Raw genomic sequence first — 57,671 nt, 5'->3', positions numbered from 1 at the left:
AAAAGAAAAAATATTTCTATAATATTTGATACTAACAAAGAAGAAAAATTAGTTTGTATAGATAAAGAAAAGTATCAGAGAATAATTTTAAATTTGCTGTCTAATGCTATTAAATTTACTTCAGAAAATAAAAAAATATTTGTTTGTTTAAATATAAAAAATGATTATTTTGAATTAAGTGTAAAAGACCAAGGTGTGGGAATGCCTAAAAATAAAATTAGTGCTATTTTTGATAGGTTCTGCCAAATTAATACTACTTTATCCAGAGAAGCAGAAGGTACAGGATTAGGATTAAATGTAGTAAAATTATTATTATCAAGTATGGAAGGAAAAATTATTGTAAAAACAGAAGAAAATAAGGGTTCTGAATTTATAATTAAATTAAATAATTATTATAAAAAAAGCAATAATACGCAAGAAATATCTATTATGGAGTCGGATATTGATAAAATAGTTGATATAGAATTTTCAGATATAAATTGCTAAAAAATATAATAAGGCTGTTAGCAAATTGCTAACAGCCTGCATATGTTTAATAAAACTAGTTATTTTATATTTTGCTCATATGCTTCCACCATTTTTCTAACCATGTTTCCACCAACTCTTCCAGCATCTCTTGAAGTTAAGTCACCATTATAGCCTTCCTTTAAGTTAACACCAACTTCTTTAGCTGTTTCCATTTTAAACTTATTTAAAGCTTCTTTTGCTTCTGGAACCACATTTTGATTATTATTAGTAGCCATTTGTATCACCTCCTTTCAAAATTATATATATACAATTTTTAGTAAATTTCTAAATTATTTCATACTCTTTTCATAAGCTTCTACCATTTTTTTAACCATGTTTCCGCCAACTCTTCCAGCATCTCTTGAAGTTAAATCACCATTATAACCTTCCTTTAAGTTAACACCAACTTCTCTAGCTGTCTCCATTTTAAACTTATTTAAAGCCTCTTTTGCTTCTGGAACTACATTTTGATAACTGTTATTTGCCATATTTATTACCTCCTATTAAAAGTTTAATTTAATTAATAGATTTTTTTTCTTTTGTTTAGTAGTATTTTAACCAATGCACCAATTTATATATTAGTTTGTTAGAGGAAAATAAGTTACTTTGTACATTTTTGTACATCTTTTTCTTTTTTTTTTGCAAAAATTGAAAAATAGAAGTGTGGTTTTGTGAAAAAAAGTATTTTTATAAAAATAGTATATGTATTTTCTTTTAAAAAATTTTTGCATATAGTATTATAAGGAATGTACTATAAATAATATATTTAGCAACATAAAAAGAAGGGAAGGATTCTTTTGAAAAAAATAATAATGACTGGTGGAGGATCAGCAGGACACGTTACACCAAACTTAGCTTTAATACCTAAATTAAAAGAAATGAAATACGAAATACAATATATAGGTACTGAAAATGGTATAGAAAGAAAGATTATAGAAGAAGAAAAAATTAAATATCACATAATAGAAAGCGGAAAACTTAGAAGATATATAGATATAAAAAACTTAACAGATCCTTTTAAAGTTGTAAAAGGTATATTTCAAGCGTATAAAATAATAAAAAAAGAAAAACCTAATATTATATTTTCAAAAGGAGGATTTGTTTCTGTACCTGTAGTTATAGCAGGTTATTTAAACAAAGTTCCTGTAATAGCTCACGAATCAGATATTACTCCAGGACTTGCAAATAAAATATCTACTCCTTTTTGTACTAATGTTTGTGTTACTTTTCCTGAATGTACAGAAAACATAAATAAAAATAAAGCAGTACTTACAGGAACTCCTATAAGAGAAGAATTATTTAAAGGTAGCAAAATTAAGTGTTTGGAAATATGCAATTTTAAAGGTGATAAACCTATACTTTTAGTTATAGGAGGAAGCTTAGGCTCTAAATTTATAAATGACATAATTAGACAAAGCTTAAAAGAATTGTTGGCGAAATATGATATAATTCATATTTGTGGAAAAAACAACTTAGATAATAGCCTAAAAAATGAAATAGGTTACAAACAATTTGAATATGTAAAAGAAGAGTTACCACACTTTATGAATGGAGCAGATTTTGTTATTTCAAGGGCAGGAGCTAATGTTATATTTGAATTAATAGCTCTTAAAAAGCCAAATATACTAATACCTTTATCTAAAAAATCCAGCAGAGGAGATCAAATATTAAACGCAAATTCTTTCAAAAAAAACGGTTATAGTTTAGTTATAGAAGAAGAAGAATTAAGCAAAAATATTATTATAGAAAAGTTAAATTATTTATATAACAATAGAAATAAATATATAAAATCTATGGAAAAAAGCTCACTTAAAAATGCAGTAGATTTAATAGTTAATCTAATTGATAAAATCAGCTTAAAATAAATAATTTAAAATAAAATCATCACATAAATTATTCAGTAATTTTATAAAAGAATAAGAAAACAATAGTTTTAATGAATTAATTGTGAATTTTAACCTTTAAAAATTAACATTTTCATTTACAGAATGAAATATTTAGTGTATATTAAATAATGAAGGACAATAAAATATGAAATTATAAAAGTAAATAAAAAACTTGAAAAAGTTTAATTATTTGTTTATACTATTATTGCTTTAATTTTAGTAATTTATGGAGTGTATTTGGTACATCCTTTAATTGTTAAAGACAAGCATTTAATTTTAATAGTGCTGTAAAGCATTACGAAAAAAGTTCTAAATTTTACAATAAATATTTTTTACAAAAAATTTGGAATAAAAAGTAGAAAAACAAGTTTACAAGTTTTGTGGCTTTTAGTCATAAAACTTCACATAAAAAATTTTATTTAGAAAGAAGGTATTTTTACATGAGAAAGATGAAAACTATGGATGGAAATACCGCTGCAGCGCATATTTCATATGCATTTACTGAAGTAGCAGCAATATTCCCAATAACGCCATCATCACCTATGGCAGAGCACGTTGACGAATGGACTGCTCAAGGTAGATTAAACCTTTTTGGACAAAAAGTAAAAGTTGTTGAAATGGAATCAGAAGCAGGTGCTGCAGGTGCAGTTCACGGTTCACTTCAAGGAGGAGCTTTAACTACTACTTACACAGCATCACAAGGTCTTCTTTTAATGATACCAAACATGTACAAAATTGCTGGAGAACGTCTACCAGGCGTATTCCACGTATCAGCTAGAGCATTATCACCACACGCATTATCAATATTCGGTGACCATCAAGACGTTATGGCTACAAGAGCAACAGGATTTGCCCTATTAGCTGAAACTAGCGTTCAAGAAGTTATGGACTTATCAGCAGTAGCTCACTTATCAGCTATTAAAGGAAGAGTTCCATTCTTAAACTTCTTCGATGGATTCAGAACTTCTCACGAAATTCAAAAAATTGAAGTTATAGACTATGAAGAATTAAAACCATTAATAGATATGGATGCAGTTAAAGAATTCAAAGCTAAAGCTTTAAACCCAGAACATCCAGTAACTAGAGGTACAGCTCAAAACCCAGATATTTACTTCCAAGGAATTGAAGCTGCAAACAAATTCTATGAAGAACTTCCAGCAATAGTTGAAGGTTACATGAAAGAAATAAGCAAAATTACAGGAAGACACTATGACCTATTTACATACTATGGAGCAGAAGATGCAGACAGAATCATAGTTGCTATGGGTTCAATATGTGACGTATTAGAAGAAACTGTTGATTACTTAATGGCTAAAGGTGAAAAAGTTGGTTTCTTAAAAGTTCACTTATATAGACCATTCTCAATAGAACACTTCTTTAAATATATACCAAAAACAGTTAAGAAAGTTGCTGTTTTAGATAGAACTAAAGAACAAGGTGCAGCAGGATTACCATTATACCTAGATGTTAAGAATGCTTTCTACGGAAAAGAAAATCAACCAGAAATCGTTGGCGGTATTTATGGATTAGGTTCAAAAGATACTACTCCAGCTCAAATGGTTGCAGTATATGAAAACTTAAATGCAGCTGCTCCAAAAGATAACTTCACAGTAGGTATTATAGATGACGTTACTAACAGATCATTAGAAGTAGGAGAAGAAATAGCTACAACTCCAGAAGGAACTGTAGAATGTCAATTCTGGGGATTAGGATCAGACGGTACTGTTGGTGCTAACAAGAGTGCTATCAAAATCATCGGTGACAAAACAGATATGTATGCACAAGCTTACTTTGCATATGACTCAAAGAAATCTGGTGGTATAACAGTATCTCACTTAAGATTTGGTAAATCACCAATAAAATCACCATACCTAGTAAGCCACGCTGACTTCGTAGCTTGCCATAACCAATCATATGTTAATAAATATGATGTTTTAGCAGGATTAAAAGATGGTGGTACATTCTTATTAAACTGTGTATGGAGCCCAGAAGAAGTTGAAGCTAACTTACCAGCAAGCATGAAGAGATTCATAGCTAAACACAACATCAAATTCTACACATTAAACGCTGTTAAAATAGCTCAAGAAATCGGTCTTGGCGGAAGAATCAACATGATTTGTCAAGCAGCATTCTTTAAGCTAACTAACATAATCCCAGTAGAAGACGCTGTTAAATACTTAAAAGACGCAGTTGTTACTTCCTACGGTAAAAAAGGTCAAAAAGTTGTTGACATGAACAACGCAGCTATAGACAGAGGAATTGACTCAGCTGTTAAGATAGATGTTCCAGCTAGCTGGAAAGATGCTAAAGATGAACCAAAGGTAGAAAAAGAAGTACCTAAGTTCATAAAAGAAATACTTCAACCAATGAACAGACAAGAAGGAGATAAACTTCCTGTAAGCAAAATGATGGATTTAGTTGATGGTACATTCCCATGCGGAACAGCTGCTTACGAAAAGAGAGGAATAGCTATAAGCGTTCCAGAATGGCAACCAGATAAATGTATACAATGTAACCAATGTGCATTTGTATGTCCTCATGCTGTAATCAGACCATTCTTAGCTAATGAAGAAGAAGTTAAGAACGCTCCAGAAGGATTCAATGTTGTTGAACCTAAAGCATTAAAAGGTGCTGAAGGAATGAAATTCAGACTTTCAGTAAGTGTACTTGACTGTACAGGATGCGGAAGCTGTGCTCAAGTATGTCCAGCTCCAGACAAAGCTTTAGTTATGAAACCACTTGGAGAACAATTAAAAGAACAAGACAACTTTGATTACTCAATGAAATTAAGCGTAAAAGACAATCCAATGAGCAAGAAGACAGTTAAAGGAAGCCAATTCGAACAACCACTTCTTGAATTCAACGGAGCATGCGGTGGATGTGGAGAAGCTTCATACGCTAAAGTTATAACTCAATTATTCGGAGACAGAATGATGATAGCTAACGCTACTGGATGTACATCAATCTGGGGTGGTAGTGCACCATCAATGCCTTACACAACTAATAGTGAAGGAAAAGGTCCAGCTTGGGCTAACTCATTATTCGAAGATAACGCTCAATTTGGATTAGGTATGTACACAGCTGCTAAACACATAAGAGCTAGATTAATCGAATTTGTTGAAGAAGCTCTTAATGCAGATATCGATGCTAACTTAAAGGCAGCATTAAAAGAATGGTATGACAACAAAGATCTTGGAGAAGAATCAAAAGTTGCTACAGAAAAATTATTACCATTACTTGAAGCAGCAAAAGGAAATGAAATCATAGCTAATATCTTAGAAAAGAAAGATTACTTAATTAAGAAATCACAATGGATCTTCGGTGGAGACGGTTGGGCTTACGATATCGGTTACGGCGGATTAGACCACGTTCTTGCATCAGGAGAAGACGTAAATGTATTCGTATTTGATACAGAAGTTTACTCAAATACAGGTGGTCAATCTTCAAAAGCTACTCCAAATGCAGCAGTTGCTAAATTCGCAGCAGCAGGTAAGAGAACTAAGAAGAAAGACCTTGGTATGATGGCTATGAGCTATGGCTACGTATATGTTGCACAAGTAGCTATGGGATCAGATAAGAATCAATTCGTTAAAGCTATAACTGAAGCTGAAGCTTATCCAGGACCATCATTAATCATAGCTTATGCTCCATGTATCAACCACGGATTAAAAGTTGGAATGGCTTGCAGCCAATTAGAACAAAAATCAGCTGTTGAATGTGGATACTGGGCATTATACAGATTTAACCCAGAATTAAAAGAAGCTGGAAAGAATCCATTCGCATTAGATTCAAAAGAACCAAAATGGGATGCATTCAAAGACTTCTTACTAGGCGAAGTAAGATACGCTTCATTACAAAAAGCTTGCCCAGAAGAAGCAGAAGCTTTATATGCTAAGACTCAAAAAGATGCTAAGGAAAGAGTAGAAAAATACAAAGAATTAGCAAGCAGATAATATATAGATTATAAAGTTCCTAGGGAATTTTCCCTGGGAGCTTTTTTTAGTTGAGAGTTGAAATTTATTTAGTTGAGAGTTAAGAGTGAAGAGTGAAGAGTTTTGGAGAATTTTTCTCCATTGCATTGCGAAAAATTTTTGATTTTGTGATTTTGTTTGTTATAATTTGATAGGGAAAATAATTTAAAATAATAAGATTAGACTCATAAAGAGAGTTTGTGTCAAGTTAAAGTGGGCAATTTTACTTTTTAAATTTTCCATTATAAATTCAGTTGAAAATTTTGTCCCAAAATGGCTTCGCCCGCAGCCCGAAAGGGCGCACTTATCCCGTTAATTTTTTATATGAAATTTAAAAATTAACGGGATAAGTTGAGTAAAGCTTCTTTCTTGAAAAAAACTTTGTATTGATTTTCTTCCATTAGTCATGGCGCAGCCTGTAAATGGTATACTTGCTTGTTGTATAGGATAACACTTACTTTCTTCTTTTTCTTCTATTTTAGAACCTAATTTTTGTACTAAATTACTTGAAATATGACCTATTGTATCCATTTGCAAATATTCATCTAATAAAAACTTATAAGCTTTTTCCCATTCTCTGTTTTAAATTCATATATGCGTCTTTCAAACTCTATACCTCCCATAATAGTTTTTATACAAGTAGATCTTAAACCTTTATTCATCATAATTATTCAAATTATATTAACTATCGTTGTAACGATAAAAAATTTAATCATAGCTTTTTTGTGGCGAAGCCTACGATTATAAGCCCTTCAAGCAATACCACTATAAAAGGTAAACTTGATTTTAAGGGTATGCGCTTCCCACTCCATATTATTTTAATGGCTTGTTATTGACTCTGAAAGTCGCCTAATTATTTCTTATCATCTATCTCCATACAGAGATGCAAAACAAGCTTTTAGTCTGTTTCATGATGCTAAGAAGCTAGGATCTCCTAGAGCCATAGTTACTGATAGGCTTCCATCATACAATATTCCAATAAAGTCGATATTTCAAAATACTATTCACATAAAGGTACAATCTTTTAAAGATGAGATTTCAAACAATATTATTGAGTCATTTAATAAAACATTTAAGTCTTGGTATAAAGGTTTAAAAGGCTTTAACTCTTTTGATAGTGCTAATAAATTAATATCAGTATTTATATTTCACTATAACTTTGTGCGCAATCATTCCTCACTACGTGATTTAACACCAGCTGAAGTGGTTGTAATTAGTTATCCAGTTAAAGCTAAAAATAATTGGTTGTTGGCTGCCTAACGGCTAGCGCTAGCGCTTTATATAAGTCTATTTATTTTTTAAAAGTATAATAGATAGGCTTTTTTGTTATGCAACAAAATATTAATTTTATAATTTTTATTATTTAAAATAAATCACATAGTAATTTTGCGATTTATAAAGCTATGTTTTCATAATTACTTAACACAACCAAATTATAACAAACAAAATCAAAAATTTTTCGCAATGCAATGGAGAAAAATTCTCCAAAACTCTCCACTCTTCACTCTCAACTCTTAACTAAATAAATCTCAACTAAAAAAATTGCATATCAATTAATCTATTTACACATAATTAAATTAGAAGTATTAATAAATCTAAAGATATTGTGGTTAAATAACAATATATTATAAATAAATGAAAGTTTTTTATAGAAATTCAAAAAAAGACTTTTAAAATATCATAATTAAGGGTAAAATGATACCATGTGACAAAAAGGAGGTAGTAAATAATGGATAAGGAAAAAATCAATAGCTGTGGCTGCGGTGAGGAAAATCATGAATGCCATGATGAACACTGTGGATGCGGTTGCGGAGAAGAAACTCATGAAGCAATAATGGTGGACTTAGAAGATGAAAATGGAAACACAGTTCCTTGTGAAGTGGTAGATGGCTTCAGATACAAGGATACAGACTATGTGCTTGTACAAAATCCAGAAGATGAATCTGTTTATTTATTTAAAATAGTAGGTGAAGGAGAAGAAGGAGAACTTGTAATTCCTGATGACCAAGAATTTGAAGAAGCATCTGCTTACTATGAAGAACTTACAGGAGAAGAGTAATAAAAAGGTGATGTAAGCATCACCTTTTTTAATGTAGTGTTTAAAACTAGTGTAAAATATACATAAGTATTTTTATATAAGAAACACAACAGGAGGGTATAATTGTGGAAAAGTTAGCTATTTTTGATGTAGATTATACTTTAACTAAAAAAGAAACATTAGTAGAATTTTATAAATTCATGCTTAAAAAAGACCCTAAATTAGTAAGATTTATACCAAGAAGTCTTGTAGCTGCTTTTTTTTATGTATTTAAAATTTTTGAAGCTGGAAAAGCAAAAGAATACTTTTTAGCTTTTGTAGATGGTATAGAAGAAAAGAAAATGGAGAAAATAGTTAAAGAATTTTATGAAAAAACACTTAGTAAAATATTTTATAAAGATGCCATAGACACTATGAAAAAATTAAAAAGTCAAGGTTATAAAGTTTATTTAATATCTGCCTCAGCAGAGTTTTATTTAAAGGAATTATACAATATAAAAGAAGTGGATAAGGTTATAGGTACCAAATTTAAAATAGAAAATGGAGTTATAAAAACTGAAATAGAAGGAGCAAATTGCAAAGGAGATGAAAAAGTAAATAGACTTATGGAAGTTTTAAAAGAAGAAAATATAGAAGTAGATTTTAAAAATTCCTATATGTTTTCAGATTCCCTTGCAGATTTACCCCTATTTAATTTAGTAGGACATCCATATCTTATAAATTATAAAAAAGGTCATGACAGCATAGAAGTGTTAAATTGGAAATAATGTTTTGTGGAGTTTAGAGTTAAGATTTAAGAGTGAAGAGTTTTGGAGAATTTTTCTCCATGGGCATTACGAAAAATTTTTGATTTTATTAAAATTTTATACTTTAAACCGAAGTTAGGTAGTTTACTTGTAGTGAAAACTGCTATACAAACTGTAGTAGCTTAGGCACGAGTATGTTGAAGCAGTAATAATCTCAATATGTATACATTTGTCCATATTTTGAGTAGCAGTTGGAGCTGAGATTAGCATATATAATTTGCAGATAAAAAATAATTAAAAATAATAATACTAGCAGCATAAAGCATTGTTACTGGGTGAGGGCATAAAGGAAGTTTGTAAATAAGTCATTTCATTAAGACAGTCTAAGAATAAAAAATAAAAAAACTCCTACCCAATTTATGCCCCGTCCTTGGGGCGGAAATTGGCTCATCACGTCCTGTGATGAATTACGGAGTTTTTTTATTTTTTCTTCTAAGACTGTCTAAAATTCATTCAAATTATTTACAAACTTCCTTTATGCCCTCACCCAGTAACAATGCTTTATGCTGCTAGTATTATTATTTTTAATTATTTTTTATCTGCAAATTATATCATGATTTTTTATTTAATCAAACATTATAACCACAGAGCATATAATTTTTCTATGCTGTGGCTCTAAAATATTAATGCATAATACTTTAATATTAAATTTAGATAATTAATTTTTTAAGGGTGGTTATGTTATGTTTAAGAATCATAGATTAGTTTGGCAGGAAGTTAATTTAGATAATTTAGCTTATAATATGAAAAGTGTAAAATCTAAATGTAATTGCAATGAAATTTTTGCAGTGGTAAAGGCAAATGCTTATGGACATGGTGCTGTTGAAATATCTAAAGTGCTTTTAGAAAATGGGGCTACAGGTCTTGCGGTGGCTACATTAGAGGAAGCTTTAGAGCTAAGACAGTCTTCTATTAATTGTGCTATTTTAGTTTTAGGTGTTACATCTACTGCTCTTTTAGATAAATTAGTAGAAAACAATATTGAAACTGTGGTGTTTTCTTATAAACAAGCTTTAGAAATTTCAAATATTTCTAAAGAAAAGTGTAAAATTACAAAAATTCACTTAGCAGTAGATACAGGTATGGGGAGAATTGGATTTTTGCCTAAAAAAGAAAGTGTGGAAGAGTGTTATAAAATAAGCAAACTTCCTAACATAAAAATAGAAGGACTTTTTTCTCATTTTTCCACTGCAGATGAAATTGACAAACAATATTCTTATGAACAGTTAAAAAAATTTAATTGGTTTTACCATAGTCTAACTGCCAAAGGAGTTAATATTAAAATTAGAAATATAGCTAATAGTGCAGCTATTATGGAGCTTCCCAATACCCATTTTGAAGGAGTTAGACCTGGAATAATTCTTTATGGACATTATCCTTCTAATGAAGTTAATAAAAGTGAAATTGATATTAAAAGAGTTATGAGTTTAAAAGCAAATATAGTCCACATTAAAACTTTAGATGAATGTGAATATATAGGTTATGGTAGAAAGTTTAGGACAAGCAGAAAAAGTGTTATAGGAACTCTTCCTGTAGGTTATGCTGATGGTTACACTAGAATGCTATCTGGCAAGGCTAAAGTCATTGTTAATGGCAAATTTGCACCAGTAGTTGGAAACATATGTATGGATCAATGCATGGTGGATTTAACAGATGTAGGACCTGTTAATATAGGCGATGAAGTTATTTTAATGGGTAGTGATGGTAATTTAAAATTCGATGCAGATGATATAGCAAAAATTTTAGGCACTATAAATTACGAAATTATGTGCATGATAAGCAAAAGAGTGCCTAGAGTTTACATAAAAAATGGAAAAATACTAAAAGTGCAATAATAGCAGAAAAATATATAATTGAGATAATTTCAGAAAAAAAACAAAAAAACTCCTACCCAATTTATGCCCCGTCCTTGAGGCGGAAATTGGCTCATCACGTCCTGTGATGAATTACGGAGTTTTTTTATTTTTTCTCTGAAATTCTCCACAACTCTTCACTCTTACCTCTTAACTCAAAAATATATGTCTGAAAATTCTATGTAAACTTTATCCATTATATTCTTATAGTTACTCACTTCTATATCAGCACAAGCTTCTTCTAAAGCCTGGTCTACTGGAATTTTAACTATAAATTCTGTTCCCACACCTAAAGTGCTTTCTAAGTAAATTGTTCCACCGTGTAGCTCTGCAAGAGATTTAGCTATAGTAAGACCTATGCCGCTACCTTCTCTGTTTCTATTTAAAGATTTATCTTCTTGCATAAAGGGCTTAAATATATTTTTTTGATTTTCTTTAGAAATACCTATGCCGTTATCTTTAACACTTATTAATATAAAATCTTTATTATCATATATATTAACTTTAATAAATGTACGCTCTTTTCCGTATTTTACAGAATTAGATAGTAAATTTAATACTATTCTTTCTATTAATTCAGCATCACATCTTATGTATTTTTCTTCTACTTCTGTATCAAATATTATATCTATGTTTTTATCTTTTATATATGAATATACTGCCAATGTAGTGTTTTCTACTATATTTACTATATTGTAATTTCTAAATTTAGGAGTTAAAAATCCTTCGTATATTTCTGTAATGTCTATTAAATTGTTAATAAGTCTAATTAGTCTAAAACAATTTTTTTTCATAACTTTATTGTATTTTTTTATGGATTTTATATCTTTTCTTTCAATATGTACATCATTAAGTTGAATAATACTATATAATATATTTACAGGAGTTTTTAACTCATGTGATAAATTAGAGAAAAATTCTGTTTTTATTTTTTCTGTTAATTTTTCTATTTCTAATATTTTTTCAATTTGCTCTGCTCTTTTCCTTCCAGTAATGTCCCTTATTATATATAAATTATATTTTTCATTATTATTTTTTATAGGTATAGATACTATTTCTATATTTATTTTTGAATTATCTTTTCTTAAAATTTCCTTTTCTGTAAAAAATGATTGAGTTTCTTTTTCATAGAAATTTATTTTATTAAGTGTTTTTGATATATTTAATATATTTCCTAAATACTCCATAGGTTTTCCTATTAACAAATCTTTTTTTTCTAATTCAACTAACTCCAAAATTCTTTTATTTATATATTTTATTTTGGAATCTTTTGTAAGTATTATTCCCTCTGGAATAGATTCTACTAGCACTTGGTAATTTTCTCTGCTTTTTTTTAATTTTTTTTTGACTTTTTTAAGTTCTAAATTTTGATTATTTAACTTTTCATTTTTTATTTTTAAATTTTTAAATATAGTATCCAAAGGAACTTTAAGCACATTTTTTATTATTGCTTCATAAAGTAAAAAATAAGAAAACAATTTAAATAAATGAGCTGCTATATTAAATAAATCTCCATACTTTGTGCCCATACGAATTATAAAAAAACAAAGTGAACTTATTATTTTAAAAGCTATGAAATTGTACATTAATTTAAAAATTTTATTGTTAAAAATTTTTTTGCATTTTAAAACTTTAAAAAATATAATAATATTTAAGTAAAATACTATTCCTATGCTTATATTCCAGTAAATGGTTAAATAATTATGATCATTTAGCCATTTATAATTATTTCTAAAAATGAACAATAAAATAATAAAAGCCAATATGATAAAATATCTTATTAAAGTTTTCTTTAAATTTATTTTTTTATTTAAATATGTAAAAGATACTAATAGAGAAATTGTTTCTAAATACATTCTAAATATAAACACCAATATAGATAAATTGTTAATGTGATTTACTGTTTGATTACAGGAATTAAAATGCATAGTTTGCATTAATAAAAATAAAGATATAAATCCATAAGCAGTGCCTATAAATGTAAAATAATTATTTTCACATATTTTATAAGTATTAAAAACTATAATTGAAACACAAATTCCTACTATTGCAATAATTAATTCTATTAAAATATGAATATGCAACTCAGTTTTAATAGAAGCAGAATTTATAATAATAGATAAAATTATAATTAAGGCAATACAAAAAATACAAATATTGCTGTTGTTATTAATTGATTTTATTTTCTTAATGACCTTTTCCATGAAACCCCACCTATTTATTATTTTACTATACATTATATTAATACTATTTTTATTATTGAAAATCCTTCCATTTTAATATATTTTTTTATACAACTTATTTTTAATTATTTTTTCTCTGAAATTATTTCAATAACATGTAATAGAAAGTACTTTTAAATCATGTAATAGGTGGTATAATATAGTTAGCTAAAAATATAGAATATTAAAACAAAGAAAAGGAATGAGTTTTTATGTACGAGTGCTTTAGAGATTATTTCATAGAAAATGGTGAAGTAAGGGAAAAAGAACAATTCAATATGGATATATTAAAAAAAGGAAAAGCTTTATATGAGGTTTTAAGGGTGATAGATGGAGCACCTTTATTTTTAAAAGAACATATACAAAGGCTTAAAAATTCCGCAGATATTGTAAATTTAAAATTATGGGTAAGTGAAAAACAAATAGAAGAGCAAATATTTAATTTAATAAAAATTAATAATGTAAAAGATGGTAATGTTAAAATAGTATTTAATTACATAAAGCAAGTAGAAAAATTCAGTAAAAATAATTATGCTATATATTTTTTAAAGCATAATTATCCTGAAAAACAGCAGTACGAAAAAGGAGTACCTACTATTTTATATCATGGTGAAAGAGAAAATCCTAATGCAAAAGTTATAAATATAGATTTTAGAGCAGCTGTAAATGAAGAAATTAAAAAATGTAATGTTTATGAAGCTATTTTAGTAGATAGGCAGGGCTATATTACTGAAGGAAGTAGATCAAATATATTTATGATAGAAGGAAAGAATGTAATAACTTCTCCTGTAGAAGCAGTGCTTCCAGGAATTACAAGGGAATTTATAATTAGAGTTTGTAAAAGCTTAGGTTATACAGTGAAGGAAATGAAATTTCACTATAATGATATAAAAAAATTACAAGGATTATTTATATCAGGCACATCACCTAAAGTACTGCCAATAAACAAAGTAGATAATATGGAATTTAAATCCGCAGAAAATCCTGTTATTAAATCTATAATGGCAGGTTTTGATAAGGCAATACAAGAAGATATAAAAAAGTATAATTAGACTTAAATAAAGCACCAGCCTATGCTCTTAAGTAGGTTTTTGTTCATTGATTTCTCACATTTACTACATATTGTAGATGTTTTAATTTAGGATAATTTCAGATAAAAAACAATAGCACTTTAGTATAAATTTAGAGAAAAAATAATTGAAAATAAACTGTGTAAAAATAATAATACTAGTAGCATAAAGGAATTTTGTAAATAATTAGAATGAATTTTAGACAATCTTAAAATAAAAAATAAAAAAACTCCGTAATTCATCACAGGACGTGATGAGCCAATTTCCGCCCCAAGGACGGGGCATAAATTGGGTAGGAGTTTTTTTATTTTTTATTCTTAGAGTGTCTTAATGAAATGACTTATTTACAAAATTCCTTTATGCTACTAGTATTATTATTTTTACACAGTTTATTTTCAATTATTTTTTCTCTAAATTTATACTAAAGTGCTATTGTTTTTTATCTGAAATTACCTCAATTTAAAGCAACAATGTATAAAGTGAAAAAATATCTGGAAATCAAGGGAGATTACAATTTTGTACTTAATAATTTTTTACTTTAATTCTAGAGCATATATTTTAAAATCAAGTTATTAAATAACTTATATAATATTATATTTAAAAAAAACATAAATTTTAATGAAATATTTACTTTAAATTACAAAACAAAGAAGGAATTTTAAATTTAATAATGAATACTTAAATATAACATATAAATTGTATTTTTATCAAAAGTACAGTGCATCAAAACATTATAAAGAATAGTGCAAAAAAAACGATAAACAAAATGTATATGTAAATACTGCATTTTAAGTATACTTTTTTAGTAAATATATGAATGTATGATTATTATTGAATGTATAATTATTAATAAATATATAAATATGTAGTTATTTAATATAAATAGTTTCAAATTTGTGTTTTAATTAAGGAGGGAGCATTTTTGTTAAAAGAAGAATATACTTCAAAAATATATACCTGTAAATCCTTAGAGAGTGTTTTAGAAAAAGCTAGTTTGGATTTAAATATACCTAAAGGAAATATTGATTACAAAGTAATAGAAGAAAAAAATGGATTTTTTAGAAGTTCCATTACTATAGAAGTAAAAGTACCTAAAAAACATAAACCTAATGTAGAGGAGCCAAAGGAAAAACACAGCAATGATGGAAGTGTGAAAATAGACTGTGGTGAAATAATAGTTAAAAATCCTAAAGAAGAAGGAGAAGCAGCCTTTATAGTTCCAGATAAAAATGTTAAGTTAATTGTAGATGGAAAAATAGTATCTGGAAAAATTCCTGTTTATGAAGAAAGCAAAATAGAAGTGGAATTTGAAAAAAATAAAGCTACTAGGGAATGTAATGTAGTTACTAGCAATAATAAAATGGAAGCTTATTTAACAATAAAGTATACACCAGAAAATGTATATAACTTAAAAGATAAAAATGAAAATAGAGTTGTTTTGCTAGAAGGAGAAGTAATAGAGCAAAATTGCCCTCCTAAATATACATTACAAGAAATTAAACAAGAATTATCCAAAATGCACATAGTATATGGTATAATAGATAAAAATATACAAAATGCTATAAAAAGTGATAGCAATAACATATTAGTAGCTAAAGGTGAAAATATGGAAAATGGTGAAAATGATAAAATAGAAATAAAATTTGCTATGGATAAAGATATAACAATGCTAGAAGAAGATAATGAAGGAAAAATAGATTTTAAAAGTATAGGTTCTGTAGAAGCAGTTAAAAAAGGAGAAGTTTTAGCTGAGTTAATAAAAGGCAAAGAAGGAAAAGATGGCATAAATATTATGGGAGAAGTTAAAAAACATAAGCCAGGAAAAAGTATTTTTATAAAAGCAGGAGAAGGTTGTACTGTAGAGGAAAACAAGGTTATAGCAACTATAGATGGAAAGCCCTGTATGAGGTCTAATTCATTTTATGTAAATCAAGTTCATGAAGTTACAGGAGATGTGGAAATAAAGACTGGAAATATCAAATTCATTGGTGATATAATAATTCATGGAACTGTTAAAGAAGGAATGGAAGTAGAAGCAGGAAGTTCCATAAACATAATGAAAGATATAGAAAGGGCTAATATAAAAGCTGGAGGCGATGTAGACGTAAAAGGCAATATAATAGCTTCAAAAATACAATCTGGAGGAGAAGATGTATTAAAAATAAAAGCTATTAAAGATTTGCAAGATATGTATGATGCTTTAAAAAAATTAATGGCTGCTGTAGAAGAAATAAAAAAATTCAACTTGTTAGGTCAAGAAAAGCACGATGGCGAAATAATAAAAATACTTATGGAAAATAAATTTAAAAAAATATCTAGATTATGCATAAAAATAATAGCAGATATAAATATGGTAAAGACCTTTAAAGAGGATGATGAATTAGTAGAATTAATTAGAGAAAAATTAATGGGAATTGCACCTATAAATATAAAGCACTATGGGGAGCTAGAAGAAGCATTAACTTTAATAGAAGAAAGGTTGGCAATACTTAAAGGAACTCTTTCTATTCCAGTAAATGTTAAAATATCCTATTGTCAAGATTCAAAAATATTTAGTTCAGGAGATATAATAATTACTGGAAAAGGTGAATATGTATCCAATCTTCAGTCTAATAATTCAATATATTTTATTCAAGATAGAAGCTTAGCTAGAGGAGGCACTATAAAGGCAAAAAAAGAAATAAAAGCTAAGGTAATAGGTAGCGAAGCAGGAGTAGCTACTACACTTCAAGTAGAAGAAAAAGGTCATATATGGGCAGATATAGCCTATCAAAATACTGTATTTATAATAGGAAATAGAAAATTTATATTAGACGTGCCAAGCAGAAATATACATGCTTATTTAAATAGTGAAGGAGATATTATAGTAGATAGATTAAAATTATAGGAGGAATATAAATGGAAACCAGGGAATTAAAAGTATTAATTTTTAGCATAAATGATGAATACTATGCTGCAGATATTATGGAAGTTGAAAGAATATTAGGATATCAAGAGCCTACAGAACTTCCAGATTCACCTTCTTTTGTAGAAGGAGTAATAAATTATCACGGCACTATACTCCCAATAATATCTCTATCAAAAAGGTTTGGTTTTGAAGAGGGAGAAATAAAAAAGGATTCGAAAATAGTAGTAGCAAAACAAGAAAATAATAAAATAGGTATAATAGTAGATGTGGTTTCAGAAGTAAGTGATGTAAATGTAAAAAATATGGAAGAAGCTCCAGAAATAGTAGCAGGTATATCCAAAAGATATATAAAAGGACTTATAAAAATAGAAGGTAAAATAATTATATTTTTAAATTTAAGCACTATACTCACTGATGAAGAGAAAAAAATGATTTAATTTGAAAGGTGCGTATTATGGAGATAGTAGAAATAAAAGTTGGAATTGCAGATTTAAATGTAACTAAATCCCCAAATAAAATTATAACAGTAGGCTTAGGATCCTGTATTGGCATAGCCTTATATGACAAAGTAAATAAAATAGCTGGATTAGCACATATAATGCTTCCTAACAGTACTCAATTTACTAAAGTAACAAATCCATTAAAATTTGCAGACTTAGCAATTCCAATTTTGATAGATAAAATGAAAGAAAAAGGAGCCAATACAAGAAGTTTAAAAGCTAAAATAGCTGGTGGAGCCTCTATGTTTAAATTTTCAGATAAAAGCATGATTATGGATATAGGAAATAGAAATGCAAAAGCAGTAAAAGAAAAATTAAAAAGTCTTTCTATACCTATTTTATCAGAAGATACAGGAGGAAATAATGGAAGAACAATGATAATTGATGCATTGGATGGAGTAGTACAAATAAAAACTGTAGGTAAGGGAATAAAAGAAATATAGCTTTTATTATAATGGAGTGATTTTATTATGCATAAGATAAAGGTTTTAGTGGTAGATGACTCAGCTTTAATGAGAAAAATAATATCAGACATGATAAATTCTCAAGAAGATATGGAAGTTATAACTACAGCTAAAAACGGAGAAGATTTTTTGAATAAATTAAACAAATATAAACCCAATGTAATAACTTTAGATGTAGAAATGCCCAAAATGGATGGTATTACTGCATTAAAGGAGTTAAAAAAGAAATATATACAAATACCAGTAATTGTACTAAGCAGTGTTTCATCTAAAGGTCCTAAAATGACTATGGAATGTTTAGCTAATGGAGCTTTTGATTTTTTAGCTAAACCCTCTGGAGCAATATCTTTAGATATAAACAAAGTACAAGAAGATTTAGTATCTAAAATAAGATTAGCTAGTTTAAAAGACAAAAACAATTTGCAAGAAATAAAAAAATCCACAATAAAAGAAAAAGATTTAACAAAAGAAAAAGATTTAAAAAGAGAAATAAAAAGTAGTAATTATAAAAAAACAATAGAAGCCGTGGTGATAGGAGCTTCAACAGGAGGTCCTAAAGCATTATATAAAGTAATAACTAGTCTTCCAAAAAAATTTAATGTACCTGTATTTGTAGTACAACATATGCCAGCAGGATTTACAAAAGCTTTTGCAGAAAGATTAGATGCAAATAGTCCAATAAAAGTAGTAGAAGCTAAATCCGGGGATTTAATAGTTAAAGATGTAGTGTATATAGCACCAGGAGGATATCACATGGAAGTTGGAAAAGACAAAAGAATTCACTTAAATGAAGATCCACCTGTATGGGGAGTAAGACCTGCTGTAGATAAATTATTTATATCTGCTTCAGAAGTGTATGGTTCTAATTTATTAAGTGTAGTTTTAACAGGCATGGGAAAAGACGGAGCTGATGGAACGGTAAAAGTAAAACAAGCAGGAGGAATAACATTATCAGAAGATGAATCCACCTGCACTATATACGGAATGCCTAAAGCTGCTTTTGAAACAGGAAAAGTAGATAGAGTATTTCCAATAAATGAAATAGCAGAAGAAATAATAAAAGCTGTACAGCTAAGCAGGAGGTAAATATGGAAAAAGATTTAGAGTATTTTAAGAATTGGGTATTAAAAGACTTTGGTATAAACTTAAATGCTTATAAACCAAATCAGCTTCATAGAAGGTTACTTAGTCTTATGTCTAGAGTAGGTGTAAAATCTACTAATGAATATATAGAACTTTTAAAAAAGGATAATGAGCAAAGGCAAAAATTTTTGGATTTTATAACTATAAATGTAACAGAATTTTTTAGAAATCCTGAAATATTTGAAGAATTAAATAAAAAAATAAAAACAGAATTACTTACAAATAACAAAAAATTAAACATATGGAGTGCTGCTTGTTCTATTGGAGCAGAGCCTTATTCTGTAGCAATTATATTAGACAAAATAACTCCTAATATAAATCATAGAATACTAGCTACAGATATAGATTCTACTATATTAAAAAAAGCAAAAGAAGGCATATACTCAAAATCAGAAGTAAAAAATATAAAAAAAGAAGATTTAGACAAGTACTTTAAAATAGAAAATGACAAATACATTATAGATACAAAAATAAAAAATAAAGTTACTTATAAAAAACATGATTTAATATTAGATAATTACGAAAAAGAATTTGATTTAATTATATGTAGAAATGTAGTAATTTATTTTAACCAAGATATAAAAAATAAAATATATGAAAAATTTAGTAAAAGCTTAAAAAAAGGTGGTCTTCTTTTTGTAGGGGCTACAGAAAGCATATACAATTACAAGGATTATGGCTTTGAAAAGGCTTCTACATTTATATACAAGAAGTTATAAGGAGGGATAGAAATGGATACATCTCAATATATGTCAATGTTTCTGGAAGAATCTATGGATAATCTTCAAAGTTTAAATGATTCATTGCTTCAATTAGAACAATATCCAGAAGACATAGACAAGCTAAATGAGATATTTAGAGTGGCACACACCATAAAAGGTATGGCAGCTACTATGGGGTTTAGCAAAATGGCAGAGCTAACTCATAAAATGGAAGATGTACTTTCGGAATTTAGAGAAGGTGAGTTAGCAGTAACTCAAGGCGTAGTCACCATACTATTTAAATGTTTAGATACACTAGAACAAATGGTTAATAATATATCTGACGGTGGAGATGAAGATGTAGACATAGAAACAGTACTAAAAGAATTAGAAGCTATTGCAGAAGAAGGAACTTTAGTAGAAGAATCTTTAGAAGAAAAAGACATAGAAGAAAACGCAGTAAGTGTAGAAAATAAAAAAACTGAAATAGAACTTAACGAATACGATATAAATATTATAAAACAAGCTACAGACAAAGGATACATTCCCTATGAACTAATAATAAGATTAAGTGAAAATACACTTTTAAAATCTGCTAGAGCTTTTTTAATATTTAAAAACTTAGAAGAATATGGAGAAATAATAAAATCTGTTCCTCCAGCAGAAGATATAGAAAATGAAAACTTTGATTTTGAAATAGGTTTAATATACATTTCTACTAAAAACAAGGAAGAAATTCGCAACATTTTAATGACTATATCTGAAGTAGAAGAAGTTTTTATCGATAATATAGATATAGAGGCAGAAAGGGCAAAAAAAATAGAAAATTATGCAATACAAGCAGAAAAAGTAAAAGAAAAAGTAAAGCAGCAAGCAACGGAAGTTTTACAAAAACCTAAACAAAAAGAATTAAAATCTAAAAAAGTTGTTAGCAATGGTGGAAAAAATAAAGAACAAAACCATAAAAAAACTCATCAATCAGTAAGGGTAGATTTAGAAAGACTAGATAAATTTATGAATATGGTATCTGAATTAGTTATACACAGAACAAGATTAGAGCAAATAAGCATAAATTATAAACTTAGTGATTTAAATGAAACATTAGAACAAGTGGCAAGAACTACTTCAGATTTACAAGATTTAGTTATGAAAATAAGAATGCTTCCTCTTGATGTAGTGTTTAATAGATTTCCAAGAATGGTAAGAGACCTTTCAGTAGAACTTGAAAAAGAAATGGAATTAATAATACAAGGACAAGATACAGAATTAGATAGAACAGTAATAGACGAAATAGGAGAACCACTTATACATTTAATAAGAAATTCAGCAGACCATGGTATAGAAAAAAAAGAGGAGAGAATTGCCAAAGGAAAAGACCCTGTAGGAAAAATAAGATTAATATCTTATCAAGAAGGAACAAAAGCAGTAATAAAAGTAGAAGACGATGGTGCAGGTATTCCTGTAGATAAAGTAAAAGAAAAAGCAGAACAACTAGGTATAGATACTTATGGAATGTCTGATAATGATATAAGAAATCTTATATTTGTACAAGGATTTAGCACCAATAAAGAAGTAACAGATATATCAGGAAGAGGAGTAGGTATGGATGTAGTAAAAACAAAAATTGCATCCTTAGGTGGTACAGTAGATTTAATAAGTGAAGAAGGCAAAGGTTCTTCCTTTATAATAAGATTGCCACTAACTCTTCAAATAATACAAGCTCTTTTAGTAAAAATAGGAGAAGAAACTATGGCAATATCCCTAGGATATATAGATAGAGTTATAGATTACAAAGAAGATTTAGTTAAAGTTACCAATAACAAAGAAGTAATAATTTACAGAGGCAATGTAATTCCTCTTATAAGAGTATATAAAAAATTAGGTATTGAAAAATCTAAAGAAGAAAAGAACTATATAGTTATAGTAAATATAGGAGAAAAAACAGTAGGCTTAATGGTAGATTCGCTACTAGGACAGCAGGAAATAGTAATAAAACCTCTAGGCAAAACTCTACAAGGATTAAAGGAATATATAGGAGCTACTATACTAGGAGATGGTCTTGTAACTTTAATACTTGATGTTTCTGCTTTAGCATAAGGAGGAAAATAAATGACATATGAAGAATTAACACCTATACAACTAGATGCTTTAAGAGAAGTTGGAAATATTGGAGCAGGAAATGCAGCTACCGCATTATCGCAGCTTATAAATAGAAAGGTAGACATGACAGTGCCTTTTGTAAATTTAGTACCTTTTGATAAAGTATTTGATTCTATAGGAGGAGAAGAAGTAGTAGTAGGAGTTATAGTAAGGGTTTTAGGAGACACGCCAGGCAATATATTATTTATATTTGAAAAAGATGTAGCATTTTACTTAGTAGAAATTTTAATAGGTCAGAAGGTAGAAACATTAACAGAACTTTCAGAATCAGTAATATGTGAAATAGGAAACATAATTTCAAGTTCTTATATGAATGCTATAGCTAAATTTACCAACTTAGTTATAATGCCTTCTGTACCAGCAGTAACCTGTGATATGCTAGGAGCAATACTTTCCACAACTTTTATAGAATCTGGTCAATTTGATGAGTATGTTTTAGATATAGAAACTAAATTTTTAGAAAATAATTCTGAAATAAGTGGACATTTTTATTATGTACCAATGCCTGGTTCACTAGAAAAAATATTAAACACTTTGGGAGTAAATTAAATTTGGAGGTAGAAAAATGGCAAAAGTATTAATTGTTGATGACGCTGCTTTTATGAGAATGATGATAAAGGATATACTAGAAAAAAATGGATTTGAAGTAGTAGGAGAAGCAAATAATGGAATAAAGGCAATAGAAATTTATAAAAAAGAAAAACCAGATGTAGTAACTATGGACATAACCATGCCAGATATGGATGGAATAGAAGCTGTGAAACAAATAAAAGAAATGGATCCAAACGCAAAAATAATAATGTGCAGTGCCATGGGACAGCAAACTATGGTAATGGATGCTATTAAAGCAGGCGCTAGAGACTTTGTAGTTAAGCCTTTCCAACCAGATAGAGTACTTGAAGCTATTAACAAAGTATTAGGATAGTATTAATTAGTTAGCTGTTTTTTACATCAGCTAACTAATTAATTAAACTAAAGTAAGGAGAGGAAAATATGCAAGTAGTTATATTTAAATTAAGTAATGAGCAATTTGCTGTAGACACAGATAGAGTTCAAAGCATAACTGATATGACAGAAATAACTAGAGTTCCTAAAGCACCAGCTTATATAAAAGGACTTATAAATTTAAGAGGAAATGTAATATCACTTTTAGATATAAATCTTTTATTAGATGTAGAAAAAAGTGGACAAGAACAGACAAATATAATAATACTAGATATAGAAGAAGAAATGGTAGGAATAACAGTAGATCAAGTAGACGAAGTACTAGATGTAGAAGAAAATTTAATAGAAAAATTTGAAAATGAAAATAAAAAGGCTTATGTAAAAGGAATTATAAATTTTAAAGATAGAGTGGTAACATTAATAGATATAGATAAACTTTTACCAAACTAACAAAGAAATGAGGGATAAGCATGGCAGACGTTTTATCACAAAGTGAAATAGACGCTCTTTTATCTGCCCTGTCCTCTGGTGAAATAACACCAGACGAGTTGCCAAAAGAAGAAGAGAAGCAAAAAGTAAAGCCTTATGATTTTAAAAGTCCACAAAAATTTTCTAAAGACCATATAAGAACTTTAGAGCTTATCCATGATAATTATGCAAGAATAATAACAAATTATTTAACAGCACAAGTTAGAACAAATGTAAAAGTAAAAATAGAAACTGTGCAGCAGATAACTTATGAAGAATTTATTCACTCAGTACCGAATCCAACTATACTGACTATATTTAAAATGCTTCCTTTAAGCGGATCCATACTATTTGAAACCAATCCACAATTTGTATTTCAAGTAGTAGATGTGCTTTTAGGAGGAAGTGGCATATCGAAATATAAAATGAGAGAATTTACTGATATAGACAAAAACATTATAAAAATAATAAACCAAGGTTTAATAACAAATTTAAAACTTGCTTGGGAGGATGTTTTACCTGTAGAGCCTGAAATAAAAGGACTAGAAACCAATCCAGCACTAAACCAAACCTTGGCACCAACAGAACCAGTAGCTCTTATAACTTTTTCAGTAGAAATGGGTAAAAGTAGCACTTTCATAAATATCTGCATACCATATTTAAGCATAGAAAAAGTACTAGATAAATTAGTAGTGCAATATTGGTTCCAAGAAAATGATGAAGAAATACTAAAAGAATCAAGACAAAAATTAAGAAACAGGTTAAACATTGTAGATGTTTACCTATCAGCAGTACTAGGAAAAACTACTATTACCGTAGAAAATTTTCTAAATTTATCTATAGGAGATATAATAACTTTGGATGAAAAAACAGATGAACCAGTAAAATTAATGGTAGAAGATAAAGCTTATTTCTATGCTAAGCCAGGAACTATAAATAAGAATATGGGAGTAGAAATACTTGATATTATAGATAAGGATGTGGAAAAATATGAATGATGGTTTCCTTTCGCAAGAAGAAATTGATTCTCTTCTAAACGGTCCAGGAGATAAAAAAACTGAAGAAAATACTGCTCCAGCAGACAAAAAAAATGAAAATGAAGAAAAAACAGTACAACCAGAAAATAATTCAAATGAAAATTCAGAGATTTCTGATTTAGAAAAAGATCTATTAGGTGAAATAGGAAATATATCTATGGGTTCAGCCTCAACAGCTTTATCACAAATAATAAATCAAACAGTAAATATAACCACACCCGTAGTAAGCGTAACCACATTAAAAGATTTAAAAAACACATTTGAAGTGCCCAATGTAGCCTTAGAAGTTAAATACACCAGCGGCATAATGGGAGAAAATCTTTTAGTTATGAAAGTAATAGACGCTGCAGTAATAGCTAATTTAATGATGGGTGGAGAAGGTGTTGTAGATGAAAAAATTGATAATTTATCAGAACTAGAAATTAGTGCAGTATCAGAAGCAATGAATCAAATGATAGGTTCATCCGCCACTTCCATGGCAACTATGCTAGCCAGAGAAGTAAATATATCACCACCAGAATCTAGAGTTTGGAATGATATAACAGAACCACTATCCCAAAATATATCAGAAAAAGAACCAGTAGTAAAAGTTTCTTTTAAATTAAAAATAGGAGAATTAGTAGACAGCCATATAATGCAACTACTTCCTATGATAACTGCTAAAAAAATAGTAGCCATAATGATGGGAGAAGAAGTAGCAGAAAATCAACCTACTGAATCAACAAGTGCTGTAGCCTCTGCACCTGAAAAACCAGCACCACAACCAGAGCCAACTATACAGCAAACACCACCAGTTTCTGCCAAAGAACCTCCAATAAAAACAATATCTGAAAAGCCAATAGAATCATCACCAAAAGTAGAAGTAAAACAAGCAGCTTTTCAAAATCTTGGAGCATCAAAAAATGAAAATTTACCAAGCAATATAGATTTAATATTAGATGTACCCCTTGAAATATCTGTAGTATTAGGCAGAACAAAGAGAAATATTAAAGAAATACTAAATTTTGGAACTGGTTCTTTAATCGAGCTAGACAAGCTAGCAGAAGAACCTGTAGAGATTTTAGTAAACGGCAAAAAAGTTGCTTATGGTGAAGTTGTAGTAGTAGACGAGAACTTTGGTGTTAGAATAACTAGTATAGTAACTCAAGAAGAAAGAGTGAAAAGCTTGAGATGAAAAATGACACCAGGAGTGTAAAAAATGGAAAGAGCACTCCTGTGAAAAAAATGACCCCAGTGGTGTAAAATTTAGTAATTTATTTTAAATTACCAAATTTTACACCACTGGGGTCATTTTTCATCAAAGGGTATAAACCTTACAAAAGTACATACGATAATAAAAATAGCAAGCAGTGTAAGAAACGAGGTGAAACCATGAAAATAAATGGAGTTAATATAAACAAAATAATTAATTCATACAACAATAACAACAAAGTAGATAAAAAACAAGAAATATCAAAAAAAGATTCCGTAGAAATATCCAATGTAGGTAAAAGCCTAAGTGCTTATTCAATAAATGAAAATTTCACCACTCCAAAGGAAAAAATAGAAAAACTAAAACAGGAAGTATCAAAAGGCACCTACAAAAGAGATGCTAAGCTAGTAGCAGAAAAAATAATACAAACTATAAAACAACAACAAACAAAATAAAATAGGAGGAGATTTATGAAGGAAAAACTCAACCTAATAATATTAGAAGAAATAAAATCTTTAAAATCACTGTTAAATCTTTTAGATGAGCAGTTTGAGTATATAAATAAAAACAATGTATTTGCTTTAGAAGGCATAGTTAAAAAAATAAAAAACCAAAATGCCCATATAGCAAAGTGGGAAATGGAGAGAAGGAAATTAACAGGGAAAAGAGCAATGAGTGAGGTAATAGCCTCCTTTAAAGATAAAGAAATAGAAGAAAACTATATAAAAATAAAGAATTTACTAGAAGAAGTAAAGCTGCAAAAGGATACTAATGAAGCTTTAATAAGGCAAAGCCTAGGTTTTGCCACAAGAATGTTAACACTTTTAAATCCAGATAGGACTCCAAAAACTTATGGGCCTAAAGGATTAAGATAAGGGGAGGATAAATAGTGTCAGGTTTATTTGGAACTTTAAATATAGCCAAAAGCGGTATATTTGCAAACCAAAGGGCAATAGATGTAACCACTCACAATGTGGACAATGCTAATACAGATGGATATTCAAGACAAAGGGCAGAGATGCAAACCAATAGACCTTTTTGTACACCATCTATGGACAATGCTGCAGGACCGGGACAAATGGGAACAGGTGTCCATGTAAGCCAAATAGCAAGAATAAGAGATACTTTTTTAGATTACCAAATAAGAGTAGAAAAAGGTATAAATGGACAGTACGAAGGAAGAGATAAATTTTTAAGAGAAATAGAAAATGTAATGAACGGATTAGATGAAACAGGTTTTGCTACTTTAATAGGAAAGTTTTTTGACTCTTGGCAGCAGTTATCAAAGCAACCAGAAACATCTAATGCCAGAACTGTAGTAGCACAGCAGTCAAAAGCCTTAGCTGATGAGTTAAATCACATGTATTCACAACTAGAAAAACTAAAAACTAACTCACAAGATTTAATAAAACAAACTACTATAGATGTAAATTCTCTTTTACATCAAATAAGCGATTTAAATAAAGAAATAATACAAGTAAAAGTAGCAGGAGACAACCCTAATGATTTAATGGATAGAAGAGATTTACTTTTAGATGAATTAAGCATAAAGTTTGGCATAAATGTAGAGAAAAAAGATTTATTTGGCATATGTGTAAACACAAAAGATGACCCTAACTCCAATGTGCCTATGAAGGATGGAAAACCAGTAAATTTAGTACAAAATGAACATCCAGAACAATCCGTTACTTTATCTTATATAAGCAAAATAGAACCTAGAAAAGATGATCCTGAAAAATACGATATAACTTATTACAAAAAAGGAAATATGAACTCTCCAAAAGATAAAGTAGTTATAGAAGGAGTAAAACTTACAGATGAACAATACAGACAAATAGATGAATGTAGAGTACTTTGGACAGACCATGATGGAAATTTATTAAACTCCAATGGAGAAAGTCTAGGAGAACCTAATGAAGGAAAATATACTGGAAGAACATTTAGCGGAGTACCAGGAAAAGAAAATGATATAATGATATTCACTCCTTCTTCAGGAGAATTCAAAGGCTACATGTCTGTACAACAAGACATAGACGAAGAAATAGATCAAATTAACAGACTAGCAAAAGCAATAGTATTTTCAGTAAACACCATACATAGTCAAAGCAATGAATCAGGAAATGACAATATGCCTTTCTTTGTAAACTTTGATATAGCAACCTACGAAAATAATATATTACAAAACAAAGAAAATGTACTAAATTCAGAAAAAGATATAACTGCAGCAAACATAAGCGTAAACAAAGAAATACTAGAAGACGTTATGAAAATAAAAGCAGCAAAAGAAGATGTACCACCAGCAGGAGAATCTGACGGAAACAGAGCTTTAGCCATAGCAAATATTAGAGACAGGCTAATGGAAATACAAAACATAGACAAAAATACTACAAGAGAAAACTTCTTAAAGAATGAATATTTTGCAGAAGACAAAACTCTAGGTATAAAAAACATAAAAAATTATTTAGGGGGAATGAATATAGATAACTACTTTAGAGATATAGTAAACACACTAGCAGTAAAAGAACAACAAGCAAAAAGAGTAGTAAAAAATCAATTTCAATTGCTAAAAAGTCTTCAACAATCAAGAGACTCAGTATCAGGAGTATCCTTAGATGAAGAAACAGCAAACTTAATACAATTTCAACATGCTTACCAAGCTAGTGCAAAAATTGTAGCTACAGTAGACGAGCTTTTAGATGTAGTTATAAATGGACTAAAAAGATAATAGGAGGTGTAAAAATTGAGAATAACCAATAAAATGCTGGCAAATAACTTTCTTGCAGACATGAGATTAAACTTAGAAAACTTGCAAACACTGCAACAACAATCAACTTCAGGAAAGGAAATAAGAAAACCTTCTGACAACCCATTTAAAGCAGTAAGAGCAATGCAAATGCACACAGATATAGCCACCAACAAACAATACAATGAAAACATAAAAGACACTAGAAACTGGCTAGACGAAACAGACACAGCTCTAGGACAATTAGGAAACCAAATGACAAGAGTAAGAGAACTTTTAGTATCTGCAGGAAATGCAGCTTATGGCAGCAGCGAAAGACAAAAAATAAAAGACGAAATAAACCAAATAGTAGACACCATGTCCCAAATTTTAAATTCCAGCTTTGATGGAAAATATATATTTGCAGGAACAAGAGGTACTACAAAGCCTACAACGATAATAAATAGATGGGAAACCACAAGTTTAGTAGATAAAGATGGAAACATTGTAAAAGACAGCGTGGCAAAGCTAGAAGGAAACTATGAAGGAGAAATAAATGTAGACTATGTTATAAAAGTGGAAGGGAAAAAAGTTAAAGTAAGCACCAATAAAGGAGCCACATTTGACAAAGAAGTAAAAAAAGATTCTGAAGGAAAATATGACCTAGGTAGCGGATTAAAAATCACTATAGCGGATGGGAATTTAGGCAAAGAATTTAAATTTAGCTGTACATCAGCTCAAAATTCAGAATTAGCATATAATGATAAATACGGAGAAGAACTAGACTTAAACAAATTACCTATAGAAGATTTAGAAAATTGGAATGGTAAATTTAAGATAAATGGACAAGAAATAGAAGTAAAGGAATTAAAAATAGATACAACAAATGATGAAAATAGCTCAAAACCAGAAGAATTAGCAGAACAAATAAATATGCAAATTAAAGATAAAGATATAAAAGCATCTATTTACTATGTAGAAGGAAAACCTTATATAGAAATTAAAAGCCAAAAGGGAGAAAAAATAGAAATAACTAATTCAGTAGATAAAGATAATAAAGAAATTCAACTGCCAAAAGCACTAGAAATCACAAAATCAAACAAAAAACAACTGGATATAATGGGAGAAAGATTAATAACAGAAGTATCCCAAGGAGTAACCATAGAATACAACGTAACTGCAGTAGAAATAATACAATTCACTGACGAAACAGGAGAAAAAAGAGACTTAAGAGACATACTAAAAAAAATAGTAGACCACTTAGACTCAGGAGACCCAGCAAAAGTAAAAGAAATATGCAACGGAGACATAGAGGCAATAGACAAAGCCTCAAACAATATACTAAAACTCCGCTCACAAGTAGGAGCAAAACAAAACAGAATGAAAGCTGCAGAAGAAAAAAACACTCAAGAAAACTTTGACATGACAGAAATACTATCAAAAACAGAAGACATAGACTTAACAGAAAAAACCATGCAATATGCCACTATGTTATCAGTATACATGGCATCACTGCAAACCAGTGCAAGAGTACTTCAACCTACACTAATGGATTATGTAAGATAAGCCTGACAAAATTCTAGAAAGAGGTGCAAAAATGAAACTAAACACAAAATACCATGGAATAATAGAATATAGTGAAAAAGAAATAATAAATTTCAAAAAAGGATTACCAGGCTTTGAAAACTTAAAAAAATTCATATTATTTACTGTAGAAGAAAATGAAATATTTAGCATACTGCACTCCATAGAAGACAGCCAAGTAGGCATAGTGGTAATGTCGCCTTTTATTGTATGCAAAGATTATCAATTCAAACTAGAAAAACAGCAAATAAAAGAATTAAATATAAAATCTGAAAAAGACGTAATAGCCCTAGTTACAGTAACACTAAGCTCCAATATAAAAAATATAACAGCAAACTTAAGAGCTCCTATAGTAGTAAATATAAAAGACAAAATTGGGGAACAAATAATAATAGAAAAAGAAGACTACAAAATAAAATACCCAATTTTTCAGGAGGAATAAAATGTTAGTAATAACTAGAAAAAAAGGAGAATCACTGCTTATAGGAGAGGATATAGAAATAACAATAGTAAAAGTAGAAGAAGGAGCAGTAAAACTATCCATATCTGCCCCTAAAAGCATAACCATATTGAGAAAAGAACTTTACGAAGAAGTAAAAAATGAAAATAAAAAAGCATTAAAATTTGATAAAAATATATTAAAAAATATAAAAAAATAATTCTCTTTAAAGAAAAGAGGTGTTATCGTGGAAATAAAACCAATAAATATGCAAATCAATATAGAAAATGACTACTATACTAATGCAAATAGGCTAGAAATAGAACAAATTTCAAAAGAAATACCAGATACAATGGTACAAAATGCTTACCCAAGAAAAAATACTTATGGTGAAAAAAAACCAGAAGAAAAAGAAGTAAAAAAATCTGTAGACAAATTAAACAAGCTATTAGAAGACAAAGAAACATATTTACAATATGAAGTTTACGGAAAATTTAACGACATAACTATAAAAATAATAAATAAAAAAACAAAAGAAACTATAAAAGAAATACCACCTAAAAAAATAATAGACATGGTGGCAAAGCTTTGTGAATTAGCAGGATTTTTTGTAGACGAAAAAGTATAGTAAAATCACCTGAAAGAGGGTTTTTTTATGGAATTTAAATTAAACAAAATTGACACAGAAATAAGACAAAGAATACAAGACGTTTCTAAAGATGGCAAAATTCACAGAAAAGCAAAAATAAAAATAGATAAAGATAATCAAAAAAACAAAAACTCCAGTGGAGAAAAATTTTCAGATTTACTTGAGAAAAACAAAAGCAAGCAAAAAATAGTTGTTACAGCAGTTAAAACTGAAACAGTAAAAGTAGATGCTTTCATTGAAAAAGATGAAAAAAAAGATGTAAAATCAGGCACATTTATAGATACTAAAAGGTAGGTGTATTTTTATATGTATGGAGCAGCAAAAGGATACAACGCTTATCAAAAAAACAGCGTAAACTTTGCTTCAAAAGAACAACTTTTATTAATGTTAGTAGAAGGTGCAGTAAAATTTTCAAAAATAGCAAAAAATGCACTAGAAGAAAAAGATAACAAAAAAGCTCATGAAAACCTAGTAAAAACTCAAAACATATTTTACGAACTAATGGTAACTTTAGATGTAAATAAAGGGGGAGAATGGGCAGAAAACTTAATGAGAATATACGACTTTATAATTTCTCAACTAGTACAAGCCAATGTAAAAAAAGATGTAAAAATACTAAATGAAACAATACCTCTAATAGAGGATATAAGAGATACATGGAATGAAGCTTATAAAAAATCTAAAATAGAATAGGAGGAATGGAAATGTCAGATTCAATTAGCGGATTAACTGGTGCCGGTGGCGGAGATATGATGAGAATAGTAGGTATGGCAACAGGACTTGACGTAGACTCCATGGTAAAAAAGATGCTTTTAGCAGAACAAGCAAAAATAGACCATGCAAAGCAAAAAAAGCAATCTATTGTTTGGAAACAAGAAATGTACAGAGATATTATAAAAGATGTAAAAGAATTACAAGACACCTATTTTAATGTTACAAGTAAAGACTGCATAACATCTGCAAAAAATTATTTTGACCATGATGTAACTAGCATAAATAGCACTGTAGCCACAGCTACAGCAGGAGAAGGTGTGTTAGAAGGAAATTATAATGTAAAAGTAGATAAATTAGCTAGAGTAGCTCAATTAAAAGGTAATTCTTTATTTATTCAAGGAGAAATAGCAAAAGATGCATCTGGGCAAATTGATATTAGTACTTGGAAAGGCAAAACCATAGAAATAAATGGACAAAGTATAAATATAGATAATTCAGAAAATATAAAAACAGTTAGTGATTTAATAAATAATATAAATGGACAAATATCTAACAATACAGAATTATCTGGTAAGTTAAGTGTATCTTATATAAAAGATGGAGATAATCATTATATAAAATTCAATAAATTAAGTAATGAAGTGTCAGTAAAAATAGATAATACAACAGTAACTGGTTTAAATACTGGAGAAATAAAAAGTATTAATAGCTTTACAAAACTTTCAGATGTAGGCTTAGATGTGGATACACTAAACTTTAAAATAAACTACAACGGAAAAGACTCAAAAGATATAATTTTAGGCAAAGACAAAACTATACAAGACTTAATAAATACGATAAACACAGATGAAAATTTAAAAGGTTCAGTAAAAGCTTCCTTTGATAATACTACAGGTAAAATAGTAATAAATTCTTCTAAAACTGGAAGCACAGAAAATATAAAAATAATAGGTGATGATAATTTACAAAAACTAGGATTAAATAACAATGCTTCAGCTCAAGGACAAGATGCTTTATTCAACATAACAAAACCTGATGGAAGTCAAATCACCATGACTGAAAGCAAAAATGACTTTACACTAAATGGAGTAAACTACAGCTTAAAAGGACAAGGAGAAACCAGCTTAAATGTAAAAAAAGACGTAGACAAAACCTTTGATAGAATAGTGAAATTTATGGACAAGTACAACTCCTTAATAGACAAAATAAATACAAAAGTAACAGAAAAGAAAGATTATAGCTACAAACCACTAACAGAATCTCAAAGAAAAGAAATGAAAGAAGATGAAATAAAATCTTGGGAAGAACAAGCAAAAAAAGGTGTTTTAAGAAATGATGACAACCTTCAAAATATGCTTCAATCCTTAAGAGCAACTTTCTTTGAAGCAGTAGAAGGAGCAGAAGCTAGTTTTGGACAATCTATAGGCATAGACACAGAAGGAAAATACTCAAAAGCAGGACAAATTAAATTTACAGATGGTACAGGAGCAAAATTCAAAGAAGCATTAAAAGAAAATCCAGAAGGAATAATGAAATTATTTACTCAAACTGGAAAATTAACAGAAGAAGAATCAAAATTACCAGAAACAAAGCAAAAAGAAATATTAAATAAAAAATCTGGTATATTCCAAAGAATGGACAGCATCATAAGAGACTATGTAGGCATACCAGGCACCACATTAAACTCAGCAATACTTACAAAATATGCTAACAAACAAGAAGACTACAGTCTCCATGGCTCCGGTGGTTCCAACACACTACCAGACCAAATATACAAACACGACAACAAAGTAAAAGAACTAAGCAAAAAAATGTTTAAAAAACAAGAACTTCTATACAAGAAATTTTCCAGATTAGAAGTAGCCATGAACAAATACAATGCCCAAGCAGGATGGCTAATGCAACAATTTGGAGGACAATAATATACAGGGAATATTTTAATATTTCCACAAAAGGTGGGATTTAATGAGTGAATTAGAAAAATTCTTATTGGAATTCAAAAAAATAACATTGGATATGGAAAAACTCATTGAAAAAGAAGACTTTGATTATTTAGATAAATTAATAGAAAAAAGACAAATCACTATAAATAATATAGAAAAATTAAAATATACAAAAGAAGAATTTAAAAATATATGTGAAAATCTAGACATATTATCAGAAGATAAAAAAATAAACAAACTGCTATCTGAAAAAAAAGAAGAAATAAAAAATCAAATGGCAGAAATAAACAAATCTCAACAAGCAAATAAGAAATATAATAAGCATTTGTATCAAAATAGTGGTGTGTTTAGTACTAAAATATAGGATCTTTTGGGAGTTAAGAGCTTTTGGGAGTTAAGAGCTTTTGGGAGTTAAGAGCTTTTGGGAGTTAAGAGTTGAGGGTGAAGAGTTAGGAGTTGTGGGGAATTTTTCTCCATTGCATTACGAAAAATTTTTGATTTTGGGGTAGAGTTTCGGTGAAGATTTTGTTTTTGCTGGAACTTTGCTTTTTTTTTGTTTGGATTGGGTTTTTTGGAGTTAAGAGCTTTTGGGAGTTAAGAGTTACAGTATCTATAGCATTATCGCAGTATATAGGATTTGCAAAACAAAATAATATAAAACTTCACCATATTTTCCCCCAATTCAAAGATTTCTTGAGGCACGAAAGAAATCCACCACAACTCTCCACTCTTAACTCTCAACTCTTAACTCCCAAAAGCTCTTAACTCCAAAAAACTACTCCCATCCCAAGAGCTTTTTTTCTAAAGCTTCAAAGTCGTAACTTCTTTGTGGAAAACTACAAAATACATTGCTTTTATTTTTTTTACTAAAATTCTTGTTTTTATTAACCACATTTTTATAAATACTTTTCTTGAAATACATAACTTTATAGTTATTAATTCCCCGTCTTCCTTTTTCTATTTCTATTAAGCCACATTCTCTTAATTCTTTTGTATATCTTTGTACAGTTCTTGTGCTTTTATCTAATTTTTTTGCTAAATACTTTTGGGAGGGAAAACAAATATTTTTTTCCCCAAAGCAATAGCTAGAAAGTATAAAATAAAGCTTAAAAGCTCCACTGCTAATTTTTTTATTTAATATTTTATTTTCCATTAATGTATATTTACTCATATAAAACACCCCATTTTTCCCCTTTATAGTATAGACAAATTAAGATTAAATAAAGTGACATAAATCCAAAAAAAATATGGAAAAAAATTTCATGGAAAAAATATATAAAATTTATAAAAATGTGTCACTTTTTCATTTTAAAGTTAGTCTATACTTATAGAAGAAAATAAATAGAAGAGGTGAATAATATGGGGAATTTCAATGGTGTAAACGTATTAGCGTTTTGCCGAAAAATTATGGAAGGAGACGATAGGGCTATAGAGGAGCTTATAGAGTTTTATCAAGGTTATATAAATTCAAAATGTCGTTATTTACAAAAATCAATAGAAATGTATAGTGAAGACATTAAACAAGAAATTAAAATAAAAATTGTATATGCTTGCTACCAATTCAGAGGAAAAACTTTAAAAGAATTTCACTCATTTATTTACAAATCTATAGACAATGCATTTAGAACATCTATAAATAAATACAAAAGGCACACAAAAAATATAATTCATATAAATGATGAATATACAGTAAAATATCAAAAAGAATACACTATAGAAAAATTTGCTCTGTATGAATACTATGTAGAGGAAGTGAAAAAAATATCAAAACCTTATTTATCAGAAAAAGAACAATTTTTACTAGACAAGCTTATAGAAGAAAAAACAATAAAAGAAATAGCAGAAGAAACAAAAGAAAAATACAATACTGTAATTAGAAGAAAAGCTAGGCTATTAAATAAGCTAATTAAAATATTAAAAAAACATAATTTTTAAATTCTGATTTTAAGGGGAGAGGTTGTATGGATAAAATTGTAAAATTAGCTAAAATGGGGAACAAAAGGGCTATAGAATTTTTAATTAAAAAATACGAATTATATATTTTTAAAGAAAGTAATAAAGTAAAACTTAGAGATTATTCTAAAGAAGATTTAATACAAATTGGAAAACTATCTGTTTTAAAAGCTATAAATAAATACAATTTAAATCAAGGCAGCAATTTTACAGCTTATGTAATACAATCTATTAAAAACAACTTCTACAACAAAATTAGGCGTGAAAGCAAAAATAGATTTGATATAAGCTTATATAAAGAAAATGCAGAAGGCAGTAAAATCATAGACACAATAGCATCTAATTTTAATTTAGAGCAATACATTATGAAAAGAGAACAAAAGGACAAGCTTAATAAAGCTTTAAGTAAATTGTCAAAGGAAGACAGAAAATTAATAAACTGGGTTTATTATGATGAGAAAAAGCTAACAGACTATGCTAAGATTAATAATTTAAGCTATAATTTTTGTGTGAAGAGGAAAAAGAAGATATTGCAGATTTTGAAAAAGCATATGTATTATAATTAAATATAGTAATAATATTAGGCAAAAATAAAGTTAAATACTATGTTGCAGCATTTAACTTTATTTTTGCCTAATATTATTTATACAGTAATTTTAGATTACTAGGCAACTTTTTTTATCACTGCATATATAAAGGTTGAGGGGGTTGATAATATGATTACCAGTTCAAAGCTACAAAATAGTATGATATTAGAATATGTAGCAGGAACAAATGACAAAGGAGAAAACATTATAAGAAGGCAAAAGTTCTCTAAATTAAAAATTGACTCAAAACCAGAGGATATTTACGCAGTGGCAATGGTATTAGAACCATTACTAGCCCATGACCTAGTAAACGTAAAACTTCAGGAAGACACTATGCTGGCAGAAGAATAAAAAAATTAAGGGGGAATTAAAATGGCTAAAAGTTTAGTTATGAGTTTTTTAAATGAGGATGGTAAAAAATCTAATGTAACTATTAACAATGCAAAAGGTGATGTAACTTCTGAGGAAGTAAAAGCAGCAATGAACTTAATAATAGAAAAGAATTTGTTTAATTCTAAAGGTGGAGACTTGGTTTCTTCAAAAGAAGCTTACATTTTAGACAGAGTTAAGACAGAAATAAAGCTGTAATATCCAAAAAAGAGCTGTTTTTCAGCAGCTCTTTTTGTGCTGCATAAAATTAGAGAGTTTATTTATTGGTTTTTAAAAACTTTAATTTTTTTTTGAATAAGTACTTGACAAATGTAAAAAAATGAATATAATTATATAATTTATATATTATATTAATATTTATTAAATTTGTAATTATTCTAGGCGACATATATGTCGCATCACTTAGGACATATATGTCGTGTCACTTGCGACAATAATGTCGTGTGGATAAGTTTAGAGGAAAAATGTGGATAAGCCTGTGGATAATGTGGAATTTTTTGGGGGTTAAGAGCTTTTAGGAGTTAAGAGTTGAGAGGGAAGAGTTGAGAGTTGTGGAGGTTTTTCTTCTCTTTGTTCAGAAAAACTGGGATTGATTTTTTTTGGGATGGGTGTAAAGTTAGTTTAGGAGTTTACGATTATTGGAGTGGATGAGTTAGGGATTTTTATTTTATTTTATTTGTTTAGGGAAATTTAGATTAGTTTTTGATGAAAAATTTTTGAAAAGGGTGTAAAGTTAGTTTAGGAGTTTACGATTATTGGAGTAGAGGTTTTAGGAGTTAAGAGTTGAGAGTTAAGAGTTGAGAGTTGTTGTGATGCTGAATAAATTCATAAGGTTAAGTCTAAGATTTTAGATAGATTATGAATTTAGGAGGTTGAAAATTTGAGAGAGAGTTTAGTTTATGATAAGGCATTTAAGTTTGCTGTAAAAATAGTTGATTTATACAAGTATTTGTGTAAATATAAAAAAGAGTTTACTCTCTCAAAGCAAATTTTAAAGTCAGGAACAAGTATAGGTGCAAATATTAAAGAAGGTCTTTATGCACAAAGTAAAAAGGATTTTTTATCAAAGTTTAGCATTGCACTTAAAGAATGCTCAGAAACTGAGTATTGGTTAGATTTATTAGGTGCAACTGAGTATATTAACAATAAAATTTTTAAAGAATTAAGCAAGGATTGCAGTGAAATCAATAAAATGCTAAGTTCTATAGTAAAAACTACAAAAGAAAGAATTAATTTAGTTTAGAGTTAAGAGAAATTTAGTTTAGAGTTAAGAGTTAAGAGTTAAGAGTAATTGAAGAAATTTTTTAACTTTGTTAAAAAATTTCAACCTATACTCTTCACTATTCACTCTAAATTCTTAACTAACAAAAAAAGTTAGTAAACCTTAGGGTTTAACTATAAATAAAAAACAATACTAGCACAAGGAAGTGCATGTAAAAATCAAGGAGGGAATTTATTATGATTATCAATCACAATATGAACGCAATGAACGCTCACAGAATGATGGGAATGAACATCAATGGAGCAGGAAAATCAATGGAAAAATTAAGCTCAGGTTTAAGAATAAACAGAGCTGGAGATGACGCTGCAGGATTAGCAATCTCCGAAAAAATGAGAGGACAAATCAGAGGTCTTGACCAAGCTTCAAGAAACGCTCAAGATGGTATCTCATTAATTCAAACAGCTGAAGGTGCTTTAAATGAAACTCACTCAATTCTTCAAAGAATGAGAGAATTATCAGTACAAGCAGCTAACGATACTAACAATACAGCTGATAGAGGACAAATCCAAAAGGAAATAAACCAATTGACTTCAGAAATAAACAGAATAGGTAACACAACTGAATTCAACACAATGAAACTTTTAAATGGCGATCATTCAGACAAGAGTGTTGCATCAACAGTAACTGTAGCAAAAGCTAAATCATATGGAGATATGTCAAGTGCTCCAAAGGCTGCATGGGATGCAGATGCTTATAAATTTAATATAACTTCTGATGGAACTGCAAATGGAGTTAAGTTTACAGGTGCAGATCCTGCAGGACTTGATTGGACTAAATTAAAAAATGATGCAGCTAACACACTAAAAATAACTGCAGATAAGACTAGTGGAACTTTTAAAATTGATGGAGAATTTGATGACGGTACAGCTAAATTGACAATAGATTCAGAACAAATGACTTTAAATGCAGCAGGAGATACTTACACATATGATAACCATGGAATTTCATTCCAAATAAAGAAAGATGAATTTGATAAAGCTGTTGATGGAAAAGGAGTTACATTAGACTTAGTTAAAGGTGCTGATGCTCCAGTAAATGTAACAACAGCTAATGTTGCAACTAAAAATGATTGGACAACAAATGATGCAGATGCTACAAAAGCATCTACTATGACTGGATTTGAAATTACAAGTTCTGATCAAAAACCAAATGGTCTTGCATCAGTTAATGTTAAATTAGATAAAGATAGTAAAACACTTTCAGTAACTTTAAGTGATAAAGATGGAAAACAATTAGTTAAAGAAGATATGGTTTTAGATGCTGTTAACAACAAAACAGTTAACTACGATAGTAATGGAGTTAAATTTACATTTAAGACTGATGATGCTGCAGAAGACTCAGAAATTACAATTAATTTAGAACAAGAAAATGTAAGTAAACTTCAAGATAGTTCATTAACATTCCAAGTAGGAGCTAATGAACATCAATCAATGGCTTTAAGTCTTTCAGATATGAGATCTGAAGCTCTTGGAATTTCATCAGCAAAAGGTGGAGAAGGATTTACAGCAGATAAAGTTGTAACTAATGGAACAGATAATGCTATGGCTGAATCATCTCTAGATGTTTCAGATGCTACAAAGGCTGCAAAGGCAGTAACAACAGTACAAGCAGCTATAGATAAAGTATCTGATGAAAGATCAAAACTTGGTGCTGTTCAAAATAGATTAGAACACACAATAAACAACTTAGGAACTTCATCAGAAAACTTACAAGCAGCAGAATCAAGAATTAGAGACGTAGACATGGCTAAAGAAATGATGACATTCAGCAAGAACAATATATTACAACAAGCAGCTCAAGCTATGTTGGCTCAAGCAAATAATCAACCTCAAGGAGTATTACAACTTCTTAGATAGGTTATTTGAAGGGTCCCTTAAAGGGTAACCTTTATTGAAAATCGGGTGAATTGCTGGAACTTCCTTAGAGATACTTACTCTACAACATAACTGGAAACGGTAAGTGTGATAGATTGAAAAGTTAAGTGTATTGGATAATCAGCAGCCGAGCTCCTGTACTGAAAAGTTGGAGAAGGTTCAACGACTAAGACGAACAGGCTAAACAATTAAGAATTGCAAGCTTATGAGGTCTGTAGGAATTTGAGGTTTTCCGAAGTACCCGACAACCAAGTTATTTGAAAAAAATTGGTTGAAGATATAGTCTGGCAGTTACTGAAAGGTAATTGATGATCCGCAAGCAAATCAACAACCTCAAGGAGTTCTTCAATTATTAAGATAGTAGCTTAATAATTAATACGAACTTTAGAATAGGAATTTAAAGAGTCAGAGATTTTTCTCTGGCTCTTTTTTAAAAGAAAGGTGTTGAATATGAAGTATTTAATAAAACAGCCTACATACTACAAGGAATTTAAATGTGATGGCGTAAATTGTGAAGATAGCTGTTGTATGGGATGGAATATATGGATAGATAAAAAACACTATGATAAACTTAGGAATTTAAAAAATAAAGAGCTTAAATATGAAATTAAAAATTCCATAAAAAGATATAAAAAAGAAGATAAAAGTTTTGATCATTATGCAGAAATGCAAATAAATAAATTAGGACAATGTCCTTTTTTAACAAAGGATAAATTATGTAATATTCAATTAAATTGTAGTGAAGATATGTTACCTAATGTATGCAGGATTTATCCGAGAGAAGTAAATCTTGTAAATAAAGATATTGAGAGAAGTATTTCTGTATCTTGCCCTATTGCTGCAGAAATGATTTTATTTGATAAAGATGGAATTAAATTTGAGGAAGTTTACGGAGAAAATGAATTTAAAAATATTTTTAACGGTATATATAATATTTATAATGAAAATAATTATTTAGAGGATTTAAGAACTTTTTCAATACAAATTATGAAAAGCAGAGATTATGAAATATGGGAAAGACTTATTATATTGGGTATGTTTATTGAAAGAATAGATAAGTTAATAGCAGATAAGAATTTTTATGAAATAAGAAATGTTATTGAAGTATTTACAAATTTAATAGTTAGTGGAGCTATGAAAGATGTTTTACAAGATATGCCTACAAATATAGATGTTCAAATAAAGCTTTTAAAAGAGATACTAGATGAAAGATTTCTATTATCAAGCAACATTGATAATAAGGATAGATATATGCAGAGTTTCATGGAAGCTATAAATGCTTTGGGATATGATGAAGAGTATACATTTGAAAGAGTTAAATTAAATTATAATAAGTTTTTTGAAGAATATATGAAAAATTATTTAATAGAAAAAGATTATGTTTTTGAAAATCTTATTGTAAATCATATATTTAAAAAAGTATTTCCTTTTGAAGGTGATAAAACACCTTGGAGTAATTATGTAATGATTATATTACATTATTCTTTAATTAAAATGCTTTTAACAGGGCTTATGGCATATCATAAAGAAAATTTTAATGATAAAATTACATTAAAATTAATACAATCTTTTGAAAGAAATTTTGAACATAATTCTCTATTTAAGGAGCATATATATAATCTTATTACTAAAAATAATTTTGATACTATGGCATATATGGCTATATTAATTAAGAATTAAATTTTTATTTTATATAAAAATATTTATTTTTAAGAGAGATGATTAAATGGATGAATATAATAAGTCAGTATATAAAAAACAAATTTTAAATGAGCTTCAAGAGGAATTAGATTGGGTGAAATATAGAATAAACATGCTAAATATAATTGAAAAAAAGTTATGTGAAATAAGGAGTTTAGCTCAAATTTCTACAAAGGAAATTTCACAAGAAGAAAGATTACAAGTTAGTAAAAAAATAAAAATATTACAAATGCATATTAAGGCTTTAAATGAGGAAAGTAGATATTAAAAAAGCTACCTCAAAAGTGCGATAAGTGGCAATAAATATTTTGCATTAGTGAGGTAGTTTTCCCTCTTTCCTCAACCTTCTTATTTTATCTACTACACCATAATAAGTTTTACCAATTATTTTTGCTATTTCTTTGTCTTTAACTCCTTTTAATTTTAATGATATTATCAAATTTTCTTCTTCTTTTGTATAATTTTTATTTTTCACATGCAAAGGAGAAATTACTATTTTTTCTTCAATATTTTCTTTTAACAATTCATTGTATTTATTATTCATTCTTTCTTCTACTTCTATTTTATATTTCATGCATTTTATGTTTTCTACATAAGGTTTTACTATATTAATAAATTTCATAATTTCATTTCTTTTATTTAATTCTAATAAATATTTAGTTCCATAGGGACTTTCTTTTAGTTTAAATTTTATATTAAATATATTTTTTATATGTTCTATAAGTAGCATATTTTCTTCTTTTGTAAAGTTTAGTGTGTATATAGCTATTCTAGGGAATAAGTATATTTTATTTGATTTTTTAGATGAGTCTATTACTAAGCTTCCATCATCCATATATAAACAAGCTAATCCTATAGGGTGATTTAACATTTTTATATTTTCTTTTGTTAGTGATTTTCTATTATTTATGTAAAATTTATTATAAAGTTTTGTGAAAATAGGGTGAGAAGGAGATACAAGAGAAGGGTATTTTTCATTTTCTCTTATTTTGAATTTTAGATTTTTAAGTTTATTGCATTTCCACATTCTATAAGGAAGTTGATAAAAAGCTCCATGTTCTCTGTAATGGGCATTTTTACTTCTTCCATATAGAGCTAAGTTTCCATCGCCTAGTATGCTTCCTATCAGTATGTTTTGTTCTATTGTAGTTATTTTCATTTATAATTGCTCCTTTGGGTTTTATTTTTTGCTAAGGAAAGGTTTTTTATTCATTTTTATTTTTTGCTGTACTACAGGGGAGTAAAATTTGGAAATAAATTATGCAATGTTTATTGGTGTATTATTTTTGATAAGTATATACTATAAATGAAATACATAGAAAAGTTTTAAAATATATTAATTAATGCAATGTATATTTTATATAAATTAAATAAAAAGTTCATTTATACGAATATATATATTAAGAGTATTAAAATTAAATGTTTTATTAATAAAATCTAAAAAAGGGGGTAATATCATGGATATAGCAGGTTTATCAATAGCAATGAACCAATCAAAAGTTCAACAAGATGCTAGCCTAGCATTAATGAAAATGGCAATGAATACAGGAAAGGAAACAGCTGCTCAGATGACAGAAATGATAGAGGAATGTTGTGTTAATCCTAACGTTGGACAACATTTAGATGTTAGAGCATAGATATGAATGAAAGAGAAGAATTAAAGGAAGAGCTCCTATGGATAAGGTATAGACAAAATATGCTGGATATAATAGAAAATAAGTTGCTAGAAATGAGAGAATTAGCAGAAATAGCTAAGAAATATGATCTTACTAAAGAAGAATTAGAAGTATTAAATGATAGGATAAATAACTTAAGGATGCAGGTGAAAGCGTTAGATAGTGAAAGTAGAAAAATGGAATACGGAAAAATATTTGAATAAGCATCAATAGCTGTTGATGCTTATTTTACATTTAAAATCATCCCAGGGGTGTAAAATTTGGAAATAAATTATCGAATGTTTGTTCGTATATTATTTTTTGCTAAGGATATACTATAAATGAAATACATAGCACAATTTTAAAATGTATTAATTAATACAATAAAAGGAAGATGTAAAAAGTACCTTTTATACACGCAAAATATCTATTATAATGTAAATTGATAAGGGTATACAAAATAAGTGATGTTATACATGATTTAAATAATAAATATAGTAAGTAAAAAATAGGAGGAACAACTTGAATGGAGAATAAATTATTAGATTTAGGATTTGACGTTGCAGGAAATAATTATGTTTTTACTTCACCTAAAGGTTATGAAATAATTATTTGTTTTACTGAATCTAAATATATTATAGATTATGGTAAAAATATAAAAGTTCGGCATAAATCTACTTCTAATTTGACAAAACCAGAAAATTGGGTTGTATTAGAATGTGTAATAAGATTATTAAATAAAGGATATAGTCCTTCTGCTATTGAATTAGAAAAGACTTGGCTATTGGGACATGATGAAAGTGGTAGAGTTGATATTTTATTAAAAGATATTTTGGGAAAAACATATGCACTTATAGAATGTAAAACATGGGGAAGTGAATATAATTAGAGGATACAGAACAAGATATACAACATTATAAATTAATTTTTAATAACGAAACATATTTTAAAGAAAAAAAATCAATTATAGAGGTTCATGATGATATATTTAGAATGTTAATTTTTATTTTAAATAATAATAAAAAGACTGTTATATCTTATTCTGGGGATAAAAATAGTGAACAACAGCATTACTTAGGTTATAGATTTTCGAAAGGCAAAAGGAAAGAAGGTATACATTTATTGTTGGATGATGGAAATATTCAAACTATGATGTATGATCCTTTAAACTATGAAAATGAAGATAAAGTAAGTACATATATACGTGCTAATTTTCAAGGACAAAGTCTGAATATTTCTGACAAATTAAAAGGAAAAATAAAATATATTAATACAAGTGAATTAATTAATAAAGATTTTACTTTTAATAATCCATCACAATTTTTTATGATTGATAATAAAGATATTGTTTGTTCCTATAGTAAATATGGAGATTTTATAGATGAAGTTAAGTCTGAAGATATATCTTTTGGAGAGTTGATAGATAAAGATATTTTACAGGTTATTACAGGGTTAGTGTATTCTAAAACAGATGAAGTTCCATATACTACTTCAAAGGCTATTTTAACTGCAACTAATATAAGTTTAGAAAAACATGCTTTAGTATATCCAAAACAAAGATATTTGAAAGATAGTGTTAGTATTTCAGAAGATTTAAAACCTAAAAAAGGAGACATTATTATTTCTATTGCAAGTGGAAGTATGAAGCATCTTGGAAAAGTAGCATATGTAGAAGAAAACATTGATAAATATATAGGTGGGTTTTTATCTATAATTAGATCAAATGATATAGAATATAGTAAAATTATTTTATATAATTTGTTATCTAAAAGATTTAGAACTTTTATATCTAGATTAAAAGACCAAAATATTAATAATTTATCAACTGGTCAATTAAGAAAATTTAAAATCAAAATTCCTAAAGATATTGATGAATTTAATAATTTATGCATTGAAAAAGAAACAAATAATAATGTAATTTAGTAATTTTAATTTTTAAAATTTAAATAAGAATAAATAGAGCAGGAGATGATGCAGCAGGTCTTGCTATATTTGAAAAAATGAGATCACAAATTAGAGGGCTTGACCAAGTCTCAAGAAATGCTCAAGATGGTATTTCATTAATTCAAACTGCAGAAGGAGCTTTAAATGAAACTCATTCTATGATTCAAAGAATGAGGGAATTATCTATACAAGCAGCTCAATCAATGCTTGCGCAGGCAAATGGACAACCTCAGGGAGTATTACAATTGTTGAGGTAGGGGAGTTTAGTATAAAAGATGTGCTACATATATGTGTAGTACATCTTTTTTTATAATTCTAATATTGAATATAATTATGAAAATTATTTAAAATGTATTAAGGAGCTTATAGATAAAACTAAAAAATTATACAAAAGATTTAAATATGAAGAAAAAAAGAAATATAATAATCCTAAAGGTGAATTGGATATTATGATAGATGGTCTTAAAAACACTCCTTTTATTGTATTCAAACAAAAGATGGAAGAGTTTCTTTATATAATACAATTAATGCTATTTCTTGGCATGGATTTTATTACAATAAAGATGGGGAAATAGTACTTCCTATAATAAACTTTAAGAATTTAAAAGATGCAAAGCAGAGAAAAGTTTTTACTCCTAGACATACAGGAACTATAAATGGAGAGTTTTTACCATTACCTATTAAATGTAATAATGACTTCAAACTTATTTCAACTACTATAGAAAATCACGATATAATAATAAGATTAATCTATACTGATAGAACAAACGAACCTGATTTGTGTAATACTTATAGTATATTATTTCATGATCCAAATGATGCTATAGAAATGATTTTAAGTAGATTATTTGGTTATGATGATGGTAATGGAAAAATTATTTTAGAATCACTAAAAGATATACATATAAAGGAATCGAAAAAAATAATGAAATAGTGATGATTAATTAATATAAAATATTACCGTATATTGAAGTTTATAAAAGATATGATATGTAAAAGGAAAGATTTTAGGTATAAAGAGAAGTATAGTTTTTATGTTATTTATTTCTTGTTTTACAAAGTTTGGCATATTATTTTAGATATAAATAAAAAATTTATATATACGAATATATGCATTAAGATGATTATTTTTTAAAAAATGAATTTAAAAATGACTATAGCAGAGAAAGAGATAAGTTTAATGGTATTAGCTGTTTAGAAAAATTAATTAAAATCATAGTTAATACATACGTTGATTTAAAAGAATACTTTGAAAGTGTAAAACTTAAAGATATTTTTATTGAGTATTATATGGAAGGAATAGTATTATATAATCAAGTTAGAGAGAAGTATATTCAATATGAAAGTGATATTTATAAAATAGATATCCCTCATCAAAGTCAAACTAAAGCATTAACATATAATTTATCTAAAGGATATACAGGATTTAAATCTGATAAAATAGCATTAGACCTTGTCGAAGATGCATTTAATTTATTTTTACAAAATGCAAATAATTTTATAAATAATTATATATATATTAATGATAATATAATACAAAAAACAGCTTAATATAGCCTTAAATCAGATTTGCAATTTTATATTATTTACATTTAAAAATGCATGTGGTTTAATAAAGAACAAGTCATCTGCTTGATTTGGAAAATAGTAAAGGAAAAGAATCCTACTAGTATTCAAATTTAGGGTTTTATACTAGAAGTATGTATAAAATTAAAAAATGATAAAAATATTTTAGAATATATAGATAAAGCTTATGATGATGGTAAAATAAACATAGAGGATTACAATGAGATGATATAATGATGAAGAATATATATAATATAAAAATAAAATTTTATATTATTAACTTTTAATGTAATGAAGATTTTTATTATAAGAATGTATTTTATGTTGTTTTATTAATGTTAATAGCAATAATAGAAGTTGCAATTTTGAATTTTATATTATTTACATTTAAATATAATATTTTATTGTATTGAATAATTTTCAGTAAAAGTACGATAAAATATATTTAGAAATTGAGATGAAAATAATAATGATAATATGACGAAATGAAGTATAGAATTTTGCATAATAAATATGAAGTAATAAAAAAAGAAGTTATGGAATGAATTGAATAATAGGTTTTTTATGGAATAATATTGAACATATATTCGCATATTATATTTTACCAAGGGCATACTATAAATGAAATACATAGCAGAGGAGATGCTTTATTTGGAAAATATTAAAAGAAAAGAATCTTACTATTATTCAAATTTAGGCTTTTATCCTATTTGTGGTGAAGTAGAAAATAAAGATTCTTATGTGAAAGAGGAAGAAAGTACATATATCCAAATGGATAAAATAATGAAAAGGCTATTTTCCCTTCAAAATAAAGTGCCACTAATTGATTTTCTAAATGCAGTATATAAGGATGATATAAGCTATAATGCTAAGGTGACTTATGGTGATAAAGAGATAACTTCTTTAAATAAAGATAAAGTTAAATTTGTAAGTTTTTATGCAGATATGTATGTAAGAGTGGAAGATGATAATAGAATATTAGAATACGAAATAGAGTTTCAGACAGTTTATGATAATAGCATGGCTATTAGAATGTTTAGATATGGTTTTGAAAGAGCTGCTAAACTTTTAGATTTTAAAGATAGTAGAAACACTATAGAAATAACTTTACCAGAACCTTATCTTATAGTAATGGAGGAAGATAAAAGAACACCAGATGAAATAAATCTTAAGCTTATTATTCCTAAAGGCGAAAATATTTTGTATAAAGTAAATGTACTTAAGTATTGGAATTATGATTTGGAGAAACTTTATAGAGAAAATATGTATCTTTTATATCCTCTCCAAATATTTAAATTACGAAAATCTATGCAAAATATAAATAAATCGAATAAACCATTGCATTACAAAGAAAATAAAATGAGAGCAGTATATATAAAATTAAAAAAAGTAATAAAAAATACTTTAGAATATATAGATAAAGCTTATAATGATGGTAAAATAAATATAGAAGATTACAATGAAATGACTATAATAATGGAGAATATAAATTCTTATTTTTTAGATATGTATGGAAAGTATGAAAATATAGATGAGGAGGTAAGGGATATGGTTAAGAGTTTTTATGATCCTAAGGTAGAAGAAAGAGGTATTCAAAAGGGAATGGAAAAAGGAATAGAGAAGGGAATAGAAAAAGCAAGAGAAGAATCTAGGCAAAAAGATGTAGGCAGAGTATTAAAATTACTTAATAAAAAAGTTGGAAGTTTAGATGATAGATATATTGAAAAAATAAAAAAATTAGATAGTGATAAATTAAATAAAATATTAGAAGAAATATTAGATATAGAAGGAATGGAAGATGTAGATAAGTATTTAGCTTAAGAAAGTTTTTGACAGACTTAAAAATATAGATAGTTTTGTGTAAAAACAAAGCTATCTATATTTTGTATTGTTTTTATCTTAAATATTTAAATACATCTTCAAGTTTTTTAAAATCAAGTATTTCATCGACTATAATTTCTAATATTGTAGTATCTGAATTTTCTATTTTTATTTTTACTTCATCAGGTAAAACACCAAATTTTTTAGTAAGCAATTTTATAGAAGTCCTTATTAATTCTTGTTTTCTTCCTTCTTGCATACCTTGTTGTAACCCTTTTTCCATGCCTTTTTTCATGCCTTTTTCCATGCCTTTTTCTATGCTTTCTTGTATTATCATTTTTCCAATTTCAGTCATAGAGAAGACCTCCTTAAATTTTTTCTTGCTTTTAGCATCACCAAATTTTTCAAGAAATGCGTAAAGCAACGTTATGCATTGTAATTTAGTGGTGTTTTCTTTCATGTGTTCTGCTAACTCTATGCTTTTTATTGTTCTTGTAGATTTATCTTCTTTACCTTTCATAAGAGGAATAAAAGTTAAACTTAAAATTTCTTTTTTAGTTAATTCATCCCCTTTAGCTATCTTCATTTTTAAATCATTATATGCAGCATCTCCATCTAAGCTACTCATATAGAAGGCATCTATTTCATATTTTAAACAACCTGCATCTACTTTAGTTTTACTTTTTTTTATGTCAGATGAATATACTACTAGGGTGTTAACTTTTTTACCATATTTATAGAAAAGAGAAGCATCATAAAACAAAAATCTGTTTATATCTTCTTCTTTATTGGTGGTTTGAAATTCAAAATGAAGATAGTTACCATCTTCAGTGTAAAAGGTATAATCTGTAAAACTAGTTTTTATATCAATAGTTTTAAGTTCTGTATTAGCAGGAGCTATAATTTTAGTTTTAAGATTGAAGAAATCTACAGCAGTTTGCTTAAAAATATCCATAGCGTTCTTCATTATAGAATCTTCTATTTTTTTTAAATCCATAAAAGTCTCCTTTAATTTAAATAATATAAAATTTTATATTATTTAAATTATATCATAGAAAAATAAAATTTTATATTGTTTTAATTTAGGAAACTATAACTTGGGGAAATGTGAAAGTATAAAAAGATTTGAATGAGCGTAAATGGCTAAATAGATAGCTAAGAATGGACTTGTTTTAAAATCTAAAAATTCGATTCTAGAGAAGCTGATTGAAAATCAGCTTCTATTCGATTTTAAAATATAAATATGAGGATTTTGTATTATTTACATTTAGAAATGCATATGGTTTAATAAAGAACAAGTCATCTGCTTGATTTGGAAAATAATAAAGGAAAAGAATCCTACTAGTATTTAAATTTAGGGTTTTATACTAGAAGTATGTATAAAATTAAAAAATGATAAAAATATTTTAGAATATATAGATAAAGCTTATGATGATGGTAAAATAAACATAGAGGATTACAATGAGATGATATAATGATGAAGAATATATATAATATAAAAATAAAATTTTATATTATTAACTTTTAATGTAATGAAGATTTTTATTATAAGAATGTATTTTATCTTGTTTTATTAATGTTAATAGCAATAATAGAAGTTGCAATTTTGAATTTTATATTATTTACATTTAAATATAATATTTTATTGTATTGAATAATTTTCAGTAAAAGTACGATAAAATATATTTAGAAATTGAGATGAAAATAATAATGATAATATGACGAAATGAAGTATAGAATTTTGCATAATAAATATGAAGTAATAAAAAAAGAAGTTATGGAATGAATTGAATAATAGGTTTTTTATGGAATAATATTGAACATATATTCGCATATTATATTTTACCAAGGGCATACTATAAATGAAATACATAGCAGAGGAGATGCTTTATTTGGAAAATATTAAAGGAAAAGAATCTTACTATTATTCAAATTTAGGCTTTTATCCTATTTGTGGTGAAGTAGAAAATAAAGATTCTTATGTGAAAGAGGAAGAAAGTACATATATCCAAATGGATAAAATAATGAAAAGGCTATTTTCTCTTCAAAATAAAGTGCCACTAATTGATTTTCTAAATGCAGTGTATAAGGATGATATAAGTTATAATGCTAAGGTGACTTATGGTGATAAAGAGATAACTTCTTTAAATAAAGATAAAGTTAAATTTGTAAGTTTTTATGCAGATATGTATGTAAGAGTGGAAGATGATAATAGAATATTAGAATACGAAATAGAGTTTCAGACAGTTTATGATAATAGCATGGCTATTAGAATGTTTAGATATGGTTTTGAAAGAGCTGCTAAACTTTTAGATTTTAAAGATAGTAGAAACACTATAGAAATAACTTTACCAGAACCTTATCTTATAGTAATGGAGGAAGATAAAAAAACACCAGATGAAATAAATCTTAAGCTTATTATTCCTAAAGGCGAAAATATTTTGTATAAAGTAAATGTACTTAAGTATTGGAATTATGATTTGGAGAAACTTTATAGAGAAAATATGTATCTTTTATATCCTCTCCAAATATTTAAATTACGAAAATCTATGCAAAATATAAATAAATCGAATAAACCATTGCATTACAAAGAAGAGAAAATGAGGGCAGTATATATAAAATTAAAAAAAGTAATAAAAAATACTTTAGAATATATAGATAAAGCTTATAATGATGGTAAAATAAATATAGAAGATTACAATGAAATGACTATAATAATGGAGAATATAAATTCTTATTTTTTAGATATGTATGGAAAGTATGAAAATATAGATGAGGAGGTAAGGTATATGGTTAAGAGTTTTTATGATCCTAAGGTAGAAGAAAGAGGTATTCAAAAGGGAATGGAAAAAGGAATAGAGAAGGGAATAGAAAAAGGAATAGAAGAAGCAAGAAAAGAAGCTAGGCAAAAGGATATAATTAGGGTGTTAAAATTACTTAATAAAAAAGTTGGGAATTTAGATGATAGATATATTGAGAAAATAAAAAAATTAGATAGTGACAAATTAAATACAATATTAGAAGAAATATTAGATATAGAAGGAATGGAAGATGTAGATAAGTATTTAGATTAAGAAACCCCAGGGGTCAATAAATGGAAAAGAAAATAAAGATTATAATAATAGTAAAGCTGTATATTAAAAAAATAATGCGAGGGAATTATTATGATAATAAACCACAATATCAATGCCATGATTGCCTACAGGTATATGAATATAAATTTATTTAAAGCGGGAAGAGCTATGGAAAGATTAAGTTCTGGGTTAAGAATAAACAGAGCAGCAGATGATGCAGCAGGACTTGCTATTTCAGAAAAAATGCGAGGGCAAATAAGAGGACTTCAGCAAGCTTCAAGAAATGCTCAAGATGGAATATCTTTAATACAAACAGCTGAAGGGGCTTTAGATGAAACCCATTCCATACTTCAAAGAATGAGAGAATTAGCAGTGCAAGCAGCTAATGGTACTTATACCGATGAAGATAGATTAAAAATTCAAAAAGAGATTAATCAACTTACACGGGAAATAAATAGAATAGGAAATGATACAGAATTTAACACTAAAAAGCTTTTATGTTCAGAAAAGGATGATTTTGGAGTTAATCTTCAAGTAGGTGCAAATAGTGGACAAACAATAAAAGTAGTGTTAAAAGATATGAGAGCTTCGGCACTTAATATAAGTGGATCAGCAGATGGAGATGTTACATCAAAAGATGGAAAAGTTCATGCTAAGTTTACAAAAGCCACTGATAATGGCGTAACTAATGGAAACAACACAGGGTATGCTTTGGATGTTTCCACTCATGAAAATGCCTCCGCAGCAATAAAAATATTTGATGATGCCATTGGAGATGTGTCTAGTTTTAGAGCTTCTTTAGGAGCTTACCAAAATAGATTGGAACACACAATAAATAACTTGGACAACATGGCAGAAAACTTAAGTGCTGCTGAAAGTAGAATAAGGGATGCAGATATGGCTAAGGAAATGATGGAATATGCTAGATACAGCATACTTGCTCAAGTGGCACAAGCAATGTTTGCTCAGGCAAAGAGTCAACCTAATATGATACTTGAATTATTAAAAATTTGACCTCAGGGGTGTAGAATATGGAAAATAAAGTATTTTCCATATTTTACACCCCTGGGGTACACTATAAAGTAAATAAAAATAAATACGATATTAAAAATACAAATTTTATAAGGAGGATAATAAAAAATGTTAAAAAAACTAAAAAATTTAAAAATCACATACTCTATAGTAGCTATTTGGGCTATAGCTATTATAAGTACATTGATTTTGGGCACAATAGGGTATATGAGCATTAAAAGTATAAACAGCAATATTGAAAAAATGTATGATGAAGAACTTACTCAAATAGAAATACTAGGAGATATAAATGGAGAAATGGGGGTTATGAGAAATGCCCTTACCAAAGTTATTGACAGAGAACATGATGAAAAAAATATAAATATAATAAAACAAAGTGATAAAATTATTAAAGAAAATTTAGCTTATTTAGAAAAAGTAAATACTGATGAGGGCGAAAAAGCAGCATTTCAAAAATTAGAAGAAAATTATCGAAAATATATGGAAATGAGTAAAGAAGTAATAGAAAAAAGAGCAAAATCTCAAACCTTCGATAAAAAATTTATTGATGAATATAGTGATTTAGGAACAGAAATTTCTCAGGGCATTAATAATTTAGTAAATATTAATAAAAAATCAGCTAAAGAGCTTAGTGATATTTCAAAAAATAAATATGTGCAAAGTAAAAGAATGTTTTTAATAATTTTGATAGTATTGATTGCGGTAGTTTCTATATTATCTTTATCTATGTTATCTGTAATAAAAAATTCTATAAAAGACTTTTTAAATTTACTAAAAACTATTTCATCTGGGGACTTTTCACTTGAAATAGACAAAAATAACAAAAACGAATTTGGAGTTATGAAAAGGGAATTAGCTTTAACGATAGAGGCTATAGCGGATATTTTAAATTCTATAAAAGAAAAAATGAATAAAATAAATGAAAATTCTCTTTCACTATCTTCAGTTTCAGAAGAAATGACATCTACTTCTCAAGAAGTAAGCAATGCTATTACTGGTGTGGCTCAGGGGTCTTCTTCTCAGGCTAATGAATTAATTGAAATTATAAATATATTAAATGTGTTTGGACAAGCTATAGATAATATAGTAATATCTGTAAAAGATGTAGATAAAAATGCAAATAACGTAAATGATAAAGCGAAAAATAGCAATAAACAATTGGAGTATTTAATGAAATCCTCCAATGAAATTCAGCAATCTTTTAAGGATGTCTGTACGAAAATATCTAATTTAGGGCAAAGTATTAAAAAAATTAACGAAATAACAAATCTTATAAACAGCATAGCAGAGCAAACCAATTTATTAGCACTAAATGCCGCCATTGAAGCAGCTAGAGCAGGAGAAGCAGGAAAAGGTTTTGCAGTAGTTGCAGATGAAATTAGAAAATTAGCAGAGCAAAGCAAGGATTCCTCAGGAGAAATAAGTAAAATGGTGAATTTAATTTCTTCAGAAACAGAAGAAGTTGTATCAAAAACTAATATTGTTGGTAATGAATTTTCTAATCAACAGCAGATAATTGACAGTTCTATAGATGCATTTAAAGAAATTATTAACAATATAGAAAATATACTTCCTTTAATTGCCAAAGTTAATAAAGAAGTAAATAATATAGACAATCAGAAAAACGAAATTATAGGAAAAGTAGAGTCCACATCTGCAGTATCAGAAGAAAATTCAGCTTCTGCAGAAGAAATATCTGCCTCTTCACAAGAAATGAATGCTTCCTCCGAAGAAGTAGCCAACAGTGCATCTATGCTATCTACCATATCTTCCGAAACATTAGAAGAAGTAAATAGATTCAAATTGTAAAAAAATGGACTCCAGGGGTGCAAAAAATGCACCTCTGGGGTTCAAAAAAATGCAATTGCATAAAAATCACTTGAATTGTATAATTAAAGTAAAAACATAACAATAATTCAAATAGGAGGTATAAGTAAGTGTTTTGTGAAAATTGCGGTAGTAAAGTTTTAGAAGAAGATAAGTTTTGTCCTAATTGCGGTGCTAAATTAGAAAAATATGAAGAAAAAAATAAAAATATTTCAGATAAGCAGGAAAATAATTTTAAAAATAAATTTTGGTTTAAGCCAGTAGTGGCAACAGTGTTTTCTGTGGTTTTAGTTTTAGGGACATATGGTTACGAAGTTTATGTAGATAATGCTGTAGAAAATATGAGAATTAAAGCAGAAAATCAAGCTTTAAAGGGAAATATTAATGAAGCTTATAATTTAGTTAATAAAGCTTTATCCAAAAGACCTAATAATACAGCTTTAAAGCAGGATATAAAATTTTTAACTCAGGGTAAGAAAGTGGATAATTATATTGGAAAGTTGCCAAATTTAATTAAAAATCATAAATATGATGAGGCACTAGGGGAGCTGGACAAAGCCAGTGAGAAAATAAGTGAGGGTTCTGGAAAGTTTTATGATTTTTTAGATAATGTTATAAAAGATAAAAAAGCAGGAATTACTGTGTTACAAATTAAAGAGGATATGAATAACAAAAATTCTATAGAAGAATTAGTAGCACTTTTAATGAAAATATCTTCTTATGATGTGAAAGAAGCTAAGGATACAGAAAAAATTTTAAAGTCTAGGATAAGTTCTTTAGCTTACAACAAAGCCAATGAATATTTAAAAAATAATAATTTTAATGAAGCAATAAACATTATAGATAAGGCACTTCAATACAATAGCAGTGATAAAAAGCTTATTTCTTTCAAAGAAAATATAAATAAGCAAAAGGAAAAGTTTGAAAAATCAGAAAGCGAAAGAATAGAAAAAGCTATGGAAGCTGCAGCTATACAGGATAAAAATAATAAAACTAATGCAGTAAAGGTTTTAAGTACTAATTGTAATGTAAATGAGTATGGAGATTTTGTTGTAAGTGGACAAGTAAAAAATATTGCTTCCAAGGCTATAGGATTTATAGCAGTTTATTTTACAATATATGACAGCAAAAACAATGTTTTAGGAAGAGATTCTACTTATGTTTATCCAGATGCTTTATATCCTAATGAACAGGGGGAATTTTCCTCTGTACAGTATGGCATTTACTCTGGTCATCATATTGGCATAGATAAAATAACTTGGTATTTAAATTAAATAGTATAAATTAAGAGTAAAAATCTAATAGAAAATATATAAAATAATTAGGTATTTTAATTAAGAGGTGATTTGTTTGGATAAAAAAACCAATATTATATCCATTGTATTATCGATTTTTATAGTTATTGTGGCAGTAATGCTTTCTTGTGTAATAAGAAATAACATGAAGAAAAAAATTATGGTAAAAACATCTATGTTAGGAAGCTTTGAAAAAGAAACTTCTAAGGAATTAAAAGATATTATTTATGAAAACCAAAAATTGGTAGTATGTATAGAGGTAGAAACTTCAGAAGGTAAATTTATAGGTTCTGGATTTTTATATAATGACAAAGGTGACATTGTAACCAATGCTCATGTGGTACAGGAAAATTCTTCAGTAAAGGTAAAAATGTCTGATACCACTACATATTCAGGAGTAGTTATAGGAAAAAGTAACACTACAGATGTAGCTTTAATTAGAGTAGAAAAGTTAAAAGGCAAAAAACCTATGCGAGTGGACAAGAGTAAAAAATATGAAATTGGAGATGAAATTATAGCTCTTGGAAGCCCTTTAGGACTACAAAACTCAGCTACTACAGGCATAATAAGTGGAGTAGACAGAGATTTTAACATAGAAAATTATCAATACAAAGGCATGTATCAAATATCTGCACCTATATCTGAAGGAAATAGTGGCGGACCTCTTATAGATAGAAAAACTGGACAGGTTATTGGAATAAATTCTGCCAAATTAGGAGAAGAAACCATAGGATTTAGTATCCCCATACATAAAGTAGTGGAATTACTTGATAACTGGTCAAATAATCCTTCAGTAACCCCAGAAGACACCCCTACAGAAAACTTTAATGAAAGTTTAATAAAAGAAGATGGGGAGTATTTAGTAGATTATTTTTATCATACCATAGCTTCAAAAGATTTTGTAGAAGCATACTCAATGCTGTCATCTAATTGGCAAAACAAAATGCCCTACGAAACTTTTTCAAAAGGATATGACAACACTCTATCTGTAAAAATAGACAGCATGACTTCAAGAAAAATTACTAACAATCAAGTGGAAGTAATAGCTATAATTGAAGCCACCGAAAGAATAAATGGCAACAACAAATTAAACAAATACAAAACCACATACAAAGTAGGAATTGAAGAAAATCAACTTAAAATACTAGAAGGTCAAGCAAAAGTACTAAACTAACTGTAAAAAAATGGACTCCAGGGGTGCATTTTTATATTAATTATGATATAATTATAATTAATATGTTAAAACCCTTTTTTTTATTAAAAAAATCAATATTAATTTTTAAATTTAGACCTTATATGATATAAGGTCTACTTTTTTTGTTTTATAATGTTAAAAATTAGTGTTGTTTGATATTTATTGTTAAAACATTGAAAATTAAGTAAATTTAATATATAATACATTTACCATATATTATATAATGGGGGTATTAAATTGAGTAAAGAAGATATTGAAAATTTAAGAAAAACTTTAAATGAAATAAGTGTTACTCTTTTAGAAGATGAATGTAATATAAATAAAGAAGAAATTTTAAAATTAAGTAAAAATATGGATGATTTAATTGTGGATTATATGAAAAACAGTAAAAACAAAGGGGGATAGTTTTAAACCAATGGCTTAGTAGCTAAATAAAAAATAATTTATAATAGTGTAATAAAAAATCTCTAATAAATTTCTGATAAATATGGTAGCAAAGCAATTTGTAAATAAAATCATTTTATTTACAAATTGCTTTGCTACCATATTTATC

57 protein-coding genes and 2 pseudogenes (1 of these 59 running past the window's edge) are annotated in these 57,671 nt (G+C 27.9%); 52 read left to right on the top strand and 7 right to left on the bottom strand.

Annotation, left to right across the window (positions count from 1 at the left end; genetic code table 11):
- A protein-coding gene (locus tag CLOACE_RS05140; protein ID WP_084027550.1) for a PAS domain-containing sensor histidine kinase crosses the window boundary here: on the top strand, positions 1-486 show its final stretch. It extends 855 nt beyond the left edge of the window; 486 of the gene's 1,341 nt are visible here — the last part of the coding sequence; the start codon falls outside the window, past its left edge; it ends in the stop codon at positions 484-486.
- A 59-nt stretch (positions 487-545) separates the two neighbouring features.
- On the opposite strand, the gene CLOACE_RS05135 is transcribed toward CLOACE_RS05140, so the two are convergent.
- Positions 546-743, bottom strand: a complete 198-nt coding sequence (locus tag CLOACE_RS05135) for an alpha/beta-type small acid-soluble spore protein (RefSeq protein ID WP_070109967.1) — start codon at positions 741-743, stop codon at positions 546-548.
- 54 nt (positions 744-797) lie between these two features.
- The gene (locus tag CLOACE_RS05130) at positions 798-995 is read right to left on the bottom strand and encodes an alpha/beta-type small acid-soluble spore protein (RefSeq protein ID WP_070109966.1); all 198 of its coding nucleotides are present in this window, start codon (positions 993-995) and stop codon (positions 798-800) included.
- A 324-nt stretch (positions 996-1,319) separates the two neighbouring features.
- Between CLOACE_RS05130 and CLOACE_RS05125 the strand changes: the two genes are divergently transcribed.
- Together CLOACE_RS05125 and nifJ are read left to right on the top strand one after the other, a co-directional pair.
- Positions 1,320-2,372, top strand: a complete 1,053-nt coding sequence (locus tag CLOACE_RS05125) for an undecaprenyldiphospho-muramoylpentapeptide beta-N-acetylglucosaminyltransferase (protein ID WP_084027556.1) — start codon at positions 1,320-1,322, stop codon at positions 2,370-2,372.
- Positions 2,373-2,833: 461 nt separating this feature from the next.
- Entirely contained in the window at positions 2,834-6,346 is a 3,513-nt protein-coding gene (gene nifJ / locus CLOACE_RS05120; RefSeq protein WP_070109964.1) for a pyruvate:ferredoxin (flavodoxin) oxidoreductase, read from the top strand.
- Between the two features lie 330 nt (positions 6,347-6,676).
- On the opposite strand, the gene CLOACE_RS05115 is transcribed toward nifJ, so the two are convergent.
- A complete protein-coding gene (locus CLOACE_RS05115) occupies positions 6,677-6,895 on the bottom strand; it encodes a hypothetical protein (protein ID WP_070109963.1) in 219 nt (72 codons plus the stop codon).
- A 119-nt stretch (positions 6,896-7,014) separates the two neighbouring features.
- On the opposite strand from CLOACE_RS05115, the pseudogene CLOACE_RS05110 reads away from it, so the two are divergent.
- The 4 genes and pseudogenes from CLOACE_RS05110 to alr form a co-directional block, all read left to right on the top strand.
- Positions 7,015-7,624 (top strand): annotated as a pseudogene (locus CLOACE_RS05110) (DDE-type integrase/transposase/recombinase); the annotation flags it as partial.
- Positions 7,625-8,093: 469 nt separating this feature from the next.
- Positions 8,094-8,423, top strand: a complete 330-nt coding sequence (locus tag CLOACE_RS05105; protein WP_070109962.1) for a DUF1292 domain-containing protein — start codon at positions 8,094-8,096, stop codon at positions 8,421-8,423.
- A gap of 104 nt (positions 8,424-8,527) precedes the next feature.
- Positions 8,528-9,169, top strand: coding sequence for an HAD-IB family hydrolase (locus CLOACE_RS05100; RefSeq protein WP_070109961.1), 642 nt, complete (start codon positions 8,528-8,530; stop codon positions 9,167-9,169).
- A gap of 722 nt (positions 9,170-9,891) precedes the next feature.
- Complete coding sequence (gene alr / locus CLOACE_RS05095) at positions 9,892-11,043, top strand: alanine racemase (RefSeq protein ID WP_070109960.1); 1,152 nt, start codon at positions 9,892-9,894, stop codon at positions 11,041-11,043.
- Between the two features lie 173 nt (positions 11,044-11,216).
- Here the strand turns inward: alr and CLOACE_RS05090 are convergent, their stop codons facing one another.
- The gene (locus CLOACE_RS05090) at positions 11,217-13,265 is read right to left on the bottom strand and encodes an MASE3 domain-containing sensor histidine kinase (RefSeq protein WP_070109959.1); all 2,049 of its coding nucleotides are present in this window, start codon (positions 13,263-13,265) and stop codon (positions 11,217-11,219) included.
- Between the two features lie 230 nt (positions 13,266-13,495).
- Between CLOACE_RS05090 and CLOACE_RS05085 the strand changes: the two genes are divergently transcribed.
- From CLOACE_RS05085 to fliT, 23 genes are all read left to right on the top strand, one after another.
- Positions 13,496-14,335 carry an aminotransferase class IV gene (locus CLOACE_RS05085; RefSeq protein WP_070109958.1) on the top strand — a complete coding sequence of 280 codons (840 nt, stop codon included), beginning with the start codon at positions 13,496-13,498 and terminating at the stop codon, positions 14,333-14,335.
- Between the two features lie 940 nt (positions 14,336-15,275).
- Positions 15,276-17,240 (top strand): DUF342 domain-containing protein, encoded by a 1,965-nt coding sequence (locus CLOACE_RS05080; protein WP_070109957.1) that lies wholly within the window; start codon positions 15,276-15,278, stop codon positions 17,238-17,240.
- Positions 17,241-17,251: 11 nt separating this feature from the next.
- Complete coding sequence (locus tag CLOACE_RS05075) at positions 17,252-17,698, top strand: chemotaxis protein CheW (protein WP_070109956.1); 447 nt, start codon at positions 17,252-17,254, stop codon at positions 17,696-17,698.
- A gap of 17 nt (positions 17,699-17,715) precedes the next feature.
- The gene (locus tag CLOACE_RS05070; protein ID WP_070109955.1) at positions 17,716-18,204 is read left to right on the top strand and encodes a chemotaxis protein CheD; all 489 of its coding nucleotides are present in this window, start codon (positions 17,716-17,718) and stop codon (positions 18,202-18,204) included.
- 27 nt (positions 18,205-18,231) lie between these two features.
- Positions 18,232-19,311, top strand: coding sequence for a protein-glutamate methylesterase/protein-glutamine glutaminase (locus CLOACE_RS05065; RefSeq protein WP_070109954.1), 1,080 nt, complete (start codon positions 18,232-18,234; stop codon positions 19,309-19,311).
- Between the two features lie 2 nt (positions 19,312-19,313).
- Positions 19,314-20,087 (top strand): CheR family methyltransferase, encoded by a 774-nt coding sequence (locus CLOACE_RS05060; protein WP_070109953.1) that lies wholly within the window; start codon positions 19,314-19,316, stop codon positions 20,085-20,087.
- Positions 20,088-20,099: 12 nt separating this feature from the next.
- Positions 20,100-22,166, top strand: a complete 2,067-nt coding sequence (locus CLOACE_RS05055; RefSeq protein WP_070109952.1) for a chemotaxis protein CheA — start codon at positions 20,100-20,102, stop codon at positions 22,164-22,166.
- A 12-nt stretch (positions 22,167-22,178) separates the two neighbouring features.
- Positions 22,179-22,778, top strand: coding sequence for a chemotaxis protein CheC (locus tag CLOACE_RS05050; RefSeq protein ID WP_070109951.1), 600 nt, complete (start codon positions 22,179-22,181; stop codon positions 22,776-22,778).
- A 16-nt stretch (positions 22,779-22,794) separates the two neighbouring features.
- Positions 22,795-23,154, top strand: coding sequence for a response regulator (locus CLOACE_RS05045; RefSeq protein WP_070109950.1), 360 nt, complete (start codon positions 22,795-22,797; stop codon positions 23,152-23,154).
- Between the two features lie 68 nt (positions 23,155-23,222).
- On the top strand, positions 23,223-23,624 hold the full coding sequence (locus tag CLOACE_RS05040; RefSeq protein WP_070109949.1) for a chemotaxis protein CheW: 402 nt from the start codon (positions 23,223-23,225) through the stop codon (positions 23,622-23,624).
- Between the two features lie 20 nt (positions 23,625-23,644).
- Positions 23,645-24,640 carry a flagellar motor switch protein FliM gene (fliM, locus tag CLOACE_RS05035; RefSeq protein ID WP_070109948.1) on the top strand — a complete coding sequence of 332 codons (996 nt, stop codon included), beginning with the start codon at positions 23,645-23,647 and terminating at the stop codon, positions 24,638-24,640.
- On the top strand, positions 24,633-25,853 hold the full coding sequence (fliY, locus tag CLOACE_RS05030) for a flagellar motor switch phosphatase FliY (protein ID WP_070109947.1): 1,221 nt from the start codon (positions 24,633-24,635) through the stop codon (positions 25,851-25,853). The genes fliM and fliY overlap by 8 nt, the downstream gene beginning before the upstream one ends.
- A 197-nt stretch (positions 25,854-26,050) precedes the next feature.
- Complete coding sequence (locus CLOACE_RS05025; RefSeq protein ID WP_070109946.1) at positions 26,051-26,326, top strand: flagellar biosynthesis anti-sigma factor FlgM; 276 nt, start codon at positions 26,051-26,053, stop codon at positions 26,324-26,326.
- A 15-nt stretch (positions 26,327-26,341) separates the two neighbouring features.
- The gene (locus CLOACE_RS05020) at positions 26,342-26,746 is read left to right on the top strand and encodes a flagellar protein FlgN (RefSeq protein ID WP_070109945.1); all 405 of its coding nucleotides are present in this window, start codon (positions 26,342-26,344) and stop codon (positions 26,744-26,746) included.
- Between the two features lie 14 nt (positions 26,747-26,760).
- Positions 26,761-28,596, top strand: a complete 1,836-nt coding sequence (gene flgK, locus CLOACE_RS05015; RefSeq protein WP_070109944.1) for a flagellar hook-associated protein FlgK — start codon at positions 26,761-26,763, stop codon at positions 28,594-28,596.
- 15 nt (positions 28,597-28,611) lie between these two features.
- Positions 28,612-30,159, top strand: a complete 1,548-nt coding sequence (flgL, locus tag CLOACE_RS05010) for a flagellar hook-associated protein FlgL (protein ID WP_070109943.1) — start codon at positions 28,612-28,614, stop codon at positions 30,157-30,159.
- A gap of 31 nt (positions 30,160-30,190) precedes the next feature.
- Positions 30,191-30,619, top strand: a complete 429-nt coding sequence (gene fliW, locus CLOACE_RS05005; RefSeq protein WP_070109942.1) for a flagellar assembly protein FliW — start codon at positions 30,191-30,193, stop codon at positions 30,617-30,619.
- 1 nt (position 30,620) lies between these two features.
- Positions 30,621-30,836: a carbon storage regulator CsrA gene (csrA, locus tag CLOACE_RS05000; RefSeq protein WP_070109941.1), complete on the top strand. Its 216-nt coding sequence runs from the start codon at positions 30,621-30,623 to the stop codon at positions 30,834-30,836.
- A gap of 27 nt (positions 30,837-30,863) precedes the next feature.
- Positions 30,864-31,244: a flagellar protein FlaG gene (locus tag CLOACE_RS04995; protein ID WP_242866396.1), complete on the top strand. Its 381-nt coding sequence runs from the start codon at positions 30,864-30,866 to the stop codon at positions 31,242-31,244.
- A gap of 27 nt (positions 31,245-31,271) precedes the next feature.
- On the top strand, positions 31,272-31,559 hold the full coding sequence (locus CLOACE_RS04990) for a hypothetical protein (protein ID WP_070109940.1): 288 nt from the start codon (positions 31,272-31,274) through the stop codon (positions 31,557-31,559).
- Positions 31,560-31,571: 12 nt separating this feature from the next.
- Complete coding sequence (fliS, locus tag CLOACE_RS04985) at positions 31,572-31,958, top strand: flagellar export chaperone FliS (RefSeq protein WP_070109939.1); 387 nt, start codon at positions 31,572-31,574, stop codon at positions 31,956-31,958.
- 11 nt (positions 31,959-31,969) lie between these two features.
- Positions 31,970-33,901: a flagellar filament capping protein FliD gene (gene fliD / locus CLOACE_RS04980; RefSeq protein WP_070109938.1), complete on the top strand. Its 1,932-nt coding sequence runs from the start codon at positions 31,970-31,972 to the stop codon at positions 33,899-33,901.
- 43 nt (positions 33,902-33,944) lie between these two features.
- Entirely contained in the window at positions 33,945-34,286 is a 342-nt protein-coding gene (gene fliT, locus CLOACE_RS04975; protein ID WP_070109937.1) for a flagellar protein FliT, read from the top strand.
- A 411-nt stretch (positions 34,287-34,697) separates the two neighbouring features.
- On the opposite strand, the gene CLOACE_RS04970 is transcribed toward fliT, so the two are convergent.
- Complete coding sequence (locus CLOACE_RS04970; protein ID WP_070109936.1) at positions 34,698-35,093, bottom strand: helix-turn-helix domain-containing protein; 396 nt, start codon at positions 35,091-35,093, stop codon at positions 34,698-34,700.
- A 188-nt stretch (positions 35,094-35,281) separates the two neighbouring features.
- Between CLOACE_RS04970 and CLOACE_RS04965 the strand changes: the two genes are divergently transcribed.
- The 8 genes from CLOACE_RS04965 to CLOACE_RS04930 all read left to right on the top strand — a co-directional run bounded on the left by CLOACE_RS04965 (position 35,282) and on the right by CLOACE_RS04930 (position 41,977).
- Complete coding sequence (locus tag CLOACE_RS04965) at positions 35,282-35,857, top strand: RNA polymerase sigma factor (RefSeq protein WP_070109935.1); 576 nt, start codon at positions 35,282-35,284, stop codon at positions 35,855-35,857.
- Between the two features lie 26 nt (positions 35,858-35,883).
- Positions 35,884-36,441 (top strand): sigma-70 family RNA polymerase sigma factor, encoded by a 558-nt coding sequence (locus tag CLOACE_RS04960; protein ID WP_070109934.1) that lies wholly within the window; start codon positions 35,884-35,886, stop codon positions 36,439-36,441.
- 150 nt (positions 36,442-36,591) lie between these two features.
- Entirely contained in the window at positions 36,592-36,813 is a 222-nt protein-coding gene (locus CLOACE_RS04955) for a DUF1659 domain-containing protein (protein ID WP_070109933.1), read from the top strand.
- A gap of 21 nt (positions 36,814-36,834) precedes the next feature.
- Positions 36,835-37,050: a DUF2922 domain-containing protein gene (locus CLOACE_RS04950; RefSeq protein WP_070109932.1), complete on the top strand. Its 216-nt coding sequence runs from the start codon at positions 36,835-36,837 to the stop codon at positions 37,048-37,050.
- Between the two features lie 682 nt (positions 37,051-37,732).
- Entirely contained in the window at positions 37,733-38,095 is a 363-nt protein-coding gene (locus CLOACE_RS04945) for a four helix bundle protein (protein ID WP_070109931.1), read from the top strand.
- 215 nt (positions 38,096-38,310) lie between these two features.
- Positions 38,311-39,990 carry a flagellin N-terminal helical domain-containing protein gene (locus tag CLOACE_RS12025; protein ID WP_070109930.1) on the top strand — a complete coding sequence of 560 codons (1,680 nt, stop codon included), beginning with the start codon at positions 38,311-38,313 and terminating at the stop codon, positions 39,988-39,990.
- 468 nt (positions 39,991-40,458) lie between these two features.
- Complete coding sequence (gene fliB, locus CLOACE_RS04935; RefSeq protein ID WP_070109929.1) at positions 40,459-41,688, top strand: flagellin lysine-N-methylase; 1,230 nt, start codon at positions 40,459-40,461, stop codon at positions 41,686-41,688.
- 46 nt (positions 41,689-41,734) lie between these two features.
- Entirely contained in the window at positions 41,735-41,977 is a 243-nt protein-coding gene (locus CLOACE_RS04930) for a hypothetical protein (protein WP_070109928.1), read from the top strand.
- A gap of 45 nt (positions 41,978-42,022) precedes the next feature.
- Here the strand turns inward: CLOACE_RS04930 and CLOACE_RS04925 are convergent, their stop codons facing one another.
- Positions 42,023-42,868, bottom strand: a complete 846-nt coding sequence (locus CLOACE_RS04925) for a hypothetical protein (RefSeq protein WP_070109927.1) — start codon at positions 42,866-42,868, stop codon at positions 42,023-42,025.
- A 298-nt stretch (positions 42,869-43,166) separates the two neighbouring features.
- On the opposite strand from CLOACE_RS04925, the gene CLOACE_RS04920 reads away from it, so the two are divergent.
- From CLOACE_RS04920 to CLOACE_RS11910, 8 genes and pseudogenes are all read left to right on the top strand, one after another.
- The gene (locus tag CLOACE_RS04920; protein ID WP_070109926.1) at positions 43,167-43,346 is read left to right on the top strand and encodes a YjfB family protein; all 180 of its coding nucleotides are present in this window, start codon (positions 43,167-43,169) and stop codon (positions 43,344-43,346) included.
- Positions 43,347-43,348: 2 nt separating this feature from the next.
- The gene (locus CLOACE_RS04915) at positions 43,349-43,588 is read left to right on the top strand and encodes a hypothetical protein (RefSeq protein ID WP_070109925.1); all 240 of its coding nucleotides are present in this window, start codon (positions 43,349-43,351) and stop codon (positions 43,586-43,588) included.
- A 302-nt stretch (positions 43,589-43,890) separates the two neighbouring features.
- Positions 43,891-44,253, top strand: a complete 363-nt coding sequence (locus CLOACE_RS04910; RefSeq protein WP_070109924.1) for a hypothetical protein — start codon at positions 43,891-43,893, stop codon at positions 44,251-44,253.
- Between the two features lie 104 nt (positions 44,254-44,357).
- On the top strand, positions 44,358-45,287 hold the full coding sequence (locus CLOACE_RS04905; protein WP_070109923.1) for a restriction endonuclease subunit S domain-containing protein: 930 nt from the start codon (positions 44,358-44,360) through the stop codon (positions 45,285-45,287).
- A gap of 23 nt (positions 45,288-45,310) precedes the next feature.
- A pseudogene (locus CLOACE_RS04900) lies at positions 45,311-45,565 on the top strand (flagellin N-terminal helical domain-containing protein); the annotation flags it as partial.
- 521 nt (positions 45,566-46,086) lie between these two features.
- Positions 46,087-46,242 carry a hypothetical protein gene (locus tag CLOACE_RS11750; RefSeq protein WP_175429434.1) on the top strand — a complete coding sequence of 52 codons (156 nt, stop codon included), beginning with the start codon at positions 46,087-46,089 and terminating at the stop codon, positions 46,240-46,242.
- Between the two features lie 356 nt (positions 46,243-46,598).
- Complete coding sequence (locus CLOACE_RS04895) at positions 46,599-46,859, top strand: hypothetical protein (RefSeq protein WP_070109921.1); 261 nt, start codon at positions 46,599-46,601, stop codon at positions 46,857-46,859.
- Positions 46,860-47,525: 666 nt separating this feature from the next.
- Positions 47,526-48,695, top strand: coding sequence for a DUF4351 domain-containing protein (locus tag CLOACE_RS11910; protein WP_070109920.1), 1,170 nt, complete (start codon positions 47,526-47,528; stop codon positions 48,693-48,695).
- A gap of 73 nt (positions 48,696-48,768) precedes the next feature.
- Here the strand turns inward: CLOACE_RS11910 and CLOACE_RS04885 are convergent, their stop codons facing one another.
- Positions 48,769-49,692 carry a DUF4351 domain-containing protein gene (locus tag CLOACE_RS04885; protein WP_070109919.1) on the bottom strand — a complete coding sequence of 308 codons (924 nt, stop codon included), beginning with the start codon at positions 49,690-49,692 and terminating at the stop codon, positions 48,769-48,771.
- 895 nt (positions 49,693-50,587) lie between these two features.
- Between CLOACE_RS04885 and CLOACE_RS11905 the strand changes: the two genes are divergently transcribed.
- The 6 genes from CLOACE_RS11905 to CLOACE_RS04855 all read left to right on the top strand — a co-directional run bounded on the left by CLOACE_RS11905 (position 50,588) and on the right by CLOACE_RS04855 (position 57,523).
- Entirely contained in the window at positions 50,588-51,769 is a 1,182-nt protein-coding gene (locus CLOACE_RS11905; protein ID WP_070109918.1) for a DUF4351 domain-containing protein, read from the top strand.
- 90 nt (positions 51,770-51,859) lie between these two features.
- Positions 51,860-52,783: a flagellin N-terminal helical domain-containing protein gene (locus CLOACE_RS04875; RefSeq protein ID WP_070109917.1), complete on the top strand. Its 924-nt coding sequence runs from the start codon at positions 51,860-51,862 to the stop codon at positions 52,781-52,783.
- Positions 52,784-52,909: 126 nt separating this feature from the next.
- Entirely contained in the window at positions 52,910-54,610 is a 1,701-nt protein-coding gene (locus CLOACE_RS04870) for a methyl-accepting chemotaxis protein (RefSeq protein ID WP_070109916.1), read from the top strand.
- 128 nt (positions 54,611-54,738) lie between these two features.
- Positions 54,739-55,902 carry an FxLYD domain-containing protein gene (locus CLOACE_RS04865; RefSeq protein ID WP_070109915.1) on the top strand — a complete coding sequence of 388 codons (1,164 nt, stop codon included), beginning with the start codon at positions 54,739-54,741 and terminating at the stop codon, positions 55,900-55,902.
- A 76-nt stretch (positions 55,903-55,978) separates the two neighbouring features.
- Positions 55,979-57,097 carry a S1C family serine protease gene (locus CLOACE_RS04860; RefSeq protein ID WP_070109914.1) on the top strand — a complete coding sequence of 373 codons (1,119 nt, stop codon included), beginning with the start codon at positions 55,979-55,981 and terminating at the stop codon, positions 57,095-57,097.
- 258 nt (positions 57,098-57,355) lie between these two features.
- A complete protein-coding gene (locus CLOACE_RS04855; protein WP_175429433.1) occupies positions 57,356-57,523 on the top strand; it encodes an aspartyl-phosphate phosphatase Spo0E family protein in 168 nt (55 codons plus the stop codon).
- Positions 57,524-57,671: the final 148 nt, after the last annotated feature.

The sequence above is a fragment of the Clostridium acetireducens DSM 10703 genome (assembly GCF_001758365.1).
Classification (GTDB): Bacteria; Bacillota; Clostridia; order Clostridiales; family Clostridiaceae; genus Clostridium_C; species Clostridium_C acetireducens.
This window is presented reverse-complemented; position numbering and strand designations above follow the sequence as displayed.

Excerpts from the sequence above, each read along its gene's own strand:
- CLOACE_RS05135 (WP_070109967.1), bottom strand. The coding sequence starts at position 743 with ATGGCTACTAATAATAATCAAAATGTGGTTCCAGAAGCAAAAGAAGCT.
- CLOACE_RS05130 (WP_070109966.1), bottom strand. The coding sequence starts at position 995 with ATGGCAAATAACAGTTATCAAAATGTAGTTCCAGAAGCAAAAGAGGCT.
- CLOACE_RS05125 (WP_084027556.1), top strand. The coding sequence starts at position 1,320 with ATGACTGGTGGAGGATCAGCAGGACACGTTACACCAAACTTAGCTTTA.
- nifJ (WP_070109964.1), top strand. The coding sequence starts at position 2,834 with ATGAGAAAGATGAAAACTATGGATGGAAATACCGCTGCAGCGCATATT.
- CLOACE_RS05115 (WP_070109963.1), bottom strand. The coding sequence starts at position 6,895 with ATGGATACAATAGGTCATATTTCAAGTAATTTAGTACAAAAATTAGGT.
- CLOACE_RS05105 (WP_070109962.1), top strand. The coding sequence starts at position 8,094 with ATGGATAAGGAAAAAATCAATAGCTGTGGCTGCGGTGAGGAAAATCAT.
- alr (WP_070109960.1), top strand. The coding sequence starts at position 9,892 with ATGTTTAAGAATCATAGATTAGTTTGGCAGGAAGTTAATTTAGATAAT.
- CLOACE_RS05090 (WP_070109959.1), bottom strand. The coding sequence starts at position 13,265 with ATGGAAAAGGTCATTAAGAAAATAAAATCAATTAATAACAACAGCAAT.
- CLOACE_RS05085 (WP_070109958.1), top strand. The coding sequence starts at position 13,496 with ATGTACGAGTGCTTTAGAGATTATTTCATAGAAAATGGTGAAGTAAGG.
- CLOACE_RS05075 (WP_070109956.1), top strand. The coding sequence starts at position 17,252 with ATGGAAACCAGGGAATTAAAAGTATTAATTTTTAGCATAAATGATGAA.
- CLOACE_RS05070 (WP_070109955.1), top strand. The coding sequence starts at position 17,716 with ATGGAGATAGTAGAAATAAAAGTTGGAATTGCAGATTTAAATGTAACT.
- CLOACE_RS05065 (WP_070109954.1), top strand. The coding sequence starts at position 18,232 with ATGCATAAGATAAAGGTTTTAGTGGTAGATGACTCAGCTTTAATGAGA.
- CLOACE_RS05060 (WP_070109953.1), top strand. The coding sequence starts at position 19,314 with ATGGAAAAAGATTTAGAGTATTTTAAGAATTGGGTATTAAAAGACTTT.
- CLOACE_RS05055 (WP_070109952.1), top strand. The coding sequence starts at position 20,100 with ATGGATACATCTCAATATATGTCAATGTTTCTGGAAGAATCTATGGAT.
- CLOACE_RS05050 (WP_070109951.1), top strand. The coding sequence starts at position 22,179 with ATGACATATGAAGAATTAACACCTATACAACTAGATGCTTTAAGAGAA.
- CLOACE_RS05045 (WP_070109950.1), top strand. The coding sequence starts at position 22,795 with ATGGCAAAAGTATTAATTGTTGATGACGCTGCTTTTATGAGAATGATG.
- CLOACE_RS05040 (WP_070109949.1), top strand. The coding sequence starts at position 23,223 with ATGCAAGTAGTTATATTTAAATTAAGTAATGAGCAATTTGCTGTAGAC.
- fliM (WP_070109948.1), top strand. The coding sequence starts at position 23,645 with ATGGCAGACGTTTTATCACAAAGTGAAATAGACGCTCTTTTATCTGCC.
- fliY (WP_070109947.1), top strand. The coding sequence starts at position 24,633 with ATGAATGATGGTTTCCTTTCGCAAGAAGAAATTGATTCTCTTCTAAAC.
- CLOACE_RS05025 (WP_070109946.1), top strand. The coding sequence starts at position 26,051 with ATGAAAATAAATGGAGTTAATATAAACAAAATAATTAATTCATACAAC.
- CLOACE_RS05020 (WP_070109945.1), top strand. The coding sequence starts at position 26,342 with ATGAAGGAAAAACTCAACCTAATAATATTAGAAGAAATAAAATCTTTA.
- fliW (WP_070109942.1), top strand. The coding sequence starts at position 30,191 with ATGAAACTAAACACAAAATACCATGGAATAATAGAATATAGTGAAAAA.
- csrA (WP_070109941.1), top strand. The coding sequence starts at position 30,621 with ATGTTAGTAATAACTAGAAAAAAAGGAGAATCACTGCTTATAGGAGAG.
- CLOACE_RS04990 (WP_070109940.1), top strand. The coding sequence starts at position 31,272 with ATGGAATTTAAATTAAACAAAATTGACACAGAAATAAGACAAAGAATA.
- fliS (WP_070109939.1), top strand. The coding sequence starts at position 31,572 with ATGTATGGAGCAGCAAAAGGATACAACGCTTATCAAAAAAACAGCGTA.
- fliD (WP_070109938.1), top strand. The coding sequence starts at position 31,970 with ATGTCAGATTCAATTAGCGGATTAACTGGTGCCGGTGGCGGAGATATG.
- fliT (WP_070109937.1), top strand. The coding sequence starts at position 33,945 with ATGAGTGAATTAGAAAAATTCTTATTGGAATTCAAAAAAATAACATTG.
- CLOACE_RS04970 (WP_070109936.1), bottom strand. The coding sequence starts at position 35,093 with ATGAGTAAATATACATTAATGGAAAATAAAATATTAAATAAAAAAATT.
- CLOACE_RS04965 (WP_070109935.1), top strand. The coding sequence starts at position 35,282 with ATGGGGAATTTCAATGGTGTAAACGTATTAGCGTTTTGCCGAAAAATT.
- CLOACE_RS04960 (WP_070109934.1), top strand. The coding sequence starts at position 35,884 with ATGGATAAAATTGTAAAATTAGCTAAAATGGGGAACAAAAGGGCTATA.
- CLOACE_RS04955 (WP_070109933.1), top strand. The coding sequence starts at position 36,592 with ATGATTACCAGTTCAAAGCTACAAAATAGTATGATATTAGAATATGTA.
- CLOACE_RS04950 (WP_070109932.1), top strand. The coding sequence starts at position 36,835 with ATGGCTAAAAGTTTAGTTATGAGTTTTTTAAATGAGGATGGTAAAAAA.
- CLOACE_RS12025 (WP_070109930.1), top strand. The coding sequence starts at position 38,311 with ATGATTATCAATCACAATATGAACGCAATGAACGCTCACAGAATGATG.
- fliB (WP_070109929.1), top strand. The coding sequence starts at position 40,459 with ATGAAGTATTTAATAAAACAGCCTACATACTACAAGGAATTTAAATGT.
- CLOACE_RS04930 (WP_070109928.1), top strand. The coding sequence starts at position 41,735 with ATGGATGAATATAATAAGTCAGTATATAAAAAACAAATTTTAAATGAG.
- CLOACE_RS04925 (WP_070109927.1), bottom strand. The coding sequence starts at position 42,868 with ATGAAAATAACTACAATAGAACAAAACATACTGATAGGAAGCATACTA.
- CLOACE_RS04920 (WP_070109926.1), top strand. The coding sequence starts at position 43,167 with ATGGATATAGCAGGTTTATCAATAGCAATGAACCAATCAAAAGTTCAA.
- CLOACE_RS04915 (WP_070109925.1), top strand. The coding sequence starts at position 43,349 with ATGAATGAAAGAGAAGAATTAAAGGAAGAGCTCCTATGGATAAGGTAT.
- CLOACE_RS04910 (WP_070109924.1), top strand. The coding sequence starts at position 43,891 with ATGGAGAATAAATTATTAGATTTAGGATTTGACGTTGCAGGAAATAAT.
- CLOACE_RS04905 (WP_070109923.1), top strand. The coding sequence starts at position 44,358 with ATGTTAATTTTTATTTTAAATAATAATAAAAAGACTGTTATATCTTAT.
- CLOACE_RS04895 (WP_070109921.1), top strand. The coding sequence starts at position 46,599 with ATGGAAGGAATAGTATTATATAATCAAGTTAGAGAGAAGTATATTCAA.
- CLOACE_RS04885 (WP_070109919.1), bottom strand. The coding sequence starts at position 49,692 with ATGGATTTAAAAAAAATAGAAGATTCTATAATGAAGAACGCTATGGAT.
- CLOACE_RS04875 (WP_070109917.1), top strand. The coding sequence starts at position 51,860 with ATGATAATAAACCACAATATCAATGCCATGATTGCCTACAGGTATATG.
- CLOACE_RS04870 (WP_070109916.1), top strand. The coding sequence starts at position 52,910 with ATGTTAAAAAAACTAAAAAATTTAAAAATCACATACTCTATAGTAGCT.